The 56,671-nt window shown below is 62.7% G+C and carries 51 protein-coding genes and 1 riboswitch (2 of these 52 running past the window's edge); of the genes, 31 read left to right on the forward strand and 20 right to left on the reverse strand.

The window, feature by feature from the left end:
• The 11 genes from exeD to exeN form a co-directional block, all read left to right on the forward strand.
• Positions 1-1,653: the 3' portion of a GspD family T2SS secretin variant ExeD gene (gene exeD / locus AACW87_RS17760; protein WP_241325691.1), read on the forward strand. The gene continues 384 nt to the left of window position 1, outside the view; the window shows 1,653 of its 2,037 coding nt (coding positions 385-2,037); the start codon falls outside the window, past its left edge; its stop codon occupies positions 1,651-1,653.
• The gene (gene exeE / locus AACW87_RS17765; protein WP_043557433.1) at positions 1,653-3,158 is read left to right on the forward strand and encodes a GspE family T2SS ATPase variant ExeE; all 1,506 of its coding nucleotides are present in this window, start codon (positions 1,653-1,655) and stop codon (positions 3,156-3,158) included. Before exeD ends, exeE begins: the two co-directional genes overlap by 1 nt.
• A 71-nt stretch (positions 3,159-3,229) precedes the next feature.
• Positions 3,230-4,450, forward strand: coding sequence for a GspF family T2SS innner membrane protein variant ExeF (exeF, locus tag AACW87_RS17770; RefSeq protein WP_043140779.1), 1,221 nt, complete (start codon positions 3,230-3,232; stop codon positions 4,448-4,450).
• A gap of 109 nt (positions 4,451-4,559) precedes the next feature.
• Entirely contained in the window at positions 4,560-4,991 is a 432-nt protein-coding gene (gene exeG / locus AACW87_RS17775; protein WP_042868940.1) for a GspG family T2SS major pseudopilin variant ExeG, read from the forward strand.
• A 163-nt stretch (positions 4,992-5,154) separates the two neighbouring features.
• A complete protein-coding gene (exeH, locus tag AACW87_RS17780) occupies positions 5,155-5,706 on the forward strand; it encodes a GspH family T2SS minor pseudopilin variant ExeH (protein ID WP_241325692.1) in 552 nt (183 codons plus the stop codon).
• The gene (exeI, locus tag AACW87_RS17785; protein WP_043140785.1) at positions 5,703-6,062 is read left to right on the forward strand and encodes a GspI family T2SS minor pseudopilin variant ExeI; all 360 of its coding nucleotides are present in this window, start codon (positions 5,703-5,705) and stop codon (positions 6,060-6,062) included. The genes exeH and exeI overlap by 4 nt, the downstream gene beginning before the upstream one ends.
• Before the next feature lie 182 nt (positions 6,063-6,244).
• The gene (exeJ, locus tag AACW87_RS17790) at positions 6,245-6,862 is read left to right on the forward strand and encodes a GspJ family T2SS minor pseudopilin variant ExeJ (protein WP_043557437.1); all 618 of its coding nucleotides are present in this window, start codon (positions 6,245-6,247) and stop codon (positions 6,860-6,862) included.
• Positions 6,852-7,871 carry a GspK family T2SS minor pseudopilin variant ExeK gene (gene exeK, locus AACW87_RS17795; RefSeq protein ID WP_103471666.1) on the forward strand — a complete coding sequence of 340 codons (1,020 nt, stop codon included), beginning with the start codon at positions 6,852-6,854 and terminating at the stop codon, positions 7,869-7,871. The genes exeJ and exeK overlap by 11 nt, the downstream gene beginning before the upstream one ends.
• 121 nt (positions 7,872-7,992) lie before the next feature.
• A complete protein-coding gene (exeL, locus tag AACW87_RS17800; RefSeq protein WP_098980845.1) occupies positions 7,993-9,177 on the forward strand; it encodes a GspL family type II secretion system protein ExeL in 1,185 nt (394 codons plus the stop codon).
• Entirely contained in the window at positions 9,174-9,665 is a 492-nt protein-coding gene (gene exeM / locus AACW87_RS17805) for a GspM family type II secretion system protein ExeM (RefSeq protein WP_043557439.1), read from the forward strand. The genes exeL and exeM overlap by 4 nt, the downstream gene beginning before the upstream one ends.
• 97 nt (positions 9,666-9,762) lie before the next feature.
• Entirely contained in the window at positions 9,763-10,521 is a 759-nt protein-coding gene (gene exeN / locus AACW87_RS17810) for a GspN family type II secretion system protein ExeN (RefSeq protein ID WP_098980844.1), read from the forward strand.
• A 62-nt stretch (positions 10,522-10,583) separates the two neighbouring features.
• On the opposite strand, the gene AACW87_RS17815 is transcribed toward exeN, so the two are convergent.
• Complete coding sequence (locus AACW87_RS17815; protein ID WP_241325693.1) at positions 10,584-11,405, reverse strand: helix-turn-helix transcriptional regulator; 822 nt, start codon at positions 11,403-11,405, stop codon at positions 10,584-10,586.
• Between the two features lie 159 nt (positions 11,406-11,564).
• Here AACW87_RS17815 and tyrS point away from each other — a divergent pair, with 159 nt between their 5' ends.
• Positions 11,565-12,833, forward strand: coding sequence for a tyrosine--tRNA ligase (gene tyrS / locus AACW87_RS17820; protein WP_241325694.1), 1,269 nt, complete (start codon positions 11,565-11,567; stop codon positions 12,831-12,833).
• A gap of 134 nt (positions 12,834-12,967) precedes the next feature.
• On the opposite strand, the gene yrfG is transcribed toward tyrS, so the two are convergent.
• Entirely contained in the window at positions 12,968-13,636 is a 669-nt protein-coding gene (gene yrfG / locus AACW87_RS17825) for a GMP/IMP nucleotidase (protein WP_241325695.1), read from the reverse strand.
• A 196-nt stretch (positions 13,637-13,832) separates the two neighbouring features.
• On the opposite strand from yrfG, the gene nudE reads away from it, so the two are divergent.
• The 3 genes from nudE to AACW87_RS17840 all read left to right on the forward strand — a co-directional run bounded on the left by nudE (position 13,833) and on the right by AACW87_RS17840 (position 17,014).
• Positions 13,833-14,438: an ADP compounds hydrolase NudE gene (nudE, locus tag AACW87_RS17830; RefSeq protein WP_445206861.1), complete on the forward strand. Its 606-nt coding sequence runs from the start codon at positions 13,833-13,835 to the stop codon at positions 14,436-14,438.
• Between the two features lie 45 nt (positions 14,439-14,483).
• Positions 14,484-15,305, forward strand: a complete 822-nt coding sequence (cysQ, locus tag AACW87_RS17835) for a 3'(2'),5'-bisphosphate nucleotidase CysQ (protein WP_042868960.1) — start codon at positions 14,484-14,486, stop codon at positions 15,303-15,305.
• A 437-nt stretch (positions 15,306-15,742) separates the two neighbouring features.
• Positions 15,743-17,014: an aromatic amino acid transport family protein gene (locus tag AACW87_RS17840; protein ID WP_241325697.1), complete on the forward strand. Its 1,272-nt coding sequence runs from the start codon at positions 15,743-15,745 to the stop codon at positions 17,012-17,014.
• A gap of 71 nt (positions 17,015-17,085) precedes the next feature.
• Here the strand turns inward: AACW87_RS17840 and AACW87_RS17845 are convergent, their stop codons facing one another.
• The 3 genes from AACW87_RS17845 to metJ form a co-directional block, all read right to left on the reverse strand.
• A complete protein-coding gene (locus AACW87_RS17845) occupies positions 17,086-17,424 on the reverse strand; it encodes a tRNA-binding protein (RefSeq protein ID WP_241325698.1) in 339 nt (112 codons plus the stop codon).
• An 84-nt stretch (positions 17,425-17,508) separates the two neighbouring features.
• Positions 17,509-18,267 carry an AraC family transcriptional regulator gene (locus tag AACW87_RS17850; RefSeq protein ID WP_241325699.1) on the reverse strand — a complete coding sequence of 253 codons (759 nt, stop codon included), beginning with the start codon at positions 18,265-18,267 and terminating at the stop codon, positions 17,509-17,511.
• Positions 18,268-18,303: 36 nt separating this feature from the next.
• On the reverse strand, positions 18,304-18,627 hold the full coding sequence (gene metJ / locus AACW87_RS17855) for a met regulon transcriptional regulator MetJ (protein ID WP_005315809.1): 324 nt from the start codon (positions 18,625-18,627) through the stop codon (positions 18,304-18,306).
• Positions 18,628-18,837: 210 nt separating this feature from the next.
• On the opposite strand from metJ, the gene metB reads away from it, so the two are divergent.
• Both metB and AACW87_RS17865 read left to right on the forward strand, forming a co-directional pair.
• Positions 18,838-20,010 (forward strand): cystathionine gamma-synthase, encoded by a 1,173-nt coding sequence (gene metB / locus AACW87_RS17860; protein ID WP_241325700.1) that lies wholly within the window; start codon positions 18,838-18,840, stop codon positions 20,008-20,010.
• Positions 20,010-22,466, forward strand: a complete 2,457-nt coding sequence (locus AACW87_RS17865) for a bifunctional aspartate kinase/homoserine dehydrogenase II (protein WP_241325701.1) — start codon at positions 20,010-20,012, stop codon at positions 22,464-22,466. The genes metB and AACW87_RS17865 overlap by 1 nt, the downstream gene beginning before the upstream one ends.
• A gap of 181 nt (positions 22,467-22,647) precedes the next feature.
• Here the strand turns inward: AACW87_RS17865 and AACW87_RS17870 are convergent, their stop codons facing one another.
• From AACW87_RS17870 to argE, 4 genes are all read right to left on the reverse strand, one after another.
• On the reverse strand, positions 22,648-23,274 hold the full coding sequence (locus tag AACW87_RS17870) for a hypothetical protein (RefSeq protein ID WP_241325702.1): 627 nt from the start codon (positions 23,272-23,274) through the stop codon (positions 22,648-22,650).
• Positions 23,275-23,682: 408 nt separating this feature from the next.
• Entirely contained in the window at positions 23,683-24,081 is a 399-nt protein-coding gene (locus AACW87_RS17875) for a hypothetical protein (RefSeq protein WP_241325703.1), read from the reverse strand.
• A gap of 109 nt (positions 24,082-24,190) precedes the next feature.
• Positions 24,191-26,824, reverse strand: coding sequence for a phosphoenolpyruvate carboxylase (gene ppc / locus AACW87_RS17880; protein ID WP_241325704.1), 2,634 nt, complete (start codon positions 26,822-26,824; stop codon positions 24,191-24,193).
• Between the two features lie 214 nt (positions 26,825-27,038).
• Entirely contained in the window at positions 27,039-28,184 is a 1,146-nt protein-coding gene (gene argE, locus AACW87_RS17885) for an acetylornithine deacetylase (RefSeq protein WP_098980837.1), read from the reverse strand.
• 278 nt (positions 28,185-28,462) lie between these two features.
• Between argE and argC the strand changes: the two genes are divergently transcribed.
• The 6 genes from argC to AACW87_RS17915 all read left to right on the forward strand — a co-directional run bounded on the left by argC (position 28,463) and on the right by AACW87_RS17915 (position 35,310).
• Positions 28,463-29,470, forward strand: coding sequence for an N-acetyl-gamma-glutamyl-phosphate reductase (gene argC / locus AACW87_RS17890; RefSeq protein ID WP_241325705.1), 1,008 nt, complete (start codon positions 28,463-28,465; stop codon positions 29,468-29,470).
• Positions 29,471-29,493: 23 nt separating this feature from the next.
• On the forward strand, positions 29,494-30,273 hold the full coding sequence (gene argB / locus AACW87_RS17895; RefSeq protein ID WP_043142293.1) for an acetylglutamate kinase: 780 nt from the start codon (positions 29,494-29,496) through the stop codon (positions 30,271-30,273).
• Between the two features lie 25 nt (positions 30,274-30,298).
• Positions 30,299-31,216 carry an ornithine carbamoyltransferase gene (locus AACW87_RS17900; RefSeq protein ID WP_241325706.1) on the forward strand — a complete coding sequence of 306 codons (918 nt, stop codon included), beginning with the start codon at positions 30,299-30,301 and terminating at the stop codon, positions 31,214-31,216.
• A gap of 57 nt (positions 31,217-31,273) precedes the next feature.
• Entirely contained in the window at positions 31,274-32,509 is a 1,236-nt protein-coding gene (locus AACW87_RS17905; protein WP_042643720.1) for an argininosuccinate synthase, read from the forward strand.
• Between the two features lie 389 nt (positions 32,510-32,898).
• The gene (gene argH, locus AACW87_RS17910) at positions 32,899-34,284 is read left to right on the forward strand and encodes an argininosuccinate lyase (RefSeq protein WP_241325707.1); all 1,386 of its coding nucleotides are present in this window, start codon (positions 32,899-32,901) and stop codon (positions 34,282-34,284) included.
• Positions 34,285-34,623: 339 nt separating this feature from the next.
• The gene (locus AACW87_RS17915; protein WP_241325708.1) at positions 34,624-35,310 is read left to right on the forward strand and encodes a response regulator; all 687 of its coding nucleotides are present in this window, start codon (positions 34,624-34,626) and stop codon (positions 35,308-35,310) included.
• A 119-nt stretch (positions 35,311-35,429) separates the two neighbouring features.
• Here the strand turns inward: AACW87_RS17915 and AACW87_RS17920 are convergent, their stop codons facing one another.
• The 5 genes from AACW87_RS17920 to AACW87_RS17940 all read right to left on the reverse strand — a co-directional run bounded on the left by AACW87_RS17920 (position 35,430) and on the right by AACW87_RS17940 (position 38,761).
• Positions 35,430-35,891 (reverse strand): hypothetical protein, encoded by a 462-nt coding sequence (locus AACW87_RS17920; protein ID WP_241325709.1) that lies wholly within the window; start codon positions 35,889-35,891, stop codon positions 35,430-35,432.
• 202 nt (positions 35,892-36,093) lie between these two features.
• The gene (locus tag AACW87_RS17925) at positions 36,094-36,306 is read right to left on the reverse strand and encodes a hypothetical protein (protein WP_042868993.1); all 213 of its coding nucleotides are present in this window, start codon (positions 36,304-36,306) and stop codon (positions 36,094-36,096) included.
• Positions 36,307-36,490: 184 nt separating this feature from the next.
• Positions 36,491-36,832 carry a DUF1294 domain-containing protein gene (locus AACW87_RS17930; protein ID WP_241325710.1) on the reverse strand — a complete coding sequence of 114 codons (342 nt, stop codon included), beginning with the start codon at positions 36,830-36,832 and terminating at the stop codon, positions 36,491-36,493.
• Positions 36,829-37,419 carry a sugar O-acetyltransferase gene (locus tag AACW87_RS17935; protein ID WP_043142305.1) on the reverse strand — a complete coding sequence of 197 codons (591 nt, stop codon included), beginning with the start codon at positions 37,417-37,419 and terminating at the stop codon, positions 36,829-36,831. Before AACW87_RS17935 ends, AACW87_RS17930 begins: the two co-directional genes overlap by 4 nt.
• Positions 37,420-37,498: 79 nt before the next feature.
• Positions 37,499-38,761 carry an MgtC/SapB family protein gene (locus AACW87_RS17940; protein WP_043557462.1) on the reverse strand — a complete coding sequence of 421 codons (1,263 nt, stop codon included), beginning with the start codon at positions 38,759-38,761 and terminating at the stop codon, positions 37,499-37,501.
• A 210-nt stretch (positions 38,762-38,971) separates the two neighbouring features.
• Between AACW87_RS17940 and AACW87_RS17945 the strand changes: the two genes are divergently transcribed.
• From AACW87_RS17945 to cbl, 6 genes are all read left to right on the forward strand, one after another.
• Positions 38,972-39,973 (forward strand): sulfate ABC transporter substrate-binding protein, encoded by a 1,002-nt coding sequence (locus AACW87_RS17945; RefSeq protein WP_043557463.1) that lies wholly within the window; start codon positions 38,972-38,974, stop codon positions 39,971-39,973.
• 68 nt (positions 39,974-40,041) lie between these two features.
• Positions 40,042-40,617 (forward strand): RBBP9/YdeN family alpha/beta hydrolase, encoded by a 576-nt coding sequence (locus AACW87_RS17950; RefSeq protein ID WP_241325711.1) that lies wholly within the window; start codon positions 40,042-40,044, stop codon positions 40,615-40,617.
• Positions 40,618-40,894: 277 nt separating this feature from the next.
• The gene (cysT, locus tag AACW87_RS17955) at positions 40,895-41,734 is read left to right on the forward strand and encodes a sulfate ABC transporter permease subunit CysT (RefSeq protein ID WP_172955206.1); all 840 of its coding nucleotides are present in this window, start codon (positions 40,895-40,897) and stop codon (positions 41,732-41,734) included.
• Positions 41,731-42,624: a sulfate ABC transporter permease subunit CysW gene (cysW, locus tag AACW87_RS17960; RefSeq protein WP_241325712.1), complete on the forward strand. Its 894-nt coding sequence runs from the start codon at positions 41,731-41,733 to the stop codon at positions 42,622-42,624. Before cysT ends, cysW begins: the two co-directional genes overlap by 4 nt.
• A gap of 152 nt (positions 42,625-42,776) precedes the next feature.
• Complete coding sequence (locus AACW87_RS17965) at positions 42,777-43,847, forward strand: sulfate/molybdate ABC transporter ATP-binding protein (RefSeq protein ID WP_043141048.1); 1,071 nt, start codon at positions 42,777-42,779, stop codon at positions 43,845-43,847.
• Positions 43,848-44,013: 166 nt separating this feature from the next.
• The gene (gene cbl / locus AACW87_RS17970) at positions 44,014-44,961 is read left to right on the forward strand and encodes an HTH-type transcriptional regulator Cbl (protein ID WP_043557468.1); all 948 of its coding nucleotides are present in this window, start codon (positions 44,014-44,016) and stop codon (positions 44,959-44,961) included.
• Between the two features lie 97 nt (positions 44,962-45,058).
• Here cbl and AACW87_RS17975 read toward each other — a convergent pair whose 3' ends face one another.
• From AACW87_RS17975 to AACW87_RS17985, 3 genes are all read right to left on the reverse strand, one after another.
• Positions 45,059-45,589, reverse strand: coding sequence for a cytochrome b (locus tag AACW87_RS17975; RefSeq protein ID WP_241325713.1), 531 nt, complete (start codon positions 45,587-45,589; stop codon positions 45,059-45,061).
• A 107-nt stretch (positions 45,590-45,696) separates the two neighbouring features.
• Positions 45,697-47,118: an N-acetylglucosamine-binding protein GbpA gene (gene gbpA / locus AACW87_RS17980; RefSeq protein ID WP_241325714.1), complete on the reverse strand. Its 1,422-nt coding sequence runs from the start codon at positions 47,116-47,118 to the stop codon at positions 45,697-45,699.
• A 66-nt stretch (positions 47,119-47,184) separates the two neighbouring features.
• Positions 47,185-47,270, reverse strand: a riboswitch (cyclic di-GMP riboswitch).
• A 264-nt stretch (positions 47,271-47,534) separates the two neighbouring features.
• Entirely contained in the window at positions 47,535-49,229 is a 1,695-nt protein-coding gene (locus tag AACW87_RS17985; RefSeq protein ID WP_241325715.1) for a methyl-accepting chemotaxis protein, read from the reverse strand.
• Positions 49,230-49,522: 293 nt separating this feature from the next.
• Between AACW87_RS17985 and AACW87_RS17990 the strand changes: the two genes are divergently transcribed.
• Positions 49,523-51,373 carry a M3 family metallopeptidase gene (locus AACW87_RS17990; RefSeq protein ID WP_241325716.1) on the forward strand — a complete coding sequence of 617 codons (1,851 nt, stop codon included), beginning with the start codon at positions 49,523-49,525 and terminating at the stop codon, positions 51,371-51,373.
• A gap of 67 nt (positions 51,374-51,440) precedes the next feature.
• Here the strand turns inward: AACW87_RS17990 and AACW87_RS17995 are convergent, their stop codons facing one another.
• Together AACW87_RS17995 and AACW87_RS18000 are read right to left on the reverse strand one after the other, a co-directional pair.
• Positions 51,441-53,630 carry a glycoside hydrolase gene (locus AACW87_RS17995; RefSeq protein ID WP_241325717.1) on the reverse strand — a complete coding sequence of 730 codons (2,190 nt, stop codon included), beginning with the start codon at positions 53,628-53,630 and terminating at the stop codon, positions 51,441-51,443.
• Complete coding sequence (locus AACW87_RS18000) at positions 53,627-53,776, reverse strand: hypothetical protein (RefSeq protein ID WP_241325718.1); 150 nt, start codon at positions 53,774-53,776, stop codon at positions 53,627-53,629. Before AACW87_RS18000 ends, AACW87_RS17995 begins: the two co-directional genes overlap by 4 nt.
• 182 nt (positions 53,777-53,958) lie before the next feature.
• Here AACW87_RS18000 and AACW87_RS18005 point away from each other — a divergent pair, with 182 nt between their 5' ends.
• On the forward strand, positions 53,959-55,248 hold the full coding sequence (locus tag AACW87_RS18005; protein WP_241325719.1) for a ferredoxin reductase family protein: 1,290 nt from the start codon (positions 53,959-53,961) through the stop codon (positions 55,246-55,248).
• Here AACW87_RS18005 and AACW87_RS18010 read toward each other — a convergent pair.
• Positions 55,231-56,671, reverse strand: partial view of a S41 family peptidase gene (locus AACW87_RS18010; RefSeq protein WP_241325720.1) — the end only. 1,709 nt of this gene lie beyond the right edge of the window; 1,441 of the gene's 3,150 nt are visible here — the last part of the coding sequence; its start codon lies beyond the right edge, outside the window — the gene reads right to left on this strand; its stop codon occupies positions 55,231-55,233. The two genes, AACW87_RS18005 and AACW87_RS18010, sit on opposite strands and share 18 nt — an antisense overlap.

Raw genomic sequence — 56,671 nt, forward strand, 5'->3', positions numbered from 1 at the left:
GTGGTACCGGTGCGCAACGTCTCGGTGCGCGAACTGGCGCCCCTGCTGCGTCAGCTCAATGACAACGCCGGTGGCGGCAACGTGGTCCATTACGATCCCTCCAACGTGCTGCTCATCACGGGCCGTGCCGCCGTGGTCAACCGTCTGGTGGAAGTAGTACGCCGGGTCGACAAGGCGGGCGATCAGGAAGTGGATATCATCAAGCTGAAATATGCCTCCGCCGGCGAGATGGTGCGGCTGGTGACCAACCTCAACAAGGATGGCAACAGTCAGGGCGGCAACACCTCCCTGCTGCTGGCCCCCAAGGTGGTGGCCGACGAGCGTACCAACTCTGTGGTGGTCAGTGGCGAACCCAAGGCGCGGGCCCGCATCATACAGATGGTGCGCCAGCTCGATCGGGATCTGCAGAGCCAGGGCAACACCCGGGTCTTCTACCTGAAATATGGCAAGGCCAAGGACATGGTGGAGGTGCTCAAGGGCGTCAGCTCCAGCATAGAAGCGGACAAGAAGGGCGGCGGCACCACCACGACAGCGGGTGGCGGCGCCAGCATAGGGGGTGGCAAGCTGGCCATCTCTGCCGACGAGACCACCAATGCCCTGGTCATCACGGCCCAGCCGGATGTGATGGCCGAGCTGGAGCAGGTGGTCGCCAAGCTGGATATCCGCCGCGCCCAGGTGCTGGTTGAGGCGATCATAGTCGAGATCGCCGACGGCGACGGCCTCAACCTCGGGGTCCAGTGGGCCAATACCAACGGCGGCGGCACCCAGTTTACCAATACCGGTCTGCCTATCGGTTCGGTGGCCATTGCCGCCAAGGATTACCAGAAGAACGGCACTACCACGGGTCTGGCTGCCTTGGCGAAAGACTTCAACGGCATGGCGGCCGGTTTCTACACCGGCAACTGGGCCGCGCTGGTAACGGCGCTCGCTACCAACACCAAGAGCGATATTCTCTCCACCCCGAGTATCGTCACCATGGACAACAAGGAAGCCTCCTTCAACGTCGGCCAGGAAGTGCCGGTGCAGAGTGGCTCCCAGAGTTCCACCACCAGCGATCAGGTGTTCAACACCATAGAGCGCAAGACGGTGGGCACCAAGCTGGTGGTGACGCCGCAGATCAACGAAGGGGACTCCGTGCTGCTCACTATCGAGCAGGAGGTCTCCAGTGTGGCGAACAAGCCAGCGGAGGGTACTGCAACACTGGGTCCCACCTTCGATACCCGCACCATCAAGAACGCCGTGCTGGTGAAGAGTGGCGAGACTGTGGTGCTGGGCGGCCTGATGGATGAGAAAACCAGTGAAACCGTCTCCAAGGTACCGCTGCTCGGGGATATCCCTGTGCTGGGCTATCTGTTCCGCTCTACCAACAACAGTACTTCCAAGCGCAACCTGATGGTCTTTATCCGGCCCACCATATTACGGGATGCCAACGTCTACTCCGGCATCTCCAGCAACAAGTACACCCTGTTCCGGGCCGAGCAGATCGAGGCGTCCTCTCAGGAGGGTTATCTCACCTCGCCCAAACGCCAGGTGCTGCCTGAATATGGCCAGGATGTGACCCAGTCGCCCGAGGTACAGAAGCAGATCGAGCTGATGAAGGCGCGCCAGCAGGCGACGGCCGACGGAGCTCAGCCATTCGTGGGTAACAAGTAATGGCAGCGTACCAGCTCGATGACACGAGTCTGCCTGCGGCCCTGCCCGAGCTGCCGTTCGCCTTTGCCCGCAACTTCGGTGTCGTCCTGACCGAGCGGCAGGGGACCCCCCTGCTGCTGTGTCGTCCTGGGGTGGCGCCGCAAACCCTGCTGGAGGTGCGGCGGGTGGCGGGCTGCGCCTTCGAGGTGGAGCAGCTCGGCAGTGACGAGTTTGAAGAGCTGCTGATGGCGCACTACCAGCGCGACTCCTCCGAGGCGCGCCAGCTGATGGAAGATCTCGGCAACGAGATGGACTTCTTTGCCCTGGCGGAAGAGCTGCCCCAGAGCGAGGATCTGCTGGACGCAGATGACGACGCCCCCATCATTCGCCTCATCAACGCCATGTTGAGCGAGGCGATAAAAGAGGAGGCGTCTGACATCCATATCGAGACCTTCGAGCGGGTGCTGGTCATTCGCTTCCGCATCGATGGCGTGTTGCGGGAGATACTGCGTCCTCATCGCAAGCTGGCTTCCCTGCTGGTGTCGCGCATCAAGGTCATGTCGCGGATGGACATAGCCGAGAAGCGGGTGCCCCAGGATGGCCGCATCTCGCTGCGTATCGGTGGCCGGGCGGTGGACGTGCGGGTGTCGACCATGCCGTCCAGCTACGGCGAGCGGGTGGTATTGCGTCTGCTCGACAAGAACAACGTGCGCCTCGAGCTCAAGCAGCTCGGCATGACGCTGGCCAACCGCAACATCATCAGCGAACTCATTCGCAAGCCCCACGGCATCATATTGGTGACGGGCCCGACCGGTTCGGGCAAGTCCACCACCCTGTATGCGGCGCTCTCCGAGATCAACTCGCGGGATCGCAACATTCTCACGGTGGAAGACCCTATCGAATATGACCTGGAGGGTGTGGGTCAGACCCAGGTCAACACCAAGGTGGACATGACCTTCGCCCGCGGCCTGCGCGCCATTCTGCGTCAGGATCCGGACGTGGTGATGGTGGGGGAAATTCGCGACCTCGAGACCGCCCAGATAGCGGTGCAGGCGTCGCTGACCGGTCACCTGGTGATGTCGACCCTGCACACCAACACCGCCATAGGTGCCATCACCCGGATGCGGGACATGGGGATAGAGCCTTTCCTGCTCTCCTCGTCCTTGTTGGCTGTGCTGGCCCAGCGGCTGGTGCGCACCCTCTGCCCGGATTGCCGTGCCCCGCGCCCCATCACGGAGCAGGAGCGTCTGGCCATGGGCATGGAACTGGCGCCGGATCAGCAGGTGTGGCGGCCGGTTGGCTGCGAGCAGTGCAACCACACCGGCTATCGCGGCCGGACCGGCATTCACGAGCTGGTGGTGATCGACGAGGCGGTGCGCGAGGCGATCCACAGCGCCAGCGGCGAGCTCGCCATCGAGCGGCTGATCCGGGACCATACCCCCAGCATACGCCGCGACGGCATCGACAAGGTGCTCAAGGGGCAGACCAGCCTCGAAGAGGTGCTGCGCGTGACCCGGGAAGATTGATGTCCGGTCAGGCAAGCGATTTGAATCGGGATAACGAGACGTCACAGTGCTAGGGCAGAGGAGCAAGAGTATTGTCAGCATTTGAATACAAAGCCCTCGACAGCAAGGGGCGCCAGAAGCAGGGGGTGACCGAGGGTGACTCGGCCCGTCAGGTGCGCCAGCAACTGCGTGAGCAGGGGCTGACCCCGCTCGAGGTGAACGAGACCACAGAGAAGGCAAAGCGGGAAGCGAATCGCTTCGTGCTGTTTCGCCGTGGCGCCTCCACCTCAGAGCTGGCCCTCATCACCCGTCAGCTGGCGACCCTGGTGGGCGCAGGGCTGACCATCGAAGAGGCGCTGCGGGCGGTGGCCGAGCAGTGCGAGAAGGCCCATCTGCGCAGCCTGGTGGCGACGGTACGCAGTAAGGTGGTAGAAGGTTACTCGCTGGCCGATTCGCTGGGGGCCTTCCCTCACGTGTTCGATCAGCTGTTTCGCTCCATGGTGGCGGCCGGTGAAAAATCGGGCCATCTGGAGAAGGTGCTGAACCGGCTCGCCGACTACACGGAGCAGCGCCAGCACATGCGCACCAAGCTGCTGCAGGCGATGATCTACCCCATAGTCCTCACTCTGGTGGCGGTCGGGGTCATCTCGATCCTGCTCACCGCAGTCGTGCCCAAGGTGGTGGCCCAGTTTGAACACATGGGTCAGCAACTGCCTGCGACGACCCGTTTCCTCATCGGTACCAGCGAGCTGATGCAGCATTACGGCCTCTGGTTCCTGCTGCTGCTGTTTATCGGTGGGTTTGTCTGGCGCTGGTGGCTGACCGACGAGAAGCGTCGCCGTCACTGGCATCAGGTGGTGCTGCGCCTGCCGGTCATAGGCCGGGTCAGCCGTGGTCTCAACACGGCCCGCTTCGCCCGCACCCTCAGCATACTCAACGCCAGCGCCGTCCCCCTGCTGGAGGGGATGAAGATTGCCGGCGAGGTGCTCTCCAATGACTTCGCCCGTACTCGCATCGGTGAGGCCACCGAACGGGTGCGGGAGGGGACCAGCCTGCGCAAGGCACTGGATGAAACCAAGATTTTCCCGCCCATGATGCTGCACATGATCGCCTCCGGCGAGCAGAGCGGCGAGCTCGACAGCATGCTGGAGCGGGCGGCTGACAACCAGGACAGGGAATTTGAAACCCAGGTGAACATCGCCCTCGGCGTGTTCGAGCCCCTGCTGGTGGTCTCCATGGCCGGGGTCGTGCTGTTTATCGTGATGTCGATCCTGCAGCCGATCCTCGAGCTCAACAACATGGTGAATTTATGATGTTGGCGTGCAGCTGACCCGGGTCGTTTCTGCCGTCAACCCGCTTGAACTCAACAATATGGTCAATCTCTGATGGCCTGCGCCATCTCATTTCGTTAGGGAGTAAGTCATGCAAAAGCGTCGTCAATCCGGTTTTACCCTGCTGGAAGTCATGGTGGTCATAGTGATCCTCGGGATCCTGGCCAGCCTGGTGGTGCCCAACCTGATGGGCAACAAGGAGAAGGCTGACCAGCAGAAAGCCGTCTCCGATATAGTGGCGCTGGAAAATGCCCTCGACATGTACAAGCTGGACAACAACCGTTACCCGACCACGGAGCAGGGCCTGGACGCACTGGTCAACAAGCCGACCGCCGCCCCCGAGCCGCGCAGCTACCGTGACGGCGGCTACATCAAGCGCCTGCCGCAGGATCCCTGGGGCAACCCGTACCAGATGCTGAGCCCGGGCCAGTTTGGCAAGATCGACATCTTCTCCATGGGGCTGGATGGCGAAGCCGGTACCGATGACGACATCGGCAACTGGAATCTGAAGGATTTCCAATAAGTGATTGATTGCGCTGCCATCAAGCTGCTGTGGATGAGGCTGCCGTGAGGGGCTCGTCGTCTCGTCATCGCCAAGCCGGCTTCACCCTGCGGGAGGTGATGTTGAGTGGCGCCATGCTGATGAGGCGGGAGTCTGCTGTCGTCACCTTGGTGGGGTGGGACCAATGAGGCGTCATCGCCAGTCGGGTTTCACCCTGCTGGAAGTATTGCTGGTGGCCATGCTGATGGGGCTGGTGGCCACCGCCGTCACCCTCAGCATGGGAGGCGCCAGAGGCGATCGCGAGCTCGACAAGCAGGCGCGCCGCTTCATGGCGACCCTGCAACAGGCGCAGGAGTATTCGGTGATGGATGGCCGGCTGGTGGGGCTTCGCATCGAGGATCGCGGCTGGCAGTTCATGCAGCGTGCCGCCAAGGATCGCAAGTGGCAGGCGCTGACCGGCGACAAGATCCTGGGACAGGTACAACTGCCCGACACCATGTTGCTGGCCATCGAACTCGAAGGGTTCAGCTGGCGAACCGAGTCCGACGAGAAAACCGAGCGGGGTCGGGACGAGAAGGAGCGCACGCCCCAGGTGCTGATCTTCCCCGGTGGCGAGCTCAGCCCCTTCGTGCTGACGCTGACCCAGCAGGATGAGGATGTGCGCTACCTGCGTACGGTCAAGGCGGATGAATTCGGCCGCTTGCGACTGCTGCAGGACGAGGAGGAAGAGGAATGAACGCCCGTGGCATGACATTGCTGGAAGTCATGGTCGCACTGGCGGTGTTTGCCATCGCGGGTCTCGCCGTGATGAAAACCGCCAGCGAGCACCTCTCTGCGCTCAATTATCTGGAAGAGAAGACGCTGGCGACCTGGGTGGTGGAGAATCAGCTGGTGCAGCAGAAGCTGGAGGCCAAGTGGCCCGGTGACAGCTGGGTGGAGGGGGACGAGCAGATGGCGGGCCAGACCTGGTACTGGCGCTATCGCGGCGTCGCCACCGCCGACAACAACTTCAAGGCGCTGGATATGGAAGTGCGTACCGCGCCCAAGGCCGAGAGCCCAGTGGCCTTCATCCGGACCTATATCAGCCGATGACAACAGCCAACGACACCCAAATGAAGTCTCGTCAGAGCGGCTTCACCCTGCTGGAGGCATCGATGCGGCCATCGCCAGTACCAAGGCCACGAGTTCGGCATTGTATGCGTCAGAGCGGCTTCACCCTGCTGGAGGCGTCGATGCGGCCATCGCCAGTACCAAGGCCGCGAGTTCGGCATTGCATGCGTCAGGGCGGCTTCACCCTGCTGGAAATGCTGGTGGCCATCGCCATCTTCGCCAGCCTCAGCATGGGCGCCTATCAGGTGCTGCAAGGGGTGCTCACCAGCGACGAGGTGGCCAAGAAGAAGGAGGCCCGCCTCTCCGAGTTGCAGCTGGCCTTCACCCTGATGGAGCGGGACATCACCCAGATGGTGCCCCGCAGCGGCCGTATCGACGGCGAGAACAACAAGGTGCTGCTGGCGGCATCCCGCTTCGGCCAGCAGAGCGATGACTGGGGCATGGCCTTCATTCGCGGTGGCTGGCTCAATCCGGATGGCATGCTGCCACGTTCCGGTTTGCAGCGGGTCGGCTGGCGGCTCAAGGATCACAAGCTGGAGCGGCTGAGCTATCTCTACCCGGATCCCGTGATAGGCACTGAGCCGCGCATCCAGCCCATGCTGGATCGGGTGACGGCGCTGCGGCTCTATTTTTACGACAAGGGGGCCTGGAAGGAGGAGTGGACCCAGCGCAACGTGCTGCCTTATGGCCTGGCGGTGGAGCTGGATCTGGAAGATTACGGCACCCTTCGCCGCCAGTTCCTTATCGGGGCCGGTGGCCAGCGAGCTGAAAATGCGAACTAAGCGGACCGGCAGCATGCCGTCTTGTCGTCGCCAGGGGGGCATGGCCCTGCTGGTGGTGCTGCTCATCTTGTCGGTGATGGTGATCATCGCCAGCAACATGAGTGGCCGCCTGCAGCTGGAGTTGCGCCGTACCGGCAACCTCACCGCCGGCAAGCAGGCCTGGTGGTATGCCATGTCGGCGGAAGCCCTGGTGAGCAAGGTGCTGGTTCAGGATTTCAAGGATGACCCCAATGTGGTGAACCTGGGGCAGAACTGGGCCAGGCAGGATGCTGTCTTCCCGGTGGATGACGGCAAGCTGACCGGCCGGGTGCGGGATCTGCAATCCTGCTTCAACCTCAACAGCCTGAGCGTGCCCCTGAAAGACGGGATCAGCGGCGACGACCTCGAGAAGCAGCCTTATCCGGTGAAGGCGTTTCGCGCCCTGCTCAAGCAGCTCGAGGTCGAGGATTACGAGGCGGTGCAGCTGACCGACGCCATCCGCGACTGGACCGACAAGGACACGGCACTGGTCTCCAGCTACGGCGCCGAGGATGCCTATTACGAGGGGCTGACGCCCCCTTATCTGACCGCGAACCAGTGGATGCTCAGCACGGACGAGCTGAGGGCGGTGCGCGGTGTGAGCGCCAGGCTGTATGCCCGACTGGCGCCTTATGTCTGCGCCCTGCCGAGCGACAAGCTGCTGGTGAACATCAACACCATCAAGCCGGAACAGGCGGCGCTGCTGGTGGCCCTCTATCTGGACAAGGTGGGGCTCGATGACGCCAAGCGGGTGCTGACCAGCCGCCCCCAGAAGGGGTGGAAGGAGAAAAAGGCGATGACGGATCAGATGCCGGTACCGCTGAGCACCATCCCCGGGCTGGATGCCGTACTGGACGTCAAGAGCAGCTACTTCGAGGCCAGGCTGATCGCCGAGGTGGGTGATACCCGGGCCAGGCTGGAAAGCGTCTTCGTGCGTGGCAAGGACAACAAGCTGGTGATGCTGCGTCGCCTCAACGGCGGCGCCGAATGACAGACAGGTGTGGGTGGCGGCCGCTGGCCGTACCCGCCCTGACCCCGTATTGGACAGCAGCCGAGGGCTGCGCTCCCGCCCATCCAGAGGGATGCGGACGGGAATGGCAGGAGAGATATTTGTGAGCGAGAGTCTGGTCATCCGTCTGGGGACCAATGCGCAGCAACCGGTCGAGTGGCTGGTGTGGTCGGCCAAGGAGGAGGAGATCATTGCCTCCGGCACCCTGGCCTCGGCCCATGCCCTCGGCGAGTTGCGGGAGCGTGCCGGTGGCCGCCCCGTGGTGACCCTGGTACCGGGCAGCGATCTTATCTTCCGGCGGGTGAGCCTGCCGGGCAAATACAATCGCCAGGCCGCGGCCGCCTTGCCCTACCTGCTGGAGGAGCAGATCGCATCCGACGTGGATGAGCTGCATCTGGTGGTGCTGGGCCACGAGGGCCACGAGGTGGACCTGATGGCGGTCGACAAGGAGAAGATGCAGATCTGGCTGGGCTGGCTGCAGCAGGCGGGCCTCAAGAGCCAGCAGCTGTTGCCGGACGTACTGGCCCTGCCGCCCGCTGCCGACGGCTGGTCTGCCCTGCAACTTGGCAAGGAGTGGCTGCTGCGTCAGGGCCCCTGTCAGGGCATAGTGGCCGACGAGTCGCTGCTGGCCATGTTGCTGGCGGCCGAGGCCGACCCCGTCACCATCCACAGCCATACCCCCTTGCCGGCGATCCCGGCGGCCAACTGGCTGGCGGCGGATCCCGAACTGCCCATGTTGCTGCTGGCCAAAGGGGCGCTGAACTGCCAGGCCAACCTGTTGCAGGGCCCCTACCGGCCGCAGACCGAATACTCCCGCTACTGGCTGCAGTGGCGCAAGGTGGCCGTGGTGGCCGGGCTCTTGCTGCTGGTGGCGCTGACCCAGCGCGGTATGCATCTTTATCAGCTGGCGGAGCAGGACAAGGCCCTCAAGGCCGAGATCCGGCAGGTCTACACCCGCATCTTCCCGGGGGAGAACCGCATCGTCAACGTACGCAGCCAGATGGCACAGCACCTCAAGTTGCTGGGGCAGACCCCGCAGGATGGCGTGCTCTTGCTGCTGACCGAACTGGCCCCCACCTTTGCCGAGGTGCCGGGCCTCAAGCCGCAGGTGTTGCGTTTCGACGCCGCCAGGGGCGAGCTGAGATTGCAGGTGACGGCGCCCGGTTTCGCCGAGATAGAGCGCTTTCGCGAACTGGCGGGCAAGCGCTTCGAGGTGCAGCAGGGCGAGGTGCGCAGCACAGAGGGCAAGGTTGAAGGGGCACTGGTGCTGAAGGGTAAATCATCATGATGGACAAACTACAAGGCTGGTGGCGCAGCATCAGCGCCCGCGAGCAGCGGCTGGTGGCCGTGGGGGGCAGCTGCCTGCTTATCGGGTTCTGCTACTGGATCGTCTGGCAACCCATCGCCAACCGCATCGCCGAGCGCGAGCGGCAGGTGCTGAGCCAGCAACAGACGCTCGCCTGGCTGAAAGAGAAGGGGGAAGAGGTGCTGGCGATGCAGGGCGGTCAGGGCCGCCAGATCGACACCAGCGGTACCCTAGAAGGGGTGGTGAACCGCACCGCCTTCAACCAGAAGATCAAGATTGCCCGTCTGCAACCCCAGGGTCAGGAGCTGCAGGTGTGGATCGATACGGTCCAGTTCGATGATCTGCTGATCTGGCTGGCGAGCCTGGCCGATCAGCACGGTGTACAGGTGCAGGTGATCGAGGTGGCCCGCGAGAATCTGGCGCCGGGTCTGGTCAAGGTCAGACGCCTGCAGTTGAGTCGTCCCCAATGACGCCAGGCGTGCCGGGCGTCGTCCGGTTTCCTGCATCTCGTCCCGGTATGGTGCCGGGCCTGGCCAAGGCCAGATATTTGCAATCGAGTCGTTTTCTATGAAGCAAAAAGTACTGATCGCCGTCCTGTTCCTGGTGGCCTATCTCGGTTTTCTGCTGGTAAAGCTGCCAGCCACCCTGGTGGTGCGCCATCTGCCGTTGCCGCCCAACCTGGTGCAGCTGGAAGGGGTGAGCGGCACCCTCTGGAGCGGCCAGGTCGCCCGGCTGCAATACGCCAGCGAGTCGCTGACCCAGCTGCGCTGGGAGCTCAACGGCTGGTCGCTGCTGCGCTTCGCCCCCGAGGTCTCCCTGCGTTTCGGTGATCGCAGCGGCCTCAACGGCCAGGGCGTGGTCGGCTGGAACGGCGCCGCCTTTGGTCGCGACATCACCCTCAACGTGCCCGCGTCCTGGGTGCTGGATCGGGTGCCCATGCGGCTGCCGTTCCCGCTGACGGTGGCGGGCCAGCTGCAGCTCAAGGTCGATCAGTTTGCCCAGGGCAATCCCTGGTGTGACAACCTCTACGGCAACCTCCATTGGTATGGTGCCGATGCCGATACCCCGGCCGGCAAGCTGCCGCTGGGGGATCCCGAGCTCAAGCTGACCTGCATCGACTCCCGGCTGGTGGCCGAGCTCAAGCAGGGCTCGGAGGCGGTGCAGGTGCTGGGCAAGCTGGAGCTGCAGCCCAATCGCCAGTACCTGTTCCAGGGCACCCTCAAACCGGGCCCGGAACTGCCGGATCAGATGAAGCAGGGGCTGCCCTTCCTCGGTCAGCCCGACGGTCAGGGGCGCTTCCCGCTGCGCTATCAGGGCCGCATCTGACGACATCGTCTGACTGTCTGGAAAAAGGATGAACAGGACCCCGCTTCGGTGGGGTCCTGTCGTTATGGGGCTCCAGTCTCGCCGCTCGGCGCCGTGATGAGATGGTTCAGAAAGAAGCTGAACAGCTCGGCGCGCGAGCCGAGCCGCAGCTTGCCGTAAAGGTGCTTGCGGTGATTCTTCACAGTGCCGCTGCCAATCCCCAGCTCGGTGGCGATCGCCTCGGTATCCAGCCCCTGCAGCAGTAACCCCGCCACCTGGCGCTCCCGGCGGGTGAGTCTATCTCCGCCCACGCTGGCGATGGCCTGCGCCACCGCGGCCTTCAGGCTGGCACTGTCAGGCAGCGCCGGGCTTTCCGCCAACAGCGGCTGGCTCTGCTGCCACTGCTGGCGGCAGAGGGAGTGTACCAGCGGAAAGATCGCCTCCAGTCGGGTCAGCTCGCCGCGGCTCAAGACGCTGCGCTTGTCGAGGCGGCCGAGAAACAGCATGAGCGTCAGTCCGTCCCGCACCGGCAGGATCAACCCCACCTCCTCCTGCCAGCCGGTAGCCTGATAGAAGTGGTGGCGATACTCGGGATCCAGCCGCCCTTGTGACACCTGCGCCAGGGTCCAGACCCCGGCCTCCAGACCCTGTTCCAGCGCCAGCATAAAGGGGTCCTGGCTGAAGTGGCTGGTGAGGTAGCGGTCAAACAGCAGGGCCCGCTGGTGGCTCAGGTTGTCGTAGAGGTAGACGGGGCGCTGCCCGACCCCGAGCAGCAGGGCGCAGTCGAACGCCACCTGCTGCTGGATCAGACGCACCAGGGCCGCCGGAAAGGCGCTGCCGTGCAGGGCATCGACCACCTCGGTCATGCTGCGGGTCAGGGCATCTGTGGCGAATGGCTGGGTCATGGTCGTTGAATCATGGTGGTGGGCTCCCGGGGGTGGGGAGCCGCTCCCCACTATGACAGGATGCTAGCACGAGAGTGGCAAAACTGTCCCCTAGGGGACATATCCGCAGCGCACCAGAGCGGCGAGTATGGCCACTTTTCCCCTGCTGCTGGAGCACCCATGATCAACCCCCACCTGCTCGATGAGCTGACCGAGCGCGGCCTTGTGGCCCAGAATTCCGACCCGGCGGCACTGGCCGATCATCTCGCCACGCCGCGTACCCTCTACTGCGGGTTCGATCCCACCGCCGGCAGCCTGCACATAGGTCACCTGGTGCCGCTCTTGATGCTGCGCCGCTTCCAGCTGGCGGGACACACCCCGGTGGCCCTGGTGGGCGGGGCCACAGGCCTTATCGGCGATCCCAGCTTCAAGGCGACCGAGCGCAGCCTCAACAGCAGTGAAACCGTGCAGGGCTGGGTCGCCAGCCTGTCGGCCCAGATCAAGGCGCTGCTGCCCGCCGATGACGGCCTGTCGGCCCCTGTGCTGGTCAACAACGGCGACTGGATGGGGCAGATGTCGGCCCTCGATTTTCTGCGCGACATCGGCAAGCACTTCTCGGTCAACGCCATGCTGGCGCGGGAATCGGTACGCCAGCGGCTGGCCCGCCCGGATCAGGGCATCTCCTTTACCGAGTTCTCCTACACCCTGCTGCAATCCCAGGATTTTGCGGTGCTGCACCAGATGCTCGGCTGCACCCTGCAGATCGGTGGCAACGATCAGTGGGGCAATATCACCAGCGGCATGGATCTCACCCGCCGTCTGCATCAGGCCCAGGTGTACGGCATGACGTTGCCGCTCATCACCAAGGCGGACGGTACCAAGTTCGGCAAGACAGAAGGGGGCGCGGTCTGGCTGGATCCTGCGCTCACCTCGCCCTACGCCTTCTACCAGTTCTGGCTCGGCACCGCGGATGAAGATGTCTACCGCTTCCTGCGCTACTACAGCTTTATGTCGCTGGCCGAGATTGCCGAGCTGGAAGCGGAAGATGCCCAGCGGCAGGGGCGCAAGCAGGCCCAGCAGGTGCTGGCGGACGAGCTGACCGAACTGGTGCACGGCAAGGCGGCGCTGGCTGCGGCGCGTCGCATCAGCGAGCTGCTGTTCAGCGGCGAGGTGGCGCGCCTTGGCGAGAGCGATCTTGCCCAGCTGGCGCAAGACGGCATGCCGAGCTGCACCGTCGGTGGCGAGACGGATCTGGTCAGCCTGCTGGTCGAGAGCGGTCTGGCGAACTCGAAGCGCATTGCCCGCGAACTGCTGGCGGCGGGGGCCATCAGTCTCAATGGCGTCATCAAGCAGGATGAGCAGCTGAGTGCAGAGGATCGGCTGTTTGGCCGCTACCTGCTGCTGCGCCGGGGCAAGAAGCAGTACCAGCTGGTGGCGTGGGCAGAGTAGCCTGCTGCGCCATAGCAACGAGAAAGGGCTGCCCGGGCAGCCCTTTCCATTGTGCGGCAGTCAGCAGGCTCGCTCTGCCAGCCGCAGTTGCCCGGCATCACGGAGAAGACGATTAGCGGCTTATTTTTTGATGTTCAGAGGGCGAGGGGCAGCAGTTCGGCATAGTCACGGATCGCCGGGAAGGCGGTGATGTGCTGCTCGGGCTGGCGGCTGTCAGGGTTCTGGATGGCGAGCTGATAGCCGATGCCGTAGTCGGCGGCGGCGCGCAGGATCCGCTCGCTGTCATCCACAAACAGGGTACGGGCCGGCTCGAACGCCAGCCGTTCCGCCAGCGCCTGCCAGCAGTGCTGGCTCTCCTTGGACCAGCCCAGCTCGTGGGTGCTCACCATCAGATCCAGATGATCAGACAGCCCCAGCTGCGCATCCTTCACCGACAGGCTGGCGGGGTGGGCGTTGGTGAAGAGCACCAGCCGCTTGCCTGCCGCCCGCAGCTCGGCCAGAAAGGGGATGGCGTTGGGCCGCCACCGGATCTTCTCCAGCAGCTCCTGCTTGAGGGTGCGTATGTCCAGCCCCAGGGTCTGGCTCCAGTAATCCACGCAGTACCAGTCGAGGGTGCCGCTGACGGCGTGATAGTGCCGATCGATCCGCGCCTTGGCCTCATCCAGCGGCAGACCGAGCCGCTCGGCGTAATGCGCCGGCACCAGTTGCTGCCAGAGGTGGTTGTCAAAATGGAGATCGATCAGGGTGCCATCCATATCGAGCAGGACTGTGTCTATCTGGTGCCAGGGCAAGGGGGTCGGCATGGGGCTTCTCGCGGTCAATGAGGGGGAGGGAAACGGGGCGGCATTATAACGGATTTTTCCGTCCGCTTTCGCCGCTTTGCCCCGTGGTGTTCGCTCGGGGAGTCGTTTACTCTTGAAGCACGATTTTTTAACGAGCAGCCAGCGCCTGATGAGTGACCACCACAAGAGCCAGCCCGAATACCTCAGCGTCGAGAAGATGGCGCATGACAAGAGCAAACCGGAGATCCTCAGTGTCGAGAAGATGGCGCATGACAAGAGCAAACCGGAGATCCTCAAGGCCGAGATAGTGGCCGAGAGCCTGCTGTTCAAGGTGGAATCCCTGCATCTGAAATTCAGCAATGGAGAGGAGCGGGTCTACGAACGGATGCGCGGTGGCAACCGGGGCGCCGTCATGGTGGTGCCCCTGTTCGATGCCCACACCCTGCTGCTGGTGCGCGAGTACGCGGCGGGCACCCACTCTTACGAGCTGGGCTTTCCCAAGGGGCTGATAGACCCGGGCGAGAACGCCTTCGAGGCGGGCAACCGGGAGCTGATGGAGGAGGCGGGCTTCGGCGCCAACAGCCTGATCCCCCTCAAGCAGGTGTCGCTGGCGCCCGGTTACTTCTCCAGCCGGATGGACATACTGCTGGCGCGGGATCTCTTCCCGGAGCAACGGATAGGTGATGAGCCCGAGCCCCTCGAGGTGATCCCCTGGCCCCTCAACCGTATTGACGAATTGCTGGCACGACCCGACTTCAGCGAGTCGCGCAGCATCAGTGCCCTGCTGCTGGCCCAGAAGTGGCTGGCGGAGCAGGAAAACTAGCCCAAACCTGGGCAGAGGCAATAAATAAAAACAGAGGATAACAAGATGCAGGAGTTGTTGGCCTGGGTTCCTGGGGTCAAGGAGATCGCCCGCGAAGCGGGGCGTATCCTTCACGAAATCTATCACGGCGGTCAGTTCGAGCGTCAGCTGAAGGAGGATGCGACCCCGGTCACCAGTGCCGATCTTGCTGCCGATGCCTACCTCAAACAGGCGCTGTCGGCGCTCACCCCCCATGTGCCCGTGCTGACCGAAGAGGCGGCCGATGTGCCCTTCAGTCTGCGAGCCAACTGGCGGCAGTACTGGCTGGTAGATCCCCTCGACGGCACAGGTGAGTTCATCGCCGGCAGCGGCGACTTCGCCACCCTGATCGCCCTGGTGCGGGACAATGTGCCCGTGCTCGGCGTCATCTATGCCCCCGAATCCGACGTGCTCTACTGGGCGGTGCGCGGCCACGGCGCCTTCAAGGAGGTGAACGGCGAGACCTTGCCCATCAGCGCCATGCACCACGAACACGATCAGCCCGATTCGCTGGTGGTGGCCATCAGCCGTCGCCAGAAGCTGGAGAACCTGACCCGTCGTCTCAATCCGGCCATCAACTACGAGCTGATCCCGCTCGGCTCCAGCTCCCTCAAATCCTGTCTGGTAGCGGAAGGGGCGGCCGACTGCTACGTGCGGCTCGGCCCCACCGGCGAGTGGGATACCGCCGCTGCCCAGTGCATCGTCGAGGCGGCGGGTGGCCGCATCCTCAGCCTGGCGCTGCAGCCGCTCAGTTACAACGAAACCGAGTCGCTGGAGAACCCGGACTTCATCGTCATGGGGGATCCGGATCTAGCCTGGGGCAAGATCCTGGCCCATCAGGCGGGTTGATCCTCTGTCGCCGTCCACCAGACGGATGGATGCTCTGTCGTCAGACGACACAAACAGGCGGCCTCAGGGCCGCCTGTTTGCTTGGTGTGATCCGCTGGTTTTATCGCAGATGAGCAGGGATATCCGCTGGCAAAGCACGAGAATGACAGTGGATGATCACAATCCTTCTTGAGTAATTGGCATGATTTTTTCAGGTAATTCTGCAAACGATCCATTGGGCAAAATAAAAAAGTGAGTATTAATAGGAATTTGGTTTTATATTTCATTTAAATTGATTTTTGTAGTTTTACTCGATTATGTGATCCCGATTGGATTCCCAATCTCACTGGCTGAAGCCCGTTATGGTAGTGATATGTTTCAGTCCCGCTTTTTGAGAATTAAATCCTGATAAACCACAATAAGCTCAGATTAAAATACTGACAAAATGTGGATTAGTAATGAGTTTATCTGTAGACGTCGTAAAGGATTTGTCCGGTTCCCAGCCCGCCGTTGCCAGCACCAGCCGCTGGCGTCGCCATGACACCCACTGGGCGATCAGCCTGTTTGGTACCGCCGTCGGCGCCGGCATACTGTTTTTGCCCATCAACCTGGGTCTGGGCGGGATCTGGCCCCTGGTCATAATCGCCGTGCTGGCGGGTCCCATGACCTTTCTGGCTCACCGCGGGCTGGCGCGCTTCGTGCTCTCCTCCTCCCGCCCTCACGCCGATTTCACCGAGGTAGCCGAGGAGCACTTCGGCAAGATGGCCGGTCGCCTCATCTCGGCGCTCTACTTCCTCTCCATCTTCCCGATCCTGCTCATCTACGGGGTGGGGCTGACCAACACGGTGGAGAGCTTCATGGTCAACCAGCTCGGCATGGCCACCCCGAACCGGGTGATGCTCTCCGGCCTGCTGGTGTTCGCCATGATCGCCGTGATGATGGCGGGAGAGAAGGCGATGTTGCGGGCGTTTGCCTTCATGGTCTATCCGCTGGCGGCCATTCTGGCGGCGCTTTCCTGCTATCTCATTCCCCAGTGGCAGTGGCCACAAATGACCGCCTTTGAGGGCGGCAGCTTCCTCAACACCGTCTGGTTGGCGCTGCCGGTCACGGTGTTCGCCTTCAGCCATGCCGCCGCCATCTCGGGCTTTGCCAACGTGCAGCGGCGGGAATATGGCGAGCAGGCCGAGGCCAAGAGCGGCCTGATCCTGCGCAATACCACCATCATGCTGGTGGGTTTCGTGCTCTTCTTCGTCTTCTCCTGCGTGCTGAGCCTCTCCCCGGCCCAGCTGGCCGAGGCCAAGGCGCAGAACGTCTCCGTGCTCTCCTATCTCGCCAACATCACAGACAACCCTGTGATAGTGACGCTGGGGCCGCTCATCGCCTTCATCGCCATCAGCACCTCCTTCCTCGGTCACTTCCTCGGTGCCCGCGAGAGCCTGAAAAGCCTGATCGCCAAGCCCACCGGCCTGCCGCTGGCGAAGGCGGACCGGCTCGGCATAGTCCTGATGTTCTTCGCCATCTGGGGCGCCGCCGTCATCAACCCGGGCATCCTGGGGCTGATGGAGACCCTCTCCGGCCCCGTCATCGCCATGATCCTCTTCATCATGCCGGTGGTGGCCATCTACAAGGTGGAGGCGCTGGCCCGCTTCCGTCAGGGCTGGACCAACGGCTTCATCCTGCTGACCGGGTCGCTCGCGGTCTCGGCGCTGATCTTCAGCCTGTTGAAGTAACAGCGCGCTGCGGCAAAAAATGAGAGAGGCGACCCCGGGGTCGCCTCTCTTTTTTCATGGGGCCAAGGGCATCAGCCCAGCTTGGCGCCGTTCTCCACCACTTGTTCCGGAATGGCCATCACCACGGCGCCATCGGCCCGGTAGAAACCGGTCAGCAGAAACTCCGACTGGATGGGGCCTATCTGTTTGGGGGGAAAGTTCACCACGGCGACGATTTGGCGTCCCACCAGATCCTCCGGGCGATAGAGATCCGTTATCTGGGCGCTGCTCTTGCGCACCCCGAGCTCGGGGCCGAAATCCGCCCACACCTTGTAGGCGGGCCGGCGCGCTTCGGGGAAGGGCTCGACCCGCACCAGGGTGCCCACTCTCAGCTCTACCATCTCGAAATCCTGCCAGCTAATGGTCTGCATCTTGGCTCCTCGTTTCACACACCTTGCATTGGCCTCAGCATGCCTCGAAACGGCGCTGGCTGTCTTCGGTGACTGGCCGCCCTGTTACGGCAGAAGGCCGTTTTGCTGGCGCCAGAGGGAAGGGGTCAGCCCGCTCTCGGTCAGGAAGCGCTCGGCGAAGGCCCCCTGATTCTGGTAGCCGCAGCGACTGGCGATCTCGCCTATGGGCAGTTGGGTGTGGGCAAGCAGGGTGCGTGCCAGCGTCATGCGCCGTGCCCGTATGTAGTGGGAGACGCTCATCCCCAGCTGCTGGCGAAAGGCGTGCTTGAACTGGCTCTGACCGAGGCAGGCGATGGCGGCGAGCCGCTCATTGCCGAGGGGCTCGGCGAGGTGGGCCTCGATATGGCGCTGCACCTTGAGGATACGGGTGGCAAGACGAGGGGGAGCAGAGGAGTGCACTCCTTGCCCTTGTGCCAGCAGGGAGAGCCACACCTGCTCCATGCCCGCCACCTGGCGCCCCTCGGCCACCATGCGGTGCAGGAAGGCGAGGTAGTGGCGCTGGGGCTCGTCCAGTTCGATAAAGGGGTGGGCCGCCAGATCGCCGGGGAGCCAGTCGCTCTCCTGCACCAGAAATGAGAGGGCCGGGTCGGCGGCGTAGTCGTGCCGCTCGCCCGGGGCTATCACGCAGACAAAACCGGGGGCGAGGCGACGCCCCTGGCCCTGCACCTCGATCTCAATGGGACCACCGAGAGGGATCACCAGCTGGGCGAAGTCGTGGCTGTGGCTGCAGATGTCACTCTGGTAGCGGCGCAGGCTGAAGGGGGAGGTTGCGGATAGCAATGACGCGGCACTGGGCCGCGTCATCGAAGGGGGTTTGCTGTTTGGCATAGGTCGCAGGTATTACTCTGCGTCGAAATCTTCGATCTCTTTGCCCAGCGCTTCCATGATGGCGCGCACCTCGGCGGGGACGCTGTCCGGATGATCCTTGCGCAGATCGTCGTCGCAGGGCAGCGGCTGGCCGGTGAACGCGTGCAGGAAGGCTTCACAGAGCAGCTCACTGTTGGTCGCATGACGCAGGTTGTTCACCTGGCGACGGGTGCGCTCGTCGGTCAACACCTTCAACACCTTGAGCGGGATCGAGACGGTAATCTTCTTGACCTGTTCGCTCTTCTTACCGTGTTCCGCGTAGGGGCTGACGTAGTCGCCGTTCCACTCTGTACCCATGATCCACCTGTTCTCGTTTGGCCGTGAGCGCGGATTTTAACCCTTGTGGAAATTAATGGCAATCCAACAGCAAAGCCATTTAGACGTCTGGAAGTGTTGACGGCTTTTTTATGCTGGCGTAAGGTGGTTCACCATAGGCCAGCAATGGCAGGATAGCCGTGGCAGAGGCAGAACGGCCATCGCCCAGCGACAGTTCAAGGAGAGAGTGACATGACCCACAAGGCCACCCAGGCGGTACGCACCGGGATTGAGACAGACACACAGCACGGTGCCGTGGTGCCGCCCATCTACCTCTCCAGCAACTACACCTTTGCCGACTTTGGCGAGCCCCGTCAATACGATTATGCCCGATCCGGCAACCCGACCCGCACCAATCTGGCGGATGCGCTGGCGGCGCTGGAAGGGGGCGCCGGTGCCGTGGTGACCGGCACCGGCATGGGGGCCATCCATCTGGTGACGACGGCCCTGCTCAAGGCGGGGGATCTGCTGATCGCCCCCCATGACTGTTACGGCGGCACCTGGCGACTGTTCGAGTATCTGGCGGCCAAGGGCCACTACCGGGTGCAGTTCGTCGATCAGGGGGATGAAGCCGCGCTGGCCGAGGCCCTGGCGCAGAAGCCGGCACTGGTGTGGGTGGAGACCCCCTCCAACCCACTGCTGCGGGTGGTGGACATAGCCGCCATCGCCGCCGCCTCCCATGAAGTGGGGGCCCAAGTGGTGGTGGACAACACCTTCCTCTCGCCGCTGCTGCAACAGCCGCTGGCGCTGGGGGCCGATCTGGTGGTGCACTCCACCACCAAGTACATCAACGGCCACTCCGACGTGGTGGGCGGGGTGGCGATCGCGAAGGAACCCGAGCTGGCCGAGTCGCTGGTGTGGTGGGCCAACTGTCTGGGGCTCACCTCCGGGGCGTTCGACTCCTACCTCACCCTGCGTGGCCTGCGCACCCTGGCTCCCAGATTGCGTGCCCATCAGGAGAACACGGATCGCATCCTCGCCTTCCTGCAGCAACAGCCGCTGGTCAAAAAAATCTATCACCCCAGCCTGCCGACCCATCCGGGCCACGATATTGCGCGCCGTCAACAGTCCGGCTTCGGCGCCATGCTAAGTTTTGAACTCGATTGCAGCGAGGCCGGATTGCGCACCTTCCTCGCGGCCCTCACCCTCTTCTCGGTGGCCGAGTCCCTCGGCGGGGTGGAGAGTCTGGTGGCCCATCCGGCCAGCATGACCCACAGGGCCATGACACCGGCGGCGCAGCAGGCGGCGGGCATCAGCGCCCAGCTGCTGCGGCTGTCGGTCGGCATTGAACACGGTGAAGACCTGGTGGCCGATCTGGCTCAGGCTTTTGAACAGGCGCAGCAGGCAGAGCAGGTAGCGAAGTAATGGAACAGCAGCAACAAGGAGAGATCGCGGTGGTAACAGAAGCAGGATTGAAGCGGCGCCATGTGCACAAGTTTGGTGGCAGCAGTCTGGCGGATCCGGTCTGCTATCGCCGGGTCGCGGCTATCGTCGAGCAGCAGATTGGCGGAGATGAACTGATCGTGGTTTCTGCCGCCGGCAAGACCACCAACCGGTTGATCCAGCTGGTGGAGCTGGCCGAGGCGGGGGACGAGGCCGCCGGTGAAGCCATCACGGCCCTGCACGCCTATCAGCAGAGCCTGATCGACGGCCTGCTGGAGGGGGAACTGCAGCTCGATTTGAGCAAGCAGCTTGCCGACGACATGCAGCTGATCGCCAAAACCCTGGAGGGGCAGTTTGACCGCTTCGAGCGCAACGGCCTGCTCGCCTTTGGCGAGGTGTGGTCGGCGCGCCTGTTGGCGGCCCTGCTCACCAGCCGCGGCGACAAGGCCATCTGGCTCGATGCCCGCAGCTTCCTGCGCGCCGAGGACGGCGCCCTGGTCAAGGTGGATACTGCGCTTTCCAGCGAACTGCTCAAGGCGCGGCTGGCCGAACATGCCGGTCGTATCGTGGTGACAGGTTTTATCGCCGCCGACATGGAGGGACGCTCCCTGCTGCTCGGTCGCAACGGCTCCGACTACAGCGCCAGCCTGCTGGCCCTGCTGGCGGATGGCGAATCCACCACCATCTGGAGCGACGTGGCCGGTGTCTACAGCGCCGATCCGCGGCGGGTCAAGGAGGCGCGCCTGCTGGAGCGCCTGAGCCTGGCCGAAGCGAACGAGCTGGCCCGTCTCGGCTCCTCGGTACTGCATTCGCGCACCCTGCAACCCGTGGCCGACAGCCGCCAGCGCCTCACCCTGCGCTGCAGCTACAACCCGGACGAGGGTTGCACCCACATACTGCGCCGGGCGCCGCGCTCCGGTGGCGCCCGCATCGTCTCCTCGGTGGACCAGATTGCCCTGATCGAGCTGAAAGTGTTGCCGCAGACCCATTTTGAGCAAACGGTGGCGGCCATCGAGGCCCATCTGGCCCGCCACCGCCTCAACCCGCTCACCCTGCAGCGCCAGCCGGATCGGCGGGTGCTGCGTCTGGCCTACACCCTGGAAGTGGCGGAAGGGGCGTTCGAGCTGCTGCGCGACTTCCAGCTGCAGGGCAGCTTCACCGGCCTGATCCAGAAAGAGGGGTTCAGTCTGGTGGCTTTGGTGGGTGCCGGGGTGACCGACAACGCCGAACAGTGTCACCGCTTCTATCAGTTGCTGGCGGATCAGCCGCTGGAGTTCGTGCAGGTGGCCAGAGATGGCCTGAGTCTGGTCGCCGTCGTGCGTCAGGTGGTGCTGGAGCCGCTGCTTATCGCCCTGCACAGCGCCCTGTTCAGCCGCCCGACCCGGGTCGGCCTGGTGGTGTTCGGCAAGGGCAACATAGGCGGCCACTGGCTGAGCCTCTATGGCCGCGAGAAAGCGCGCCTCGAACATGAACTCAATCTGGCGCTGACTCTCTACGGGGTGTTCAGCTCGGAAGGGGGCCTGCTGGACGAAGAGGGGCTGGATCCCCTCAAGGTGCAGGACAAGTTCAACCCCAAACCGCTGATCTGGCCCGAGCTGCTGGCCCAGCTTGAGCAGCACAGTTTCGATACCCTGATTGCGCTGGACATGACCGCCAGCGAGACGGTGAGCCGCTACTACCCGGACTTCGCCCAGCTCGGCATCCACATCATAGCGGCCAACAAGTTTGCCGGTGCCGCCGACAGCGAGTTCTACCAGCGCATCAAGCAGAGCTGCCGCGACCATCAGGTGCAGTGGCGCTACAACGCCACCGTGGGCGCCGGGCTGCCGATCCAGTCCAGCATCCAGATGCTGCGCCAGAGCGGCGACCGCATTCAGGGGGTTTCCGGCATCTTCTCCGGCACCCTCTCCTGGCTGTTCCAGCAGTATGACGGCAGCCGCCCCTTCTCCGAGCTGGTGGACGAAGCGTGGCAGCACGGCCTGACCGAGCCGGATCCTCGCGAGGATCTCTCCGGTCAGGATGTGCGCCGCAAGCTGCTGATCCTGGCGCGGGAGGCAGGTTTTGAGCTCGACTCTGCCGACATCGAGCTGGAGAACCTGGTGCCAGTACCCCTGCGCAAGGTGAGTACGGATCAGTTCATGGACAGACTGAAAGAGCTGGACGGCCCGATCCAGAGCGCCTTCGAGGGAGCCAAGCGCCTCGGCAAGGTGCTGCGCTACGTCGCTCGCTTCGAGCACGATGGCAAGGCGCGGGTCGGGCTGGAGGCGCTGGAGCCCCACCACCCGTTCGCCAACCTGCTGCCGTGCGACAATATCTTCGCCATCGAAAGCGACAGCTACCGCACCAACCCGCTGGTCATCCAGGGGCCGGGCGCCGGTCGGGAAGTGACGGCCGCCGCCATCCAGTACGACCTCTGGCAGATCTGTGCCTCCCTCTAAGACACATGCTGGGGACTGTGACCCACCTATCTAACCGAATAAAAAGGCGCCATAGTGGCGCCTTTTTTCATGTAGCTTCTATCAGTTCCGTTGATGTAGGTTTTATTCCCCTCTTTGTAAGTGAAATATGGAGTGGAAAGTGACCCATATCTATATATTTACAGAAATAGCGTATTTGCAGTTACATTACATGCAAGCTGAATTCATTGAAATACACAGGGAATGCTTGTTTGTTAGCTCTCCCGCCACCACCAAGAGTGATCTTTCCTACTTTTTGTATTGATGTTGACTCTGAGTAAATAGATGTGCCATTCACAGATATTTTCAGTGTTCCGTCCATCTTAATAATCGTTACGCGAGCCTTGGACATATTTATATATTTCCCTTTGGGGGAGGTACATGTTCCACCAGTACAGACCTGAGATGTCCAAACATCATTGCCATCCCGACCAATGTAGACCTGAAGAGCATCACTGCCATCTTCGTTGTTGATTGCCACATATGCCCGAGAATTACTTTCTGACAGATTGCTGAAATCCCCCTGCATTACAACGCTCAAGGACAGATCTGTGGTCGGGGTGATGAGTTTTTCGACTCCTGCGAACGCAAAGCTCTGTGAGCTGCCTTGAGCAATTATGCATAACGTACTGTTCTCGGTACTAATATTTGCCTTATCAGAGGTGTTATCAAAAACCTGCCAGCCTGACAGTGAACCAGAACTAAAGCTATCGTGAACATAGCCATCTTTAGCATACGCATAGTGAGTGGTCAGCGATATGGCCAGAATGGCTAGAAATATGCTCTTCATGGTAACCCTCCAAATAAAAATGATATTATATCAACTTGGTATGTTGTCACACATGCCATATGGAGGATTGCATTGTTTATTTTTAATCTTTTTTGTTATATATGGTTGGGTATGTTCTAACTATCACTGCATGTGAAATTTTAAACCTGTTTAAAAGGTTTATTTTAAATAAAGCTTAAAAATCCAGAATGCAATTAATTATATGTTTAGTTGTATTGATATAAATCACTTGAAAATCTACTGTGTAAAAAGGTGCCATATCAGAGCCTTCTCAGTTGGGAACTGCCGCACAATGGGGTATGTCATGGCTGGTACCACAAGACGCCGCTCCCTGAATTGCAGAGTGCTAGCAGAAATGACTGGGGGAGTTCGGCAGGCAAAGGTGTGTGCCAAGTGCCGCGCAGGCAATCACATGGCAGGCCACTGGTCGTTCGAGGTGATGCAGTCCTGACGAAACTTTTCCCATAGGGCGGGATCTTCAACCCCATTCAGGTTCAACCCCATGTTGATCAACATGCCCTGAAAAATGCGCAACTGACGAAGCACCTGGAATTGCACCTGTTCCCGAGAGAGGTTGGTCGCCAGCAGCTGAGTCACAGCATCATCGACGGCGGAACCATACTCCTGGCGAAAATCTTCCAGTGTTGCCTCCATGGCCGCGTCCCTTAGCTTTTTGAGGGTGGCCGGCGGCATGGTGGAATAGGTTTTGGCTTTGGTTATCAGCCCATCACAGACCATTATTGTGTCGTCGGTATTGGCACCCGCCGTGAAAGAGGCGAAGAGAACCAGCAGATAGAGTAGGCGCATGGACAGGCGTCCTCCATTGAAGATGAAGTGATTATGCGGCAATTAAATACCTGCGAAAAGGGCGCCAATCTGGCGCCCTTTGTCTATTTGCGTTGCGGCCTGCCAGCTATCAACCCGTGTTGCGCATGCCTGCGGCAATACCGGCGATGGTGACCATCAGCGCCTGATCCAGCTCGGGGTGCAGGATCTCGGCATGGTTGCGCGAGCGGCCCAGCAGCTCGACCTGCAGCACGTTGAGCGGGTCAGTGTAGGGGTTGCGCAGCTTGATGGACTCCTTGATCCAGGGCTGGTCGTCGAGCAGATCACCCTGCGGGCGCAGCTCCAGCACCACCTGGATGGAGTCGGCAAGCTCCTGGCGCAGCTGTTTGCCCAGGCCCCACAGCTCCTTGGGTACCAGACGGGTGTCATAGTACTCGGCCAGCCAGACGTCGGCCTTGAGGAACACCATCTCCAGCATCTCGAGGCGGGTGCGGAAGAAGGGCCACTGGCGGCTCATCTCTTCCAGCACGCTCTTCTGGCCGTCTGTGATGGCCTGCTGCAGCCCCTTGTGGGCACCGAGCCAGGCCGGCAGCATCAGCCGGTTCTGGGTCCAGGCGAAGATCCAGGGGATGGCACGCAGGCTCTCGACGCCGCCGTTGGGTTTGCGCTTGGAGGGGCGCGAACCGAGCGGCAGCTTGCCGAGTTCCATCTCGGGGGTGGCGGCACGGAAGTAGGGGACGAAGTCCGGATGGCCGCGCACTATGCTGCGGTAGTGGTCGCAGGAGACGGTGGCCAGCTGCTCCATCACGGCGCGCCAGCACTCTTTGGGCTTGGGTGGCGGCAGCAGGTTCCCTTCCAGCACGGCGCTGGTGTAGAGGTTCAGGCTGTGGATGGCCACTTTCGGCAGGCCGAACTTGAAGCGGATCATCTCGCCCTGTTCGGTCACCCGCAGGCCGCCGCGCAGGGAGCCCGGCGGTTGTGACAGGATCGCCTGATGGGCGGGGGCACCGCCACGGCCGACGGTGCCGCCACGGCCATGGAACAGGGTGAGGCGCAGCTTGTTGGCCTCGGCCAGTGCTACCAGGGATTCCATGGCGGCGTACTGGGCCCAGCCGGCGGCCATCATGCCCGCATCCTTGGCGGAATCCGAGTAGCCGATCATCACGTACTGACGACCCTGGATGTAGCCGCGATACCAGTCCACCGACAGCAGGCGCTCCATCACGGCGGTGCCTGCCATCAGGTCTTCCTGGGTCTCGAACAGGGGAGCAACCGGCATGCGGAACTTGCAGCCGGCCTCTTTGAGCAGCAGCTGCACCGCCAGCACGTCGGACGGTGCGCCGGCCATGGAGATGATGTAGATGCCGAAGGCATCGGGATCGTGACCGGCGATCACCCGACAGGTGTCTATGGTCTCGCGGGTCTCGTCGCTTGGTTCCCAGTCGGCCGGGATCAGCGGGCGGCGGGAGTTCAGCTCGTTGAGCAGGAAGGCCTGCTTGTCGTCCTCGCTCCATTCGGCGTAGTCGCCCATGCCGAGGTAACGGGTCAGCTCGGAGAAGACCTGACCGTGGCGCTCGCCATCCTGACGTATGTCCAGCTTGACCAGGTGGATGCCGAAACAGGCCAGCTTGCGCAGCACGTCCAGCAGCATGCCGTCGGCTATGTTGCCCATGCCGCAGGCGTGCAGCGAGTGGTAACAGAGCTCCAGCGGCTCGCGCAGCTGGGCCGTGGTCTTGACCAGATCCCGGCTCTCGCTCGCCTGACCCTGCACCTTGGCGGTGAGAAATTCCTGGGTCTCGCGCAGCTGTTCACGCAGCTCGCGCACCAGGGCGCGGTAGGGCTCGGGGTGATCGCCCACCCGCTCGCGCACTGCGTCTGTGCAGTCGGACATGGAGAGCTCGGAGGTGAGCTCCTTGATGTCCTTGTAGAACAGGTTGACCGCCATCCAGCGGCCCAGCTCCAGCACTTCTGCGGTCACCTTGGCAGTGACGAAGGGGTTGCCGTCACGGTCACCGCCCATCCAGGAGGTGAACTTGACCGGCGCGGCATCCAGCGGCAGCCGCACACCCAGGTGCTGTTGCAGCCGCTCGTCCAGATTGCGCATGAATTCGGGAATGGCCGGCCACAGGCTGTTTTCCACCACGGCGAAGCCCCACTTGGCTTCGTCCACCGGGGTCGGACGCTGCTCGCGGATCTCGTTGGTGTGCCAGGCCTGATTGACCAGCTGCTCGATGCGATTGAGGATCTTGTCCCGCTCGCGGGGCAGCAGATCGGAGAGTTCCAGCGCCTCCAGGCAGTCGTTGAGCTGCACGTGCTTGTGGATCAGGGTGCGACGGGTCACCTCGGTCGGGTGAGCGGTCAGCACCAGGTCGATATCCAGCTCGCGCACAGCCTGGATGATGGCTTCCTGTGACAGGTTGGAGGCCTTGAGCTTGGCGAACATCTGCTCCAGCGGATCCGGGGTGCAGACCTGCTCTTCGCAGCGGCGGGAGATGGTGTGGAACTGTTCGGCCACGTTGGCGAGGTTGAGGAACTGGCTGAAGGCGCGGGCCACCGGCAGCAGCTCGTCATCGCTCAGGGTGCGCAGGGTATCGAGCAGACGTTCCCGGTCTGCCTCATTGCCTTTGCGGGAGGATTTGGCCAACTGGCGAATGGTTTCGATCTTGTCGAGGAAGGCCTGTCCCTGATGATCCTTGATGGACTTGCCCAGCAGTTGACCCAGCATGCCTACGTTGGCGCGTAGCGCGGCGTACTTTTCGTTCATTCCACATCCTTATCTGGTTGGTGCCTCTCTCCATCCGAGGTGAGAGACAGCCTCACTTATTGTTGTGTGATTACAACATATGCTCCGTCATCTTAGGGTGACAATCTACCCAGATTGTCTGCGCAAGGTCAAATAACAGGCCGATTCAGAACATGTATTTCCCTCACCTGTCCCGAGGCGGCATGTTATGTAACTTACTTACATTCCCGTCAATTCAGAGGCAAAACCGGCGGATCAGGTGTTGCAGCACAGCCGTGGTCGGCTTGACGAAGGAGAGATCCAGGTATTCGTCCGGCTGATGGGCCTGGGTGATATGGCCCGGGCCCAGCACGATTGTCTGGCATCCCAGCTGCTGGATAAAGGGCGCCTCGGTGCAATAGTTCACCGACTCGGCCTTGTGCCCGCTCGCCTTCTCGGCCTCGCGCACCAGCACTGAGTCGTCCGCGCAGGCATAGGCGGGGATGGGTTCGTGCAGGTGTTGCAGGTGCAGGCAGCCCGGCTGGTGGATTTCGATGGGGGCGAGTGCCTCCTTCAGCATGCCCATCAGCTCGTCCGGCCCCACCTGCGGTGTGGGGCGCATGTCTATGTGCAGCTCGCAGCAACCGCAGATGCGGTTCGGGCTGTCGCCCCCCTGGATGTAGCCGAGGTTCAGGGTGGGTTGCGGCACCGCAAAGCGGTGGTCGGCGTAGCGATCTTTCAGATCCTGCTGCAAGCGGAGCACCCGCCCCATGGCCTGGTGCATTATCTCCAGCGCATTGACGCCGTTGGCGGGATCCGAGCTGTGACCGCTCTTGCCCGTGATGCGGATCGCCTCCGACATGTGCCCCTTGTGGGCCACCACGGGCACCAGTCCGGTGGGCTCGCCGATCACCGCGTAGTCGGGTTTCAGCTCGGCCGCCGCTGCGATGGCGCGGGCGCCCGCCATTGTGGTCTCTTCATCGGCGGTGGCCAGGATGCGCAGCGGCTTGCTGAGGGTGGTGAGATCTATCTCTTTGAGCGCCTCCACGATAAAAGCGAAGAAACCCTTCATGTCTATGGTGCCGAGGCCGTAGAGGCGATTGCCCTCTTCGGTCACCTTGAAGGGATCCTTGCTCCAGGCGCCCTCGTCGAACGGGACTGTATCTGTATGGCCCGCCAGCAGCAGGCCGCCCTCGCCCTGACCGATCGTCGCCACCAGATTGAACTTGCCCGGCAGATCCGGCAGGGCGGTCACCTCGCACTGAAAGCCGAGCTGGCCGAACCAGTCGGCCAGCAGCCGGATCACCGCCTCGTTGCTCTGATCCCAGCGGGGATCCGTGCTGCTGATGGAGGGAATCGCAATAATATTCTTATAAAGTGCAAAAAAATCCAGATTGGCCATCAGCTCCTCCTTGCGTCCCCGGAATGTTTCTGTTAGAAAATACAAATGCAAAGTGAGTGCATGAATATTCTGTAAGTTTGCCTGGATATCTGGCTCATCGACAAGGCTTCTAGTTGTAAGGGAAAGTTAATGTTCTGTCACCTGATCTATAACCGACGACACACACCCGCCTGAATTGCCCCTCCGCACGCGTTGCGTCAAAGGGGCGGTTCCTCACCCCTTGCACCATCTGCAGCACCATGCTGTGAATTTCGAACCCTGACTTGGAATACTCAATAATGCTTAACACCGTTATCGTCGGTGCCAGTGGCTACGCGGGAGCCGAACTGGCCGCACTGGTCCAGAACCACCCTCAACTCAAGCTGTTCGGCCTCTATGTGTCGGCCGGCAGCCAGGATGCACACAAACGTTTCTCTTCCCTGCATCCCCAGTGGGTCGGCGCGCTGGATCAGCCGCTGCTGCCGCTGGATGAGGATGGCATGACCCGGATCCTGACCCAGGCCGATCTGGTGCTGCTGGCCACCGCCCACGAGGTGAGTGCCGAGCTTGCACCCAAGTTCCTGGCCAAGGGTCTGCCGGTGTTCGATCTCTCCGGTGCCTTCCGGGTCAAGGATCAAGGTTTCTACGACAGCTTCTATGGCTTCACCCACGAGAGCGAGCAGTGGCTGGATCAGGCCGTCTACGGTCTGGCGGAATGGAACAGTGATGCCATTGCCGCCGCCCAGTTGATTGCGGTGCCGGGTTGTTACCCGACCGCTTCCTTGTGTGCCCTCAAGCCGCTACAGCAGGCCGGCCTGATCGCCAAGGGGTGGCAGCCCATCATCAACGCCGTGTCCGGTGTTTCCGGCGCCGGTCGCAAGGCTGCCATCAACACCAGCTTCTGCGAAGTGAGCCTGAATCCCTACGGCACCTTCAACCACAGACACCAGCCGGAGATCAGCCACCACCTGGGCTGCGAGGTGCTGTTCCAGCCCCACCTCGGCAACTATGTGCGCGGCATCCTGGCCACCATCTATGTGCAGCTGGCGGACGGCGTGACGCCGACCCAGGTGGATCAGGCCTTCCTCAAGGCTTACGAAGGCAAGCCGCTGGTGCGCCTCACCGGCCAGATGCCCTCCATCCGTGGTGTGGCCAGCACCCCTTACTGCGATATTGCCTGGCAACAGCAGGGCAACATGCTGGTGGTGGTTTCCGCCATCGACAATCTGCTCAAGGGCGCCGCCTCCCAGGCTGTGCAATGCATAAATATCAAATTCGGATTTGAACCGGCCACCGGCCTGATTTAAGGACTTAAGGAAGGATTGCAACGATGGACAAACAGACGCTGGTAATCAAGTTGGGTGGTGCCCTGATAGAGAACGACGAGGCGCTGACCGCCCTGTTCGCCACCCTCAAAACCTTTCTGGATGAGCAACACAGACCTCTGGTGCTGGTGCACGGTGGCGGCTGTCTGGTGGATGACCTGCTCAAGGGGCTGGGTCTGACTTCCACCAAGAAGAACGGCCTGCGGGTGACCCCGTTCGAGCAGATCCCCTTTATCGCCGGCGCCCTGGCGGGGACCGCCAACAAGCAGATGATGGCCAAGGCCATCGCTACCGGCATTCCGGCCGTGGGGCTCTGCCTCGCCGATGGCGGCCTGTGCCAGGTGACCCAGCTCGACCCGGATCTCGGTGCGGTCGGCGACTGCAAACCGGGCAACCCGGCGCTGGTGACCGGCATCCTGGGGCAGGGCTTCCTGCCGGTGGTGAGCTCCATCGGCATCACGGCCGATGGCCAGCTGATGAACGTCAACGCGGATCAGGCGGCCACCGCCATTGCCGAGGCGCTCGGCGCCGATCTGGTGATGCTGTCGGACGTGAGCGGCATCCTGGATGGCAAGGGCAAGCTGGTGCCGCAGCTGAACAAGGCGACCGCACTGGATCTGATGGAGAAGGGCGTGATCAGCGATGGCATGGCGGTCAAGGTGAAAGCCGCGCTGCATGCCGCCGAGACCCTCGGCAAGCCGGTCTGTGTGGCCAGCTGGCGTTACCCGGATCAACTGCTCAAGCTGCTGGCCGGTGGTGCCGTCGGCACCCAGGTCACCCTCTAACCCTGGCCGGAAAAAGGAACATCCGATGCAACATCTTCTGAAAGACAGCGACTTGAACAAATCCCAGATCCTGGCGCTGATCGCCCTGGGCAAAGCGGTCAAGGCCGACCCTAAAAAGTACAGCCAGGCGCTGGCGGGCAAGAGCGTGGTCACCTTGTTCGAGAAGCCCTCCCTGCGTACCCGGGTCACCTTCGACATCGGCATCGCCAGACTCGGTGGCCACAGCGTCTATCTGGATCAACAGAACGGTGCGCTGGGCAAGCGCGAATCGGTGCAGGACTTTGCCGCCAACCTGTCACGCTGGTGTGACGCCATAGTCGCGCGGGTATTCGACCACCAGACGCTTGTTGGATTAGCGGAGCACGGCACCGTGCCCGTGGTGAACAGCCTGTGCAACCTCTACCACCCCTGCCAGGGGCTGGCCGACTTTATGACCATTGCCGAGCACTACGCGGATCTGTCCAAGGTGAAGCTGGCGTATCTCGGCGATGGCAACAACGTCAGCCACTCTCTGTTGCTGCTGGGGGCGACGCTCGGTACCGACGTGACCCTGATCTGCCCCAAGGGCCACGGCCCGGACACCCAGATCTTCCTGCAGGCCCAGGCGCTGGCGGCCGATTCCGGCGCCACCATTCACATCAGCGATGACGTGGGGGATATCGAAGGGTTTGACGTGGTTTACACCGATACCTGGGTCTCCATGGGTGACAACACGCCAATGGAGCAGGTAAAAGATATCTTTATGCCTTATCAGATCAACCAGGCCCTGCTCGACCGCACCGGCATTCAGCATGTGCTGCACTGCCAGCCGGCGCACCGGGAGCTGGAGATCACCTCCCAGGTCATGGATGGCCCAGCCTCCCTCATCATGGACGAGGCCGAGAACCGTATGCATATCCAGAACGCCGTGTTGCTGACTTTGTTTGGACAGGGTCACAAGTAACGCGGCAACCGAACCTGAATCACAACCTTTTATCGAATCATCATGGAGAGAAGTAAAATGAGCGGAATCAACAAGATAGTACTGGCTTACTCGGGCGGACTGGATACCTCGGCCATCATTCCCTGGCTGAAAGAGAACTATGACGCGGAAATCATCGCCTTCGTCGCCGACGTCGGTCAGGAGCGCGACGATCTGGAAGGGATAGAGCAAAAAGCCATCGCCTCCGGCGCCACCAAGTGCATCGTCAAGGATCTGCGCGAAGAGTTCGTCAAGGAGTACGTCTACCCGACCCTGAAGACAGGCGCCGTCTACGAAGGCACCTATCTGCTGGGCACCTCAATGGCGCGTCCCATCATCGCCAAGGCCATGGTGGAAGCTGCGCTGGCGGAAGGCGCCGACGCCATCTCCCATGGTTGCACCGGCAAGGGCAACGATCAGGTGCGTTTCGAAGGCGCCGTGGCGGCCCTGGCCCCGCAACTGAAAGTAATCGCCCCCTGGCGTCTGTGGGACATGCGCTCCCGTGAAGATCTGCTGGCCTATCTGGAAGCCCGCGACATCCCCTGCAAGGCGACCCTGAAGAAGATCTACAGCCGCGATGCCAACGCCTGGCACATCTCCACCGAGGGTGGCGAGCTGGAGAGCACCTGGAACGAGCCGTCCGAAGCTGTCTGGCAGTGGACCGTCTCTGCCGAGCAGGCACCGAACGAGCCGGAATACGTCAAGCTGACCGTGGCTCAGGGTGAAGTGGTCGCTGTTGATGACCAGCCGCTGACCCCGCACCAGATCCTGATGACCCTGAACGAGCGTGCCGGCAAGCACGGCGTCGGCCGCATCGACATCACCGAAAACCGCATGGTGGGCATGAAGTCCCGTGGCTGCTATGAGACCCCGGGCGGCACCGTCATGGTGGCGGCACTGCGCGCCGTGGAAGAGCTGGTACTGGACAGACCGACCCGCGCTTGGCGCGAGAAGCTGGGTGCCGAGTTCTCCCACCTGGTCTATGACGGTCGCTGGTTTACTCCGCTGTGCAAGGCGATTGTCGCCTCCGCCAACGCCATCGCCGAGGATCTCGACGGCGAGGTGATCCTGAAGATGTACAAGGGTCAGGTCACAGCGGTGCAGAAGAAGTCGCCGAACAGCCTCTACTCCGAAGACTTCGCCACCTTCGGCGCCGATGAGGTGTACGACCAGAGCCACGCCGAAGGCTTTATCCGTCTCTATACCCTGGCCAGCCGGATCCGCGCCATGAAGGAGCAGCATCAGGCGATCGGTGGCGACCACACCCACGGCTAAGCCTTGAGGTTTCAAGCCGCAGAAAATCGGTGAGGGGGCTTGGCCCCCTCACTTATAAGCGGCTAAGCGGCGACCTGGTTCTCACTGGGATAACTAGTGAGCTGTGACAAGAGCGGCAGCGCCTCGGCTGCTTCTGTGAGATAACAGGGCCAGTTTCCGAATGATGTTGGTGTGTTTTGCTCCCTTCTCCCCTTGTGGGAGAAGGGTTGGGGATGAGGGGGTGGTAGCCAACCATGCCCTCACCCTCTCCCAGAGGGAGCGGGAACAGAGCCATGGCCGCGTGGATTCCAACATAGAACGTTAAGACCTCATGTGCAGGAAAGCACAGGGCAAGGTTTCAATTACGGCAGGCGTAGGCGCCTACCGACAACGCATTCAAGGAGAGCAGTATGGCACTTTGGGGTGGACGCTTCAGTCAGGGAGCCGATAGCCGGTTCAAGCAGTTCAACGATTCGCTGCGGTTCGATTACCGGCTGGCGGAGCAGGATATCCAGGGCTCCATGGCCTGGGCCAAGGCGCTGGTGAAAGTGGGCGTATTGACCGCGGCCGAGCAAGGCAAGCTGCAGCAGGCGATGGAGGTGCTGCTTGCCTCGGTGCAGCAGGATCCTCAGCAGATCCTGAGATCGGATGCGGAAGACATCCATTCCTGGGTTGAGAGTGCGCTTATCGCCGCCGTCGGCGATCTCGGCAAGAAGCTGCACACCGGCCGCTCGCGCAACGATCAGGTCGCCACCGACCTCAAACTCTGGTGCAAGGCGCAGGGCGAGCTGCTTGCAGCCTCCATTACCGCCCTGCAAGCTGGATTGGTCGCCTCCGCCCGTGCCAATCAGGCCGCCGTGCTGCCCGGTTACACTCACCTGCAGCGCGCCCAGCCGGTTACCTTCGCCCACTGGGCCCTGGCCTATGTGGAGATGCTGGAGCGGGACTATTCCCGCCTGCAGGATGCGCTCAAGCGCCTCGACACCAGCCCCCTTGGCTGCGGCGCCCTGGCGGGTACCGCTTATGCCATCGATCGGGAGGCGCTGGCGCTGGACATGGGCTTTGGCGGTGCCACCCGCAACAGTCTGGATTCGGTCTCGGATCGGGATCACGTGGTGGAGCTGATGCACGTGGCGTCGCTCTCCATGGCGCACCTGTCGCGCTTTGCCGAAGACCTTATCTTCTACAACACGGGCGAGGCGGGTTTCGTGGAGTTGTCCGATGCGGTCACTTCCGGCTCTTCCCTGATGCCGCAGAAGAAGAACCCGGATGCGCTTGAGCTCATTCGCGGCAAGACAGGCCGGGTGGTTGGCGCCCAGATGGGCATGCTGATGAGCCTTAAGGCGCTGCCGCTGGCCTACAACAAGGACATGCAGGAAGACAAGGAGGGGCTGTTCGACGCCCTCGACACCTGGCACGACTGCCTCGACATGGCGGCCCTGGTGCTGATCGACTTGAAGGTCAATGGCGAGCGCACCAAGGCGGCGGCCCAGGGCGGCTACGCCAACGCCACCGAGCTGGCGGACTACCTCGTCGCCAAGGGCATCCCGTTCCGCGAGGCGCACCATATCGTCGGCGAGACAGTGGTCTACGCGATCGGCGTGAAGAAGCCGCTGGAGGGTCTGTCTTTGCCCGAGTTCCACCGCTTCAGCCCGGTGGTGGGAGAGGACGTCTATCCGAACCTGGAGCTGGAGGCGACCCTGGCCAAGCGGGTCGCCAAGGGTGGCGTCGCCCGCGAGCTGGTGGATGCGGCCCTCACCACCGCCGAACAGTGGCTGGCCAAGCGGGTGGGTTAATTCGCGGGAATCGTCACCCGAAATAGAAAGCAAAACGGCAACCTCAGGTTGCCGTTTTTTACGGTCACATATATTCATGTGAATGGCCGATTATCATGCCAAATTGCAGGCAGATCAAAAGTGCGCAATCGGGCGGTCGTAATGTATCTGACCAATGCCACTACTGGGGTAGAGGGTCTCCAGCAGAGTAAATCAAGAAGGCATCACATCTAAAGCAAAATATTGATATATTTGCTTATTTTTATGAAGATAGTTCAATTAAGTTAGAGTAACTCAACAGTCAATCGTCCGGGGAGTTCTGTCTAATGAACTGTTTGGCAATGAATGCAAGGATTCGTAATGTCAGTAGATGACGCAATCAAAATCATGGATGCGCTAACGAAACTAACAGCAGTCCTCGCATGGCCGATGCTGTTCGCATTTTTTCTCGTTCGCTTTAGCCCTGCACTGAAGGCTTTTTTTGAGTCATTGAGCGAGTTCTCTGTTAAGGGGGCAGGGTTTGAGGCATCCGCCAAGAGAAAGCAGGCGGAAGCTGTTGCGGCACTTGTCGCTGCGGCAGCTAAGCCTGATTCTGGGCGGTCTTCCTCTCCGGGTTTAGATGCTCGCGAAGCAGTCGATCTGGTCCAATATGCGGTAACTCCACGATTACTGAGAAAAGCCGCGCAGGCCAATGTTCTTTGGGTTGACGATCGGCCAGAAAACAACACTTATGAACGGCAGTCTCTTGAAGCTCTTGGTATCAACTTCGTTCTAGCCACGTCAACCGAGCAGGCATTGGCAAAACTTCGTGATTCGAAGTTCAACGCGATCATTTCCGACATGGGGCGTCCATCCGATCCTCGGGCAGGGTACACCCTTCTAGATCAACTCCGCCAATCAGGTAATCACACACCATTTGTGATTTATGCGAGTTCGAACTCTCCAGAACATAAGGTTGAGGCAAGACAACATGGGGCTCTCGGCTGTACAAATCGGGCATCTGAACTGTTTGAATACGTAGTTAGAGCTGTTGAAAGTTCCACCTAAAATTTCATTCAATCAGATAATTTAGGCCAAAAATGTCAACTGAGCTGCTCCAGTAGGCTGGTCAAAGAGAAGCAAAACGGCAACCCCGAGGTTGCCGTTTTTAATGTATCCGCCCTTGCTCAGACGCTGGCATTAAGCAGTTTGCCAACCCCTTCCCCCTTGCCATTGGGCAGGGTCTGCTTGAAGGCGCCGAGCAGCTGATCCAGGTTCAGATCGCTGTTGCCAAGGGTGCCCTTGAGGGTATCGAGCTCGCTCTGCAGCGCGTCGAGACGGGTGCTCTGGGTGCCGCTGGCGAGCTGGCCGCGGGCCGTGTCTATGGCCTCGGGCAGGGACTGGCCATTGTTCTCCTGACCCAGGGTCTGCAGCAACTCGCTCATGAAGTGGTTGATGGCGGGGCGGTTCTGCTCGCTGTTGGCGTCCTTGACTCCGAGCCGATGGAACAGGCTCTGGACCGTGGGTGCCAGGCGATCTTCCTGCACGGGGGGCTCGGCCTTGGCCTGTGGCGTGCCGTCGCCGAGCAGCTTGCTGCCGAGCTTGAGGGCAAGGGAGGCGAGGGGAAGCAGGGTGCTGATGGCGATCATGATGTCACTCTCCGGTACGGCTGATGACAGTGACAGAGCAGGGATTGGGCCAGTTTGGTGAAGAATGCAGCAGTCGTGGGCAGGCCGCTGATCCTGTTGTGAATTTAGTTTTGCAGGCCGTAGGGGGGAGGGGCAAGTGTGGGGGAACGCGGCAAACCCTTGCAGCCCGGAAGCTGGCCGGTTTGCCGCCGTGGCCGCCGGCTCACAGATTCTTGAACGGGCGGCGCTTCTCCTCCTCGATGACGATGGCTTCCAGATTGGCGATCCGCTCCCGCAGCTCCTGAATAAGCACATCCTGTTTGCCGAGGCGATCCGTGATGCGGATATCCCCCAGCTGGTAGCGGGCGCGTTTGCTGAGATAGCCGAACAGCATGCTGATAAAGACGATCAGGACTATGCCTGTCCACATTGTCATGGGTGACTCCTTGTCGATAAATACGCGAGAAAACCGCCTTGCAGGCCCTCTGTTGTCTCATACCCAGAAAGGGGTCGCAATGCCCGCTCTGGTGAGGAGTATGAGCCCTCGGCTCAGGCCAGTGCCGATGTGCAAGCCGCCTCACGCCGTTGATCGGTGCGTCGTGCTGGCGCCTTGGCGATCCTCAGACCCCTTGCCAGAGGGGCCGGCCGAGCCAGAGTCCCCACAGGGTGAGGTGCAGCAGCACGATAAACCAGAACACCAGCCGGTAGCTGCCCTTCTGGGTCTTGTGGCGCAGCCAGTGACGGGCCACCAGGGCCCCGGGCCAGCCGCCGCACAGCTCCAGCAGATGGAGGCGGGATTCGGGGATGCGCCAGCCACCGCGAATGGCCTGCCGCTTGTCGTGGGCGTAGGCCAGCGCCGTCAGCAGGCTCATGGTGGTGACTATGGTCAGCGGCCACCAGTTGGCGTCAGCCAGGCCAAGCCAGGCGGTCCAGAGCAGGGGAAACAGGGCCAGCCAGATCACAGTGCCAGCTCCCAGCCGCGGGGGGCATCCGGGGTCAGGGTGCGGATCACGCGAGCGGGGTTGCCCACCGCTACCGAGTCGGCCGGTATGTCGCGGGTGACCACGGCGCCGGCGCCTATGATGGAGCGCGCCCCGATTGTGACGCCGGGGCAGATGATGGCGCCGCCGCCGATCCAGCAGTCATCGCCTATGTGAACCGGCTTGTTGTAGGCGGTCCAGTGGCGCCGCTCCAGATAATCCGTGCTGTGGGTGGCTGTGTAGATCTGGACGTTGGGGGCCAGCAGCACATGGCTGCCGATGTGCACCTCGCCCACGTCGAGTATGGTGATGTTGAAGTTGAAGAAGGTCTTCTCGCCGATGTGGATGTTGCGGCCGAATTCGCAGGTGAAGGGGGTGCTGATCCAGCAGGAGTCGGGGCAGTGGCCGAACAGCTCGCCGCACAGGCGCTGGCGCAGTGGCTGATCCCCGGCCGGGGAGGCATTGAGTTGTGCCAGCAGCGCCTGGCCGCGGATCCGGTCGTTCGCTATCTCCTCGCTCTGGCTGTCCAGGGCGCCGCCCGCCAGTACCTTGTCCCAATCGCTTGCCATGCTCACCTCTCCTCATGTGCCAAGAGGAGCCAGTATACGCCAGCGACCCGGCGGCGTCAGGCTGTCACTTGCTGCAACCTCAGGCGCCCGGCCAGATGAGCGGCAGGATCAGCAGGGCAGAAACGAAGTAGGGCAGCAGCACCCGCAGCCCCAGTCGGCGGCCGCCTATCCCCAAGGCCAGCAGCCCCTTCACCAGTGAGTTGACCAGCCCGGCGAGCAGGATGCCGCGCGCTGCCACCTCCAGTGCCAGCTCCTTGTGGGAGAGTTGGGAGAGCGACAGGGTAATGGCGTCCACGTCCGTGATCCCCGAGACCAGCGACAGCAGATAGACACCTGAGTTGCCCACCTTGCTCTGCAGCAGGGTGGCCATGAAGCCGATCAGTGCCAGCAGCAGGCCGAACTTGATGGCGGTGGCGAGATCGAGCGGGTTGCTGGTCTGGGGCTGCACCGGACCATCGGTCAGCTCCTCGCGCTGGCGCCAGAACCAGAAGGCGAAGCCGTAGACGGTGGCTGCCAGCAGCAGCAGGGGCGCCGCCAGGCGCATCGCCAGCTCGCTGTGAATGAGCAGCACCAGCACCAGCAGCCGCAGCCACATGGTGGCTCCCGCCATCAGTATGCCGGTGGCCAGCAGCCGCTCCAGCCCGCCCTGTTCCCTGTTGAGGCGGGCAAACTGCAGGGTGAGGGCGGTGGAGGAGGCGAGCCCCGCCAGTATGCTGGTGAGTACCAGTCCCGAGCGGGTGCCGAGCAGGCGTACCGCGAAGTGGCCCGAGAACGAGATGCCGGCGATCACCACCACCATCAGCCAGATCTTGAAGGGGTTGAAGGCATCGAGGGGCCCCATCTCCTCGTTGGGCAGCACGGGCAGCAGCACCAGGGAGATGAGCAGGAAGCGCAGGGTGGCGTGGAATTCGGTCTCGCTCAGAAACAACATCCCCTGCTGGATCTTGCCCTTGAGCCCCATCAAGAGGGCCGCCAGCACGGCGCAGGCCACCGCCTCGCTCGGGCTCAGCAGCACGGACATCAGCCCCAGCAGGTAGGTGAGCAGCATGGCCACCGAGCTGGTGAGACCGAACTCCCCCTGCCAGCGCTGGGCCAGCCAGACCGAGAGGCCGCAGCCCGTCACCACCGCCAGCAGGCCGAGCAGCGGCAGCCAGGGCCCCAGGGTCGGCAGCAGCAGGGCGCAGACACCGCCGAGCAGGCCGATGAGACCATAGGTCCGCATCCCGGCGATGCGCTGGTTGTCCCCCAGCTGGCGCACCTGCCAGCCGCGCTCCAGTCCTATGATGAGGCCGATGGCCAGCGACACCAGGGCACCATTGACGGGGTCTGCATTGATCCACATAACGACTTCCTTTTCGCTGTGTCATGGCCTTGATCCCATGATGGCACAGCCAACAGGGGGGCAGGGAGGCATGGCTCACAGAGTGTGCGAGTGGCGCCGGTCGGCGGGTTGATATGAGCAAAAGAGATAAGCAAAGCGTTATTTCTTGGTTCTCGGCATAACAAGCCCACGGCATGCTGCATTCAACCCAACGAGATATGGAGTATCACCATGAAACTGCGAATGACCGCCCTCACCCTGCTATCCCTGCTGGCCCTCGGCCAGGCCAACGCCGCCGAGATCCGCCTGCTCAACGTCTCCTACGATCCGACTCGCGAGCTGTTCCAGGAGTACAACGGCGCCTTCGCCAAGGAGTGGAAAGCCAAGACGGGTGACGACGTGGTGGTGAGCCAGTCTCACGGTGGCTCCGGCAAGCAGGCTCGTGCCGTGGTGGACGGGCTGGAAGCGGACCTGGTGTCGCTGGCGCTGGCCTATGACGTCAACGCCGTCGCCAAGCAGGGCTTGATCGCCGCCGACTGGCAGAGCCGGCTGGCCAACAACGCATCTCCCTATACCTCCACCATCGTCTTCCTGGTGCGCAAGGACAATCCCAAGCAGATCAAGGATTGGGGCGATCTGGTGCGCAAGGACATCGCCATAGTGACGCCGAACCCCAAGACCTCCGGCGGGGCGCGCTGGAACTACCTGGCGGCCTGGGGCTATGCCCTGAAGAAAAGCGGCAGTGAGGAGGGCGCCAAACAGTTCGTCGGCGATCTCTACAAGAACGTGAAGGTGCTGGATTCCGGCGCCCGTGGCGCCACCACCAGCTTCATCGAGCGCGGCCTCGGCGACGTGCTGCTGGCGTGGGAAAACGAAGCCCTGCTGGTGCTCAATCAGCCCGGCAACCGCGACAAGTTCGAGCTGGTGGTGCCGTCGGTCTCCATCCTGGCAGAGCCGCCGGTGGCCGTGGTGGACAAGGTGGCCAAGAAGCACGGCACAGAAGCGGTTGCCAAGGCCTACCTCGAGTACCTCTACTCCGACGAGGGACAGCGCATCATCGCCAAGTATCACTACCGCCCCAGCAATCCGGCGATCCTGAAGGAGACGGCGGCCCAGTTCCCGCAACTGACCCTGTTTACCGTCAAGGATCTGGAAGGGGATTGGGACAAGGCCCAGAAGAAACACTTCGCCCAGGGTGGCCTGTTTGACCAGATTTACCAGCCGGGCGGCTAAGGCGCCCCGCTTCCTCGTGGCATGTTCACCCCGCACTGGCCCCTGTGCCAGCTGATAGGAGCACCAAGATGAACAAGATCCTCCTGGTTCCCGGTCTGCACAACAGTGGGCCGGATCATTGGCAGAGTCGCTGGCATCAATATTTCCCCCACTGGCAGCGCATGGTTGGCCTGCCGTGGGACAAGCCGGACCTGACGGTCTGGAGCGCCAAGCTGGCGAGCAAGCTGCGCAGCCGGCGCGGCCGGGCCCATCTGGTGGCTCACTCCTTCGGCGCCCTGGCGGCCATCACGGCGGCACGCCAGCAGCCCGACAAGGTGGCCTCGCTGTTTATCGTGGCGCCGGCCGATCCGGGCCGTTTCGGCTTGCCTGACGAGCTGCTGGCGGGCTCGCTCAAGGTATCGGCCCAGCTGATCGCCAGTCGCAACGATCCCTGGATGAGCTTCGAGCGGGCCGAATACTGGAGTCGCCAGTGGCAGGTGCCGCTGTTCGATGCCGGCGAGGTGGGCCATATCAATGCCCAGTCTGGCCATGGGGAGTGGAGCCAGGGGCTCAACCTGCTCGGCACCCTCTACCGGCGGGCCGAGATGGTGGTCGAACCGGCGCCAGCCGTGTGGGAGCGGCGCGCGGCCCTCAGTTTCCGTTGATGTTTTCGCTGATCCGGTTCATACGCCGACAAGGAGAGAGATAGCACCCGACACCACAACAGTTGATTTTTGATGGCTTGGTACATTGCACGACGCTCCATTTTTTAGGTCTTTTATTTATATAAAAGACCTTTTTTTCATTTTATGGCTCTAAAAGCCTGATCCGCCGTTGTTAGATAAAAAAGTGCTTAGCAAAGGCATTATTGGTGTTTGTTGCCCCTAACTGGAATGCGCAGAATCGCTCTATCGAATGTTTTTCATAACAAACGGAAGCGTTATGCGATTTGGTTCTTACTCAGTCCTGCCGGGCTTTGGCCCGACCCTCGGCTTCAGCCTGCTCTACCTGGGCGTGCTGGTGCTGCTGCCGATTTCGGCGCTGGTGCTGTTCGCGGTGAACAACCTCACCCTCGCCGAATTCTGGCAGGTGATAGGCTCCCCGCGGGTGCTCGCCTCCTTTCGCCTGAGTTTCGGGGCGGCCTTTATCGCGGCGCTGCTCAACAGCCTGTTTGGCCTGATCCTGGCCTGGGTGCTGGTGCGTTACACCTTCCCCGGTCGCCGGCTGGTGGATGCGCTGATCGATCTGCCGTTCGCCATGCCCACCGCCGTCTCCGGTATCGCCCTGTGCGCCATCTTCGCCCCCAACGGCTGGATCGGGCAGTGGGTCGCCCCGTTTGGCATAGAGCTCGCCTACAACCCCATCGGCGTGGTGATTGCCCTCACCTTCATCGGTCTGCCCTTCGTGGTGCGCACCCTGCAGCCCGTGCTGCGGGAAGCCGAGACGGAGCAGGAAGAGGCCGCCGCCAGCCTGGGGGCTGACCGCTGGCAGACCTTCCTGCGGGTGCTGTGGCCGACCCTGGTCCCTGCGCTGATCACCGGCTTTGCGCTGGCGTTTGCCCGCGCCGTGGGTGAGTACGGCTCCGTCATCTTCATCGCCGGCAACCTGCCGATGGTTTCCGAGATAGCGCCGCTGATGATCATGAGCCACCTGGAGGAGTACGACTATGCCGGTGCCTCCGCCATCGCCGTGGTCATGCTGCTCATCTCTTTCATTCTGTTATTGCTGATCAATAAGCTGCAGGCCTGGAGCTGGGCCCGTATCGGAGGGAGCCGCATATGAACGCCTCACATTCAAGCCTGGACCTTGCCCTCGACGTGGCACAGGCCACCCCGGTGCGCCATCCCCCTGTGACCCGTGAACCCGTCTGGGTCAAGTGGCTGCTGATCTCCCTCGGACTGGGCTGGTTTGCCGCCCTGCTGCTGCTGCCGCTGGCCACCGTCTTCATTCAGGCGCTGAGACCCGGGCTGGCCTTCTTCTGGCACGCCATCAGCGAGCCGGATGCCCTGAGTGCGCTCGGGCTCACCGCCCTGGTCACGCTCTGCGCTGTGCCCCTCAACCTGCTGTTCGGGATGGCGGCGGCCTGGGCCATAGCCCGCTTCCGCTTCCCCGGCCGGCAACTGCTCATCACCATCATAGATCTGCCGTTCTCGGTCTCGCCGGTGATCGCGGGCCTGATGTTCGTGCTGATGTTCGGCAGCCGCGGCTGGTTTGGCGACTGGCTGAGCGAGCACGACATCAAGGTCATCTTCGCCACGCCCGGCATCATTTTGGCGACCACCTTCATTACCGTGCCCTTCGTGGTGCGCGAGCTGCTGCCCCAGATGGAGGCGCGCGGCCCGGAAGAGGAAGAAGCCGCCATCATGCTGGGGGCGAGCGGCTTGCAGATGTTCTGGCGGGTCACCTTGCCAGGCATTCGATGGAGCCTGATGTATGGCCTGCTGCTCTGTACCGCCCGGGCCGTGGGGGAGTTTGGTGCCGTCTCCGTGGTCTCCGGCCATATTCGCGGTCAGACCAACACCCTGCCGCTGCACATAGAGATCCTCTACAACGAGTACCAGACCGGTGCCGCCTTCGCGGTGGCCAGCCTCCTGGCGCTGTTCGGGATCTTCACCCTGCTGGGAGAAACACTGCTGGCCCGGTTGCGTGGGCAGCCCACCAAGTCCCATTGATGTTATTGCGACACGGGTCTGGCTGCGCGGTCAGCCCGATCCGGATACCCCATTGATATGGATTGGGGTGTGATGGCGAGCAGGACCGGCCGTACGGACTGGCCAGCTCGGAGACTCCATCCATCCCGATTTAACGGTTCAGAGAGGCAGCCATGAGCATTCAGGTTCAACAACTCAACAAGCATTTCAATCAATACGCGGCCCTGGCCGACATCAACCTCGACTTTCACGACGGCGAGCTGGTGGCCCTGCTCGGCCCCTCCGGCTGCGGCAAGACCACCTTGCTGCGGATCATCGCCGGGCTGGAGCAGGCCGACAGCGGCAGCGTCATCATCCGCGGGGAAGATGCCTCGGATCTGCACGTGCGCGAGCGCAACGTCGGCTTCGTGTTCCAGCACTACGCCCTGTTTCGCCACATGACGGTGTTCGAGAACGTGGCGTTCGGCCTGCGGGTCAAGCCGCGCAGCGAGCGTCCGGCCGAGGCGACCATCCGCGCCCGGGTCAAGGAGCTGCTGGATCTGGTGCAGCTCAGCCACGTGGCCGAGCGCTATCCGACCCAGCTCTCCGGTGGCCAGCGCCAGCGGGTCGCCCTGGCCCGAGCCCTGGCGGTGCAGCCCAAGGTGCTGCTGCTGGACGAGCCTTTCGGCGCCCTGGATGCCCAGGTGCGCAAGGAGCTGCGCCGCTGGTTGCGCGAATTGCACGACGAGCTGCACGTCACCAGCCTGTTCGTGACTCACGATCAGGAGGAGGCGCTGGAGGTGGCGGATCGGGTGGTGCTGATGAACGCCGGCCGGGTCGAGCAGATCGGTACCCCGGCCGAGGTCTATGACCATCCCGCCAGCTCCTTCGTCCACAGTTTCCTCGGCAGCGTGAACCTGTTTCGCGGCCGGGTGGCGGAGCAGGGCTTTGGCATCGGCGAGCAGCTGCTGGGCGGTCCCATCAGTTCCCATCAGCTGGCTCAGGGCAGTGCGGCCATCGCCTATGTGCGCCCCCACGAGCTGGAGATACTGCCGGCGGATGCGCCCGGCGGGATCAGCGCCACCATCACCCGTCTGCTGCCCATGGGGCCGCGCATCCGGGTGGAACTGCGTGGCAATGGGGATACAAACGGTGCACACTTCGAGGCCGAACTGAGCAAGGAGGCGGCCAAAGCCTTCACGCCGGGGCAGGGGGTGCGACTGGTCGCCAAACAGGCTCAACTCTATCCGGACTACCAGATCTGACGGCCATCGCCGCTTGAAATGAACGGATAGGATGGCGGAGTGAGCCCGCCTGGGATACAAGGGTGTCAGGCCGTTGCCGGACTCGATGAGGAGTCCGGCCAGGCAGATAACAAGAAAACGGCGGCGGGTAACCCCCGACCGGCCAGTCAGCGCAGGAGGCGATGACGTGAATTTTCAGCAGTTACGTATTATCCGGGAAGCGGCGCGGCGGGATTACAACCTGACCGAGGTCGCCAATGCCCTGTTCACTTCCCAGTCCGGGGTCAGCCGCCATATCCGCGAGCTGGAAGAGGAGCTGGGGATAGAGCTGTTCATCCGCTACGGCAAACGGCTGCTCGGCATGACGGAGCCGGGCAAGGAGTTGCTGGTGATCGCCGAGCGCATCCTCAACGACGCCAACAACATCCGCAAGCTGGCCAGCACCTTTGCCAACCGCGAGTCGGGCCGGCTGCTGGTGGCGACCACTCACACCCAGGCCCGTTACGCCCTGCCGAGGGTGGTGAAGGCGTTTCGCGAGCAGTTCCCGCAGGTGCAGCTGGAGCTGCGCCAGGGCAGCCCGGAGGAGATAGTGCGGCTGGTGCAGACCGGCGAGGTGGATATCGGCATCAGCAGCGAGCAGCTCGACAAGAGCGAAGGCGTGGTGGCGTTTCCCTACTACCGCTGGCACCACAACATAGTGGTGCCCGAGCAGCATCCCCTCACCGCCGAGCGGGAGCTGACCCTGGCTGCGCTGGCGAACTGGCCCATCATCACCTATCAGGCCGGACTGACCGGACGGGCACGGGTGGACGAGGCGTTTGCCGAGGCGGGAATAGCGCCGCAGATCCTGCTGACCGCCCAGGATTCCGACGTCATCAAGACCTATGTCGAACTGGAGATGGGGGTCGGCATACTGGCTGACATGGCGTTCGACACCCAGCGCGACAAGGGGCTGGTGCAGCTCGACGGCAGCCGGCTGTTTGCGCCGCACACCGCCTGGATCGGCCTCAAGCAGGGGCAGTTCCAGCACAACTTCGCCTGGCAGTTCATCCAGCTCTGCAACCCCGAGCTGGCGCTGGCAGACATCCAGGCTCGCGCCATGGGCGGCGAGCCGGCCCTCGACTTCCAGATCTGAGTCCTGCTGCGAGATGAGAGAACAGGGAGCCATGGGCTCCCTGTTTTTTATCTGCCCATCGATGGAAAGCCCGCCTCTGCGGCGAGGCGCCGTCTGCCTATTTGCCGGCGTGGGGCCCCAGCATGCGGTAGAGGGTGCGATCGCCCTTGATCCTGTGGTGATACAGGGCCGCGACTACGTGCAGCATGACCAGGGTGGCCAGCGACAGGCAAGCGAGGCGATGGACGTCGAAGAAGAAGCGGTTGATCTCGGGAGTGTTGATGGGGTTGGCGATCGGGTAGAGCCAGAACAGGGGATAACCCCGCTCCAGCATCAGGAAACCGCTCAGCAACACGGCGAACATCAGCCCGTAGAGCAGGGCATGGGCCAGCTTGACCCACCCATTATGATGGTCGGCCCCGTTCTCGGGCAACGGATGCCTCAGATGTTGCCAGCCCCAGCGCAGCAGGAAGAGCGGGGTGATCAGGGTGGCCATCGACATGTTCAGCACCGACAGAAACTGAAACAGCCGGGGGTGGCTGTCGATCACCAGGTGCATCAGGTAACCGGCCAGGGTGGCGTAGAGAATGACGACAGCCATCAGCCAGTGCAGCAGGCGACTCAGAGGGTCATAGTAGTTTTTCGTCATAGTGTTGGTCCGATGGGGGATCTCGCGGTGCCCAGGGCAGCGGGATCCCGGATAACAGGCGCAAAAAAAGAGGCCGCTCGGGCCTCTTCTGCTCAGGTGTTGCGGGTTCAGTTCACTTGGGTCCAGGCATCCTGCCAGTTGGTGCCGATGCCCGGCTCATACTGGGTCGCTGTGCTCGACCAGATGGTGCACCAGCCACTGTAGGGGAAGGGCTTGCACTGGTAGATCTTGCCGTTCTTGGGCTGCAGCACCTTGGTGCCGTTGGTGTAGGACTTGAGTCCCTCCGGGAAGCTGAACTGGTAGTCGCCACCGGACGGATCCTTGAGCATCAGATCCAGCGTTTGCTGCAGGGAGGCACCACCCGCCTTCGGCTTGCCTTCGATCACCAGCTGATGATGACCGGCGCTGAGCCCGGTCAGCGGCATGGTGAAGCTCTGGCTGCTGTCTTTGATGTCGGCACTGGTCTGGCCCTTGGCGGCGCCGCCATGGTCATACAGGGTGTTGGTGACGGCGAGATTCCCCTGGGCGGTGACGCTGAAGTTCAGGGTGACCTTGCCGTTGTCGAGCAGGTATTCACTCTCCAGGCCGCTCACACTGATGCTGTCGTTCACCGGAGGTTGCTGTTGCTCGAGCTGGACCTCGACCCGTTGCAGGTTGCTGCCTGCCTTCAGGTAAACGGGGTTCTGGCCGTAGACGGGGTTGAACTGGCCGTCGGTGCCCTGCTGGCCGGCGCGGATCTGGCTCTGCTCGGCGTTGATCTTGGCCGCCAGATCGTGGGCCCAGTTATTCTTCTGGCCCTGCTCCGTGGTGGTGATGGTCAGCTCGGTCTGCAGATCGGTGCGCTCGCCGTTGGCGTCGAACACCCGGGTCTTGGCCTTGTCGCCGGCCACCAGATCGGTGGAGGGGTAGATGGTGCCGCCCTGGCTCCAGTTCAGCGGCGGCTGGGTACCACCATCGAACTTGGCATCGATCAGGTTGTAGAAGCTGTTGCTGGTATCGCCCACTTCCCACACGCCGAGGATCAGCTGATAACCGGTGCGTGCCGGCAGGGTGCAGTTATGGGTGACCTGTTTGGGCGGTTGTACCATGCCCCCGTCGATGACGCAGAAGGGGTTCAGATCGAAGGCGGCGCGGGTCAGCGGCTGGTTCGGGTTCCAATCCTGCTTGGTGAGGTAGTAACGCCAGTTGCGGGTCACGTGGTTGGCGGTGAAGTTCCAGCTGATGGCAAAGGGCCCGGCCTGCACCTGGCGCTTGGTCCAGCGATCGCTGGTCTGAACGTCGAGCTCACCGAACTGCGGGTGACCGGCCGAGGCTATCTGACCGTCGGCGGGGCCGTCTTTGGGGAAGCCGGACGGCGCCTCCAGGCTCTGGGGCTCATACTGCACAGCACCACACTGGCTGTTGCCGCCGGTCTTGCACAGGTAGTTGCGCGCCTCCGGCTGGTTGATATAGCCATGGGCGAGCACGCCGCCGCTGGCCAGCAGCGCGAGCGCCGCCGCGACGTGATTGAGTTGGATTTTTGCTGCCATACATTCCTCTGTTCGATAGATGTGGGCAGTCAAGTTGGCAGGGGAGTTCCCCGATACACACTTGCGTGTGGCAACCCCGCTATCCTGGACGACGTGTCTTTAGACCGGAGGCTTTGCGTCCTGGCCTTTCAACCAGTTTGCCAAATGACTACATAAAGGGTCATGGTGTCGCGTTTGACGACGACACCATCATGACTAGTTTTGATTAAATAATTAAGTGTAAATGTTTGCAGCCTGACCTCATCGGAGTAGAGCAAACACTTAACTTAATGTTTTTAAATGTATATTTAATCTACGCCCCTTGCCTAATATCGTTAATCACGTCGATAAAATGCAAAAATATGACATTTTTTATCAATAAAAAATTCCTGCCAGCTTGGCTGGCAGGAATGGTCGTTGCGACAGGGCGGGACGGATCAGTGGCGAGCGCGGGGGCGTTCGGCCTGATGGCTCTGCCGATGCAGCGGTGCCAGCCGCTGTTCCAGCTGCTGGTCGATGGCGCTGCCGAGCTTGAACACCGCCAGCCGCTCGTCCAGGCTGCGGGATAGGCCGGCCAGCAGCTCGCTCTCCCGGGCCAGTTGCGAGGCGGACTGGGACATCTCCAGCGCCGAGTCGTTGATGCCGCTGACGTTGCGGTTCATGTCCTCGGCCACCATGCTCTGCTGTTCGGCGGCTGTGGCTATCTGGGTCGCCATGTCGCTCACGTGCTGGATGTGGTTGACGATGAGGGAGAGATCCTGCCCCGCCTTCTCCGACTGGCTGACGCTGCTCTCCGCCAGCTTGCGGCTGGCATCCATGGCGCTGGCGGCGGTGACGGCCCGCTGTTGCAGCTGGGCTATGGTGCTCTGGATCTCCTCGGTGGACTGGCGGGTACGGCTCGCCAGCTGGCGTACCTCGTCGGCCACCACGGCAAACCCGCGTCCCTGCTCCCCGGCGCGGGCCGCCTCTATGGCGGCGTTGAGGGCCAGCAGGTTGGTCTGCTCCGAGATGGCGCTGATGACGGCGGTCACTTCGCTTATCTGCATCACCCCCTCCTTGAGCTGATTGACCTGCAGCGTGGCCTGCTCCACCTCGGTGGCCAGCGCCTGTATGCCGTGCACGCTGGCATGCACGTCCCGGTTGCCGAGCCCGGCCTCGCTGGTGGCATCCTGGGTATCGCGGGCGGTATTTTCCGCATGGCCCGCCACATCCGAGATGGTCGCGCTCATCTCGTTCATGGCTGTGGCGAGCTGAGCCAGCTGATCCCGCTGGCTGTTGACCGCCTGATTGGTCTGCTCGGCGGAGGCGGCGATGCGCAGGGCGGCATCCGCCACGTTGCGGGCACCCAGGCTGGCCTCCAGCAGGGCGTGGCGAATGGCATCGAGGCCCTGGTTGGTACAGGTGGCGACGACCCCCAGCTCATCCTTGCCGTGTATCGGTATGCTGACCACCAGATCCCCGGCCGCCACCTGCTGCATGGCGCGCTTGATCTCGGCCAGCGGATTGACGATGGAGCGGCTGATGGCAAACCCCAGCAGCCCCATCAGCAGGATCACCAGCAGGGTGGCGCCCCCCATCAGCTGGTACTGGGACCAGATGGTGGCCTCTATGTCCTGCAGCAGCACGCCGGAGCCCAGGATCCAGCCCCAGGGCTGGTAGCCCGCCACCAGCGACATCTTCTGGGCCGCCTCACCCGTGGGGGTAATCCATTGATATTCCAGCCGGCCATGCTGGCCCCCCTTGCCAAGATCCACCATGCGTTGCCAGTGAGCCCCGGCGGTTGCGCCGCTCTCTCCCATCTGCTGACCGACCAGCTCAGGCTTGGTGGGGTGCACCACCACGTGGCGGGTCTCATCGATCACGAACAGATAGTTGTCGCCATCGAAGCGCATGCTGTTGAGCATGGCCTTGGCTTCGGCCTGGGCCTGGGGGGCGGGCAGCGTGGTAGCGAGGGCCTGGATCCGGCTCATGGCGAGATCCAGCACGGCCTGCAGCCGTGCCTCCCGCTCACTCATCAGATTGCGATTCAAGGCACTGGCCGAGATGAGCAGCAGTGCGATGAAGCCGACCAGTGCCAGTGAGAGCAGCAGCATCAATTTGCGGCTCACGGCGATATCACCGAGCTTGAACATAATCTCTTCCTTCTTTCCCGTGCGGGTCTGGTGGTGGCCAGTCATGACGATGGCCCTGATTATTTCATTATTAACATTTAATTAACTTTCAATAACTTGTGGTCACTAAACGCTAATTGAGTATTTTGACAACCAGTATAGCCAGCAGACAGAAACCCTCGCTTTTGGTAGCGTGGTCGTGCGCATCCCGGCGCACCATTTGCCGTACAATTTGCAGAAAATGTGAATGAGTTGGCATTTCACCAAAAAAGGAGTGGGCGCCCCAGGGGCAGCCCCATAACAAGAGGGAATTTATGAGTTCCATTGCCAGGAATTACTTGAACCAGCTCAACGCCGACTACCTGCAGGTACACAGGCGCAAGGAGGACCTGTTCTGGTCCACCTACATGGGCACCAGCGACGATCAGGCCGGCTTCACCGCCGCCGAGCAGGCCTACAAGGCCTTCTGTGCCGATCCTGCGCGCCTGCCGGTACTGCGGGAGATGCAGGCCCTGGCCGAGGAGACGGAACTCAAGCGGGGTCTGGGGGGCTGGATCGCCTTCTTCGAATGCAATGTCATCGAGGATCCTCAGGCCGCGGCCTTGATGGATGAGCTGGTGGCCGCCGAGGCGGCGCTGTTCGCCCGTCGCCGGGAGCTGAAGCTGACGTTACTGGACGAGCAGGGCCGCCAGGTGGCCGGTAGCCTGCCCGCCGCCAGCACGGCACTGGCCGCCAGCGCCGATGAAGCGGTGCGCCAGAGCGCGCTCGCCATGTTCCATACCTTGGAGCAGTGGGTGGTCGATAACGGCTATCTGGAGATAGTTCAGCTTCGCAACCGCTTCGCCCGCGCCATGGGCTATCGCGACTACTTCGATTACAAGGTGCGCAAGAACGAGCAGATGAGCCCGGCGCAGCTGTTCGCCGTACTGGATGACTTCATCGCCCGCACCGAACAGCGGGTGCACCAGAGCCTGGCGGAACTCAAGGCGGCCAAGGGGGAGACGGCGCTGCTGCCCCACAACCTGCGTTACAGCGTGAGCGGCGACGTGACCCGCCAGCTCGACCCTTATGTGCCGTTTTCACGGGCGCTGAAGGACTGGGTCGAGAGCTTCCGCCGGCTCGGCATCCAGTATCGGGACGCGACCCTGACCCTGGATCTGCTGACCCGGGAGGGGAAATACGAGAACGGCTTCTGCCACGGCCCGGTGCCGAGCTTCTGGCAGGAGGGCCAGTGGGTGCCCGCCGTGGTCAACTTCACCAGCCTGGCGGATCCGGCTCAGGTCGGCAGCGGCTGGAGCGGCCTCAACACCCTGTTCCACGAGGGGGGCCACGCCGCCCACTTTGCCAACGTGACCGGCAACGCACCCTGCTTCTCCCAGGAGTTTCCGCCCACCTCCATGGCCTATGCCGAGACCCAGTCCATGTTCTGCGACAGCCTGCTGGACGATGCCGACTGGCTCAAGCGCTATGCCAGAAACGCCGCGGGGGAGGCGATCCCCGATTCGCTCATCAAGGCCATGATAGAGGCGCGCCAGCCATTTCGTGCCTTCAACGAGCGCCAGATTGCCCTGGTCTCCTACTTCGAGCGGGATCTCTACGCCATGGCCGATGGCGATCGCACCCCGGCCGCCGTGCTGGCGCTGGCCCGCCAGTGGGAGCGCAAGATCCTGGGGACTGAGAGCCCGCGTCCTCTACTGGCCATCCCGCACCTCCTCAATCAGGAGTCGGCCTGTGCCTACCACGGCTATCTGCTGGCGCTGATGGCGGTGGAGCAGACCCGTGCCTACTTCCTGCGCCGGGACGGCTATCTCACCGACAACCCGCGCATCGGGCCGGATCTGGCCGCCCACTACTGGGGGCCGGGCAACGGCATGACCCACGACCAGACGCTGCAGAGCCTCACCGGCGAGGGCTTCAGTGCCGCGCCGCTGGCACGGGCATGCAACCTGAGCGTGGCCGAGGCCTGGGCGCAGGCCGAAGCCTGCATGACGGCGGCACAGCAGCGGCCGCCGGCAGGCGAGGGCACGCCGCTCAATGCCCGCATCCGGGTGGTGCACGGGGATCTGCTGGTCGCCGACAACAGCCAGTCGGAGGCGGCCATGCTGGCCGACTTCGAGGCCTGGATCCGGCGCCATGGCGAGACAGAGCCCGCCACCCAGGGTTAGGAAACCCCGCCTGCAAAAGAGCCCTGCCAATTGGCAGGGCTCTCTTTTTATATGACGAGCGGGTTCGTCACATCTTCAGCAGGCTCACCGGCTTGTCCTTGAGGGCGACCAGCAGCTGCCTGCCCGGCAGCTTGTGGCCATCGATCATCATGCTGCTGTGGCTGAAGTTGGCCACCAGCCGGCTGCCGTCGGAGAAGCGGGTCTCCTGCACCCGGCCCACCCCGTCCCGCCAGCGAAAACCCACCAGCGCCTTGTCCCACAGCGCCTCGTGCAGCGGGCCGAACTGGCTGTTTAGCCTCACCAGTTCCGGCAGGCGACTGTCCAGGGTGCTGCGGCTCAGGTTGACCAGCGGCGGCGTGTTGTAGAGCAGGCCGAGCAGGGCGCGCTCCTCCTTGATGCCCGGGAACTTGAGGTTGTCCAGCAGCCAGTGGTGGCTGTTGAGCACAGAGTCGTGGAACACCGCCTGATAGAGAGGCAGCCGATCCGCCGGGTTGAACACCGTCTTCAGGTAGCGCGGCTTGAGCCGGGCGGGCTGGAAGAAGACCTGTGGCGCCTCGTCCGGCCACCACTTGCCGAGGTAATAGGGAGACTTGGCCTGCTTGCGCATGGCGGCATCCTCCCAGCCGAAGCCCCAGCTCTGGATGCCGTGGGCAAACATCAGCGGCTTGCTGGTGAGGGCGTTGCCATCCTCCGAGCCCAGCACCAGCCCGAGCCGCTCCCCTACCCAGCTCATGCGGGCGTTGCGGTCGGCGATCATGGCCTGACTGCCCTGCTGGTGGGCCGGGTTGTAATCGTTGGAGGCCATGGCGGTGCCGTCCACGTCGAGGAACAGGCTGTTGATGCCGCTGGTCTTGGCCAGCTCGCTCATGCGGCTCTTGGCAAACGGCAGGGTGCAGCCCGGGTTGAGGTAGACCCCCTCGCCGCCGAAGCCCGGCTTGGGTTTGCCGTTGGCCTCGACGATGGCGCAGCGCTTGCCGATCTCGATCGGCAGCTGGGCGGTGAGCCAGCTGTCGTTGCTGCCGGGGGGGATGGCGGTATCGTAGGAGTCATAGCTGCCCACCAGGTAGCCCTGACGCTGGGCGGCGGTGAGGGCATAGCCCTGCTGCAGGGCCGCCGTCCACTGCGGTGTGCCGAGCCAGAGCTTGCGCAGCCCCGCCTGTTGCAGCGCCTCGACCACAGGCAGCGACAGCCCCTGGCCCCAGCGCTCCTGCGCCACCAGCTGCTCGCCGAACCGGCCCTTGACCCACTGCTGGCGCAGGGCCAGCACCTTGCTCTGGGCCTGCGGGCCCTGCTGGGCGGGCAGCGGCAGCTGGCTGGCAATCAGCCGGTTGAGACCGGCCATGATCTGCGTCTGCTGCCAGGGCTCGGGTGCCTTGGCGGCCAGCGCCTCCCGCTCCTCGGCATGGAAGTCTTGCTGCCACTCAGGCTTTTGCCGGAGTTTGGTCTGCAGGCCGGGCCAATCCGTCACATCCTGCCGATCGAGCAGGGCATCGCCCCACAGATAGACATGGCTGGCGCCGATCAGCCGCCGACCGGCCGGAATGCGGGCAAACTTGTCTGCCAGGGACTGCCAGGCGCCTTCGCCCTGCAGCCACTCCCGGTAGCGGCGGGCGCCGGCCAGCCAGTCATCCCCCACGCTCAGCCGCACCACCATGGGGGCCTGCTGGTTGAAGCTGCTGAATTCGTGGCGGGCACTCAGCTGCAGCCGGCCCCCCTTGCGGGTGAAGCTGAGCTGGTTGTCATAAGGCGTCTGCAGGATCCAGCTGTAGGTCTGCTTGCCCGCGTCCTGGCTCCAGAGCGGCAGCTTGAGGTCGTAGTGGGTGTTGAGCTCGGCCAGCTCGTCGCCTACATAGCCGAGCCAGTCGCTGTCGCGTACCGAGAAGCGGCTGCCCTCGCCGAAGGCCAGCGACAGGTGGGTCTGGTTTTTCGGCAGGCTGTACCAGGCCAGCTGACGGGGACTGTCGCTGACCAGTGTCAGCAGCAAGTCATTGCCGTCCAGCTTGACCTCCACCCTGGCGTCCTGGGCGGGCCAGCGCCAGCTGGCCTGCTGCTCGCCCTGCTGCAACTGATCGACCTGGCGGGCGGGCTGGCCGGCGCTGACCGGGATCTTGTTGACCGAAATGGCCAGGGTGTCGGGATCTATGCGGTAACTTTGCGTCTCACCCTGCAGCGTCAGGGGGGCGGCGGCCAGCGGCGCCGCCAGCAGTGAAATCAGCAGCCAGCCTAGTGCTGGCGCCTTTGTCGGTGAAGCCTTCATTCAACATCCTTGACCTGATTGATGCCATCAGGGTACGCCGTCGTCCGCCCCCCGGTACAGCCGAATTTGGCTGAGTCCGGTGAACCAGATTGCTGATCTATCTGCGTTGGTTGTTTGCCGAATGTATCCGTGATGCGGCGCTGCATCTGTCTTTCACCTTGCCTCCTGACGGTTCGAGAGGGGGTTGCTGTACAGCGGGTTCTTGTGGGCGGTCACACACTGCCACAAATTTCCGCTCTCCAGGCAAAGTCTTGTGACCGGGCGAAGGTGTAATGGCGCCATGAGCAGGGAGATGACGCCCTGCAGTGATGGAACCTGGGGGAGTGTGATGACGGACAAGCGAGTGTTGTGGGGGCTGCCGGTGCTGGCGACAGTGATCTGGTGGGTGGGATATGCAGGAGATGCCAACGGCGTCTGGCCCTGGCGCCATGAGATGTTGCTGCTGACCGGCCTGCTGGGGCTGGGTTACATGGCGCTGGCCCTGTTGCTGGCACTGCGCCTGCCGAGACTGGAAGTCTGGTGTGGCGGGTTGGATCGCATGTTGCGATTCCATCGTCACAGCGCCATGGCCGCGACCCTGGTCCTGACCAGTCACTGGTTGCTGGTGGAAGCGCCCAAGTGGGCTGTGACGGCCGGCTGGTTGACCCGGCCGACCCGTCGGGGGGCTGGCAGCGGAGCGGGTGCCGGTAATGGCCTCTCCCTGCATGCCCTTGGCAATACGCTGGGGGAGTGGAGCTTCTATCTGCTGATCGCCCTGGTGGTGGTGAGCCTGTTGTCACTGGTGAGTTATGGCCGTTTTCGGCTGATCCACCGTCTGGCACCGCTCATCTATCTGGCGGGGTGGATACACGGTCTCTGCCTGTTGCCCCAGGTTGGCCTGCTGACACCCGTGGGGCTCGGAGTAACTCTGCTGGGTGGCGCAGGGGCTGTGGCTGCCATCTACTCCCTGCTGGGCTTGACCGGTCAGCGGGATCGTCATCAGGGCCGCATAGTGGCGCTGCTCACCCTGGCGGACAGTACCCGTGAATTCACCTTGCAGCTGGAGACGCCGTTGTCGCACTACAGGCCAGGCCAGTTTGCCTTCTTCGAGTTTGATGCGAGTGAGGGCCCTCATCCCTTCACGCTGGTGCGGGTGTCGCCCGACAAGCGTCAGCTGGTGATCGCGGTGCGGGCGCTGGTAGACCATACCCGTCAGCTGGTCGAGGCGGCCCGGATCGAGGACGCTGTGGCCGTGACAGGGCCTTATGGCGCCTTTGTCTGTCCCGCTCGACATGGGCAGTCGCTCTGGCTCGGCGCCGGGATCGGCATTACGCCCTTCGTCGCCTGGCTGGAGGGGTTGGTAGCCCGTGGTGAACGAGGGGAGGGGATCACCTTGATCCAGTGTGCACCGGATCTGGCCGGCGCCGTCTATCACCAGCGATTGGCCGAGTTGTGTCAGGGTACCGGGGTTCGCTATCAGCTGCATCTGGACAAGGAGGCGGGGCGGCTGGACTTGGCCAGCCTTGCGCAGAACAAGCCCGCAGACGTCTGGTTCTGCGGGCCGGAAGGGATGGCAGACGCCCTGGCCCGGCTGTTGCCGGGTGGGCGCCTGCACCGCGAGCTATTTCGCTTTCGCTGACAACTGGGCGAGGGCGGCCTGCACCGCGGCTTCCAGCTGGGGATCGCGCCCGGCCAGCATGTCGGCCGGGGTCAGCGCCACCTGCACGTCCGGGATCAGCTCCTGATTTTCGTAAAGCGTGCCGTCCGGATTGCGCAGTCCCAGGGTCGGGATGCCGTAGGCAAGCCCCGGGATCAGTCTGGATTGGTGGCCATAGACCATGGTGCCCGTGCCCGGCACAGGCTCGCCGATGATGGGGCCCACCTTGAGGGTGCGGTAGTACTGGGGGAAGGCCGAGCCTTCCGAGTAGCTGCCCGCGTTGACCAGCACCACCGAGGGCTTGGTCCACTGGCGGGTGGCGGCGTCCGTCTCCCCCTTGCCGAGCCGTGGCCAGCTGCGGGCCATCCCCTTGGCGCTGCCGTTGCCGGTCAGAAACTCCACCAGGGTGTTGGCCAGGTAGCCGCCCTTGTTGAAGCGCACGTCCACTATCAATGCCTCGCGATTGCGCTGACGGCCGAGGGCATCGGCCACCATCTCCTCATACACGGCGCTGCTCATCTCCGGCAGATAGACGTAGCCGACCCGACCCTGACTCAGTTGCGCCACCTGGGCGCGGCGCTTGGCGACCCAGCCATCCAGTTGCAGGCGGTACTCCTGCGGCAAGTCCATGGCGGTGACATCGAGCTGCACCGGATCCTTGCTCCCCTTGGGCAGCAGGGTAAGGGCCAGTCGCTGGCCGGCCTGGTGATTGAGCAGGGCATCCAGCTCGTTCAGGCTGTGCAGCTCTGCGCCGTTGATGGCCAGCAGGCGGGCGCCCGGCACCAGATCCGTCTCCTGATCCAGCGGGCCGCCGGCCAGCAGGGCCGTCAGTTCGACCCCGTGTTTGTCTTCGCGCCAGTAGCCGCCGAGGCTGGCGGTGTCATCGGGCAGCCGCGGAAAGGGCGCCGGGCCATAGCCCCAGGTGTGGGAGACGTTCAGCTCGCCGGCCAGCTCCGCCAGCAGGTTGCCGAAGTCCCGACCATTGCCGATGCCGGGCAACTGGCGGCGATAGGCGGCCACATAGCCATCCCAGTCCACGCCGTTCATGTCGGCCCGATAGAATTCGTCCCGGGTGAGCCGGGTGATCTGGTCAAAGGCGGCTGTCATCCGAGCCTGCCAGCGCCCGCTCTGCAACAGGGCGAAGGGGTGAGGGGTCGCCTCGCCGGAGGCCATGTCTATCAGGGTCACTTCCCCCTCCCGCACCAGGGTGGCGAGGCTGGCGTCGTCATTGAGGCTGGCCAGCGCCGGGCCAGGCTGTTCGGCGAACAGCAGCTTGGTCTCCCCCTTGCGCAGCTCCTGGGCGTAGCCCTTGATCTCGCTCTCGCCATTGGCATCCGTCTCCTCCACCAGATAGATCAGGTGATCATCGACGATGCGGCTGGCGAGGACGGGGCCGCGTGGTTGC

This window comes from Aeromonas sp. MR7, from assembly GCF_963899385.1.
GTDB lineage: Bacteria > Pseudomonadota > Gammaproteobacteria > Enterobacterales > Aeromonadaceae > Aeromonas > Aeromonas bestiarum.

Bases quoted from the DNA above. Each gene is read 5' to 3' on its own strand.
- AACW87_RS17975 (WP_241325713.1), bottom strand. From the start codon at position 45,589: ATGACGAAAAACTACTATGACCCTCTGAGTCGCCTGCTGCACTGGCTG.
- AACW87_RS17925 (WP_042868993.1), bottom strand. From the start codon at position 36,306: ATGACAATGTGGACAGGCATAGTCCTGATCGTCTTTATCAGCATGCTG.
- metJ (WP_005315809.1), bottom strand. From the start codon at position 18,627: ATGGGTACAGAGTGGAACGGCGACTACGTCAGCCCCTACGCGGAACAC.
- yrfG (WP_241325695.1), bottom strand. From the start codon at position 13,636: ATGCCGACCCCCTTGCCCTGGCACCAGATAGACACAGTCCTGCTCGAT.
- AACW87_RS17935 (WP_043142305.1), bottom strand. From the start codon at position 37,419: ATGGCAAGCGATTGGGACAAGGTACTGGCGGGCGGCGCCCTGGACAGC.
- metB (WP_241325700.1), top strand. From the start codon at position 18,838: ATGACCCACAAGGCCACCCAGGCGGTACGCACCGGGATTGAGACAGAC.
- AACW87_RS17985 (WP_241325715.1), bottom strand. From the start codon at position 49,229: ATGTTCAAGCTCGGTGATATCGCCGTGAGCCGCAAATTGATGCTGCTG.
- AACW87_RS18005 (WP_241325719.1), top strand. From the start codon at position 53,959: ATGACGGACAAGCGAGTGTTGTGGGGGCTGCCGGTGCTGGCGACAGTG.
- AACW87_RS17965 (WP_043141048.1), top strand. From the start codon at position 42,777: ATGAGCATTCAGGTTCAACAACTCAACAAGCATTTCAATCAATACGCG.
- AACW87_RS17875 (WP_241325703.1), bottom strand. From the start codon at position 24,081: ATGCGCCTACTCTATCTGCTGGTTCTCTTCGCCTCTTTCACGGCGGGT.
- exeE (WP_043557433.1), top strand. From the start codon at position 1,653: ATGGCAGCGTACCAGCTCGATGACACGAGTCTGCCTGCGGCCCTGCCC.
- AACW87_RS17990 (WP_241325716.1), top strand. From the start codon at position 49,523: ATGAGTTCCATTGCCAGGAATTACTTGAACCAGCTCAACGCCGACTAC.
- exeN (WP_098980844.1), top strand. From the start codon at position 9,763: ATGAAGCAAAAAGTACTGATCGCCGTCCTGTTCCTGGTGGCCTATCTC.
- AACW87_RS17920 (WP_241325709.1), bottom strand. From the start codon at position 35,891: ATGATCGCCATCAGCACCCTGCTTCCCCTCGCCTCCCTTGCCCTCAAG.
- cysQ (WP_042868960.1), top strand. From the start codon at position 14,484: ATGCAGGAGTTGTTGGCCTGGGTTCCTGGGGTCAAGGAGATCGCCCGC.
- argC (WP_241325705.1), top strand. From the start codon at position 28,463: ATGCTTAACACCGTTATCGTCGGTGCCAGTGGCTACGCGGGAGCCGAA.
- AACW87_RS17945 (WP_043557463.1), top strand. From the start codon at position 38,972: ATGAAACTGCGAATGACCGCCCTCACCCTGCTATCCCTGCTGGCCCTC.
- gbpA (WP_241325714.1), bottom strand. From the start codon at position 47,118: ATGGCAGCAAAAATCCAACTCAATCACGTCGCGGCGGCGCTCGCGCTG.
- AACW87_RS17840 (WP_241325697.1), top strand. From the start codon at position 15,743: ATGAGTTTATCTGTAGACGTCGTAAAGGATTTGTCCGGTTCCCAGCCC.
- AACW87_RS17995 (WP_241325717.1), bottom strand. From the start codon at position 53,630: ATGAAGGCTTCACCGACAAAGGCGCCAGCACTAGGCTGGCTGCTGATT.
- argH (WP_241325707.1), top strand. From the start codon at position 32,899: ATGGCACTTTGGGGTGGACGCTTCAGTCAGGGAGCCGATAGCCGGTTC.
- AACW87_RS17915 (WP_241325708.1), top strand. From the start codon at position 34,624: ATGTCAGTAGATGACGCAATCAAAATCATGGATGCGCTAACGAAACTA.
- exeI (WP_043140785.1), top strand. From the start codon at position 5,703: ATGAACGCCCGTGGCATGACATTGCTGGAAGTCATGGTCGCACTGGCG.
- AACW87_RS17850 (WP_241325699.1), bottom strand. From the start codon at position 18,267: ATGACGCGGCCCAGTGCCGCGTCATTGCTATCCGCAACCTCCCCCTTC.
- argE (WP_098980837.1), bottom strand. From the start codon at position 28,184: ATGGCCAATCTGGATTTTTTTGCACTTTATAAGAATATTATTGCGATT.
- AACW87_RS17870 (WP_241325702.1), bottom strand. From the start codon at position 23,274: ATGAAGAGCATATTTCTAGCCATTCTGGCCATATCGCTGACCACTCAC.
- AACW87_RS18000 (WP_241325718.1), bottom strand. From the start codon at position 53,776: ATGCAGCGCCGCATCACGGATACATTCGGCAAACAACCAACGCAGATA.
- exeG (WP_042868940.1), top strand. From the start codon at position 4,560: ATGCAAAAGCGTCGTCAATCCGGTTTTACCCTGCTGGAAGTCATGGTG.
- AACW87_RS17845 (WP_241325698.1), bottom strand. From the start codon at position 17,424: ATGCAGACCATTAGCTGGCAGGATTTCGAGATGGTAGAGCTGAGAGTG.
- cysT (WP_172955206.1), top strand. From the start codon at position 40,895: ATGCGATTTGGTTCTTACTCAGTCCTGCCGGGCTTTGGCCCGACCCTC.
- AACW87_RS17900 (WP_241325706.1), top strand. From the start codon at position 30,299: ATGCAACATCTTCTGAAAGACAGCGACTTGAACAAATCCCAGATCCTG.
- nudE (WP_445206861.1), top strand. From the start codon at position 13,833: ATGGCGCATGACAAGAGCAAACCGGAGATCCTCAGTGTCGAGAAGATG.
- AACW87_RS17940 (WP_043557462.1), bottom strand. From the start codon at position 38,761: ATGTGGATCAATGCAGACCCCGTCAATGGTGCCCTGGTGTCGCTGGCC.
- ppc (WP_241325704.1), bottom strand. From the start codon at position 26,824: ATGAACGAAAAGTACGCCGCGCTACGCGCCAACGTAGGCATGCTGGGT.
- argB (WP_043142293.1), top strand. From the start codon at position 29,494: ATGGACAAACAGACGCTGGTAATCAAGTTGGGTGGTGCCCTGATAGAG.
- exeM (WP_043557439.1), top strand. From the start codon at position 9,174: ATGATGGACAAACTACAAGGCTGGTGGCGCAGCATCAGCGCCCGCGAG.
- exeJ (WP_043557437.1), top strand. From the start codon at position 6,245: ATGCGTCAGGGCGGCTTCACCCTGCTGGAAATGCTGGTGGCCATCGCC.
- tyrS (WP_241325694.1), top strand. From the start codon at position 11,565: ATGATCAACCCCCACCTGCTCGATGAGCTGACCGAGCGCGGCCTTGTG.
- exeH (WP_241325692.1), top strand. From the start codon at position 5,155: ATGAGGCGTCATCGCCAGTCGGGTTTCACCCTGCTGGAAGTATTGCTG.
- AACW87_RS17865 (WP_241325701.1), top strand. From the start codon at position 20,010: ATGGAACAGCAGCAACAAGGAGAGATCGCGGTGGTAACAGAAGCAGGA.
- AACW87_RS17950 (WP_241325711.1), top strand. From the start codon at position 40,042: ATGAACAAGATCCTCCTGGTTCCCGGTCTGCACAACAGTGGGCCGGAT.
- AACW87_RS17815 (WP_241325693.1), bottom strand. From the start codon at position 11,405: ATGACCCAGCCATTCGCCACAGATGCCCTGACCCGCAGCATGACCGAG.
- AACW87_RS17905 (WP_042643720.1), top strand. From the start codon at position 31,274: ATGAGCGGAATCAACAAGATAGTACTGGCTTACTCGGGCGGACTGGAT.
- cysW (WP_241325712.1), top strand. From the start codon at position 41,731: ATGAACGCCTCACATTCAAGCCTGGACCTTGCCCTCGACGTGGCACAG.
- exeK (WP_103471666.1), top strand. From the start codon at position 6,852: ATGCGAACTAAGCGGACCGGCAGCATGCCGTCTTGTCGTCGCCAGGGG.